We start from the raw sequence: 57,168 nt of genomic DNA, 5'->3' as shown, positions 1-57,168 counted from the left end.
CGACGTAGAATTTCCTGCCGGTTTAGATGACATACCTGGGTGGCTTGAAGATAAAAAAGTATTACCTCCTACAGCAATCAGCGCCAGTGGAGATAAATTCTGGTTTGTGATAAAAATTTATAACCAGTCTGAATACAGTGACTTTGTTTTGTACCCCTATAATACGTTAATTGAGGAAATGCGCTTCTCCATTTATTCTCAAAACGGAGTACAGCAGGTATTCTCAGGAGAAAACTATCCAACTGAATACGATTTTCATTACGGTAATAACATCACGCTAAATAGAGGTGAACCACACTATATTATTGGTTTTATTGAAAGTAGCTATTTTTACTTATCACTTAATATACGTGTCACACCGGTTGAAGCGTTTAAAGATCAAGTGACACTTGAAAATTTAATTGTTGTACTGTGTTTGGGGATCGGACTCTCGTTGTGCATCTATAATTTTTTGATATACATGGCTTTTAAAGATCTCAGTCATCTTTACTATTCATTATTTACAGGATCATGGGTTTTCTATTGGACTCATTTTCAATTGATTTTTCCTCGAATATCAGGCGACTCGTATCCACACCTACATTGGTTAGGTGTTGCTCTGATGATAGTTTTTGGTATTTATTTTTATTCACATTTTTTGAAGTTGAAAGAATTTCATCCAAAACTAAATAAACTTTCCATTTACTTTGCTCGCTTTGTTATTTGTTGCATACCTGTTGTTATGGCAGATCCCGGTACAGGCTTTTGGTTAATGACAATAGTAAGTAGTATTTATGTGTTTTTAGCTTTTTATGCGGGTATCTATTCTTGGCGACTTGGTTTTAGGCCGGCAAGATATTTTGTATTGGCATATATAACGCTATCCGTGCCGAATATGCTTAATAATTTGATTACGTTTGATCTATTACCTCCTATAAGTATTACGGGATATCTTTTGGGGCTAATTGGTTTTGCCTTGGAATCTATATTACTTGCTTTTGCGATGGCCAATAAATTTAGTTTGATTAATGAAGAAAATATAGAATTAAATAAAAGCTTAGAGGTTAAGGTTGATCGAAGAACTTCACAGCTTGCCGTCTCTAACTTAAAGTTAAAAGCAGCCAGTGAAGCTAAGTCTGACTTTTTAGCAAAAATGAGTCATGAAATACGTACACCTATGAATGCGGTGATTGGTTTAAGCCGCTTAACACTTAAAACAGAATTGGATAATGAACAAGAAGATAATATTAAAAGTATTTTGGAGTCAGGTGAAGATCTCTTAATATTAATTAATGAAATTCTCGATTTTTCGAAGATAGAAGCGGGTAAGCTAACCCTTGAAAAAAGTTCATTCTCATTAGAGAAGTTATTAAGTAAAGCAATCAATCTTAGTGCTTTAAAGGCCCATGATAAAGGCCTTGAGTTAATTCTGCATGTAGATAAAAACATACCTCCCAAGCTTGTAGGAGATTCTTATAGGCTCCAGCAAATCCTTGTTAATTTAATTAGTAATGCCGTTAAATTTACTGAAATAGGCACCATCTGTATCAAATTACAGATTAAAGAAGACAGGAAACAACAGTTACTGTTGCAATTTTCTGTTATTGATACCGGTATTGGCATGACTGAGCAGCAGCAATCTAGATTATTTCAGTCTTTTTCTCAAGCCGATGATTCTGTGACACGAAAATATGGGGGAACAGGTCTTGGCTTAGCGATATCAAAACAGCTGAGTGAATTAATGGATGGAGAAATCTGGTTGGAAAGTGAAGTGGGTAAAGGTACAGCGTTTCACTTTACAGTAATAGTAGAAAAAGTCGATTTCAATTGGAAAATATTGGTTGATAAAAATAAGTTATCAGGCCTGAAAGTACTTATAGTAGACGATACACCCCTGGCTAGAACTGTATTACAGTCTCTTCTAAATGACCTCGGTATTCATGCTGATGAAGCTGGATCAGGTAGAGAGGCACTTGAGTTTATTAAGCGCTCTGAAAACGATGATATTTACTATGATGTTATTTTTATGGACTGGCGAATGCCCAATATGGATGGTATTGAAACTGCGCGTCATATTAGTAAGTTGAGTATCAAAAAATCACCACATATTTTAATGGTTTCAGCTTATGACAAATACGTGGCTCAACCACTCATCTGTGACACACCTATTCAAGGATTCATTGAAAAACCGGTTAATCAATCAATATTAATAGATGCTATTATTAAAGTTCTCTCACCTCATATGGAAGTAAATCCGCGCGCGGTTAAAACCGAAGTTACTGCGCCGAATTTAGCTTCGTTTCATATTTTATTAGTGGAGGATAATCTTCTTAATCGTAAAGTAATGTTAGGGTTTTTGAAGGATACGAATGTTCAAGTGGATATTGCAGTAAACGGTTTGATTGCATTGGAAAAGTTACAACAATCGACTTACGACTTAGTTCTGATGGATGTTCAGATGCCGGAAATGGACGGTTTAACGGCCGCTAGAGAAATCCGCCAGACATTGAAATTGGTTAACTTACCTATAGTCGCGATGACAGCCCATGCGATGCAAAGTGATGTAGAAAAAAGCAGAGAGGTTGGCATGAATACACATCTAATTAAGCCGATTGATCTTGATATTTTGTATAAAACATTGGTCAGTTTTTTGAATGTGAAGATTGAAACACATGTAAGCACATCTGTAGAGGCAGAACTCAATATTGATAATACAGCTGTTTTACTCGCTGATATCCCTAAAAATATTCAAGATCAATTATCCTTAATTCAGCAGGTAAAAGGCATTAAATTTGATTTAGCCTTAGGTAATTTAAAAGGCAATGTTGAGCTTTACTTAGGTTTAGTAAATGATTTTGTGAATGTTCAAGAAGGAAAAGAAGTTCTTGAACATTTGTATCAAAAGGGATATTGGGAGACTCTCCATCGTATTATACACTCGCTAAAGTCGAATGCTGCCTACATAGGAGCTGTTGAATTATCGACATTATGTGATGAGCTGGAATACAACTTACTCGAAGGATCGCCAAACAGGGCTTTATTCGATATAACATTAAAGGAATTGGATACACTACTTACAGAACTTTCTTGTATAGTTAATGCTACTCAAACTGAGCTGACAGTTTCATTTTCAATTAAAAATCTCATCAACGATTTGGATAAAATAAGACCGTTGCTGAAAGCTTCTGATTTTTCAGTGGAAAAATATTTACCCGGAATACAAGCAATGTGTAAGGATAGTGAGTATTCATTTGTTATTAACAAAATAATTGAACTTGTGGATAGTATTGAATATGAAGAAGCATCGGAATATGCCGATAAACTGTATGCTCAAATTAGCCATTAGCCATTAGCCATGTAGAATTTATCTTTGTCTAATATCTGAGTATCGCTGGAGAAAATATTATGAAAAATTCAATTCCTGAGCGACAAACTATCGTAGTCATTGATGATGAAAAAGCTAATCTTAAAATCTTAAGTGAACTTTTTAAGTCAAAGGTTAATATTATTTTGGCAAAAAATGGTACGCAGGGCATTGAAAAAATAATAAAATTTAAGCCTGATCTTATTTTATTGGATATTATCATGCCGGGTATGAGTGGGTTTGAAGTTATCAAGCAACTGAAAAAGAATAAGGAAACTTCTGCTATCCCTGTCATTTTTATTACAGGTCTGACAGATGTAGTCGATGAAAGTCAAGGCTTGGCATTAGGTGCCTGCGATTATATTCAAAAACCTTTTCATATTGATATCGTACTTGCGCGTGTTAATTTACATTTGAAATTGGCAGCGCAGCGCATACAACTTGAGCAGTTAGCAAATGTAGATTCGTTAACCTGTGTCGCTAATCGTCGAAAGTTCTACGAAATATTTGCTCTTGAGTGGCGAATGTCCGTCAGAAAAAATACATCTTTATCTCTGATTATGATTGATATAGATTATTTCAAACAATATAACGACCAATACGGGCATTTGGCAGGAGATCAAGCTTTAAAAAAGGTGGCACAAGTCATTTTTAAGCAATTAAAAAGACCTTTTGATTTTGTTGCTCGCTATGGAGGCGAGGAATTTGTGGTATTGCTGCCAAACACGCCAGCTCAAGATGCCTTTAGTATAATGGAATCTTGTTGCCAAGCTGTGGAAAACCTGAAAATAGAGCACAAAAAAAATACCAGTAATAAATACCTGACAATCAGTATTGGTGGGGTCAATTGCTTTCCAACGCAGCAAATGTGTTCTGAAGCGACGTTTAAGTTGGCTGACGATATGCTGTATCAAGCAAAAGAAGAGGGACGCAATTGTGTTATATGGCGCAATTAGCCTTCAGGAAAAAATCGTTGGTTTCTGCTTTTTTGTCACTATTTTTTTCAAAATTTTGTATTCATTAACTGGACGCTATATGTAAAAGGAATTACCTAATAGATGGGTCGATGAACTATCTGTTTTTGATAGGGTGTTATAGAGAAAAGTACTTTTGCTATCTGGTGAAGCTAACCTATAACAGAGCCGAACACTTAGTTTGTGACCAAGCTAGAAATGAAATGATTGTTAACAGCATCAAAAAATCCGTAAACCATGGCAGCTTAATCATTGTGATTACCGAAAGAAATGAGCATATTGAATTACTTGCTAAATTGATCGCTGATAGGGGGTTAACGATGCAAGCATTAATGATGGCCTACGAAAGTTGAGGGCAATGCAAAGGTGGGGTATTTCATTTAGAGAGTAATAATGTAAATACCATATTTTATATATTAACTTGGCTTTTGGAGGGATTGAGTCATGCTAAATATCTGGAATAGCTTTATTTCCTAGTGCATACTTTATGTCTACCCACATTTATTTCCGACGAGAAACATCATGACGCAAAACAGCAAAAATACCAGCGACCAAATCAATCGTCGTAGTAAAAATATTACAGAAGGGCCTTCACGCGCACCGAACCGATCGATGTATTATGCTATGGGTTATAAGGCAGAAGACTTCATTAAACCTATGGTCGGTGTCGCCAATGGGCACAGCACTATTACTCCATGTAACAGTGGCCTGCAAAAGTTGGCTGATGCCGCAATAGCGGGGATCAAAGAAGCGGGGGGGAATGCTCAAGTTTTTGGTACCCCGACTATTTCTGATGGTATGGCCATGGGTACCGAGGGCATGAAGTATTCATTAATCAGCCGCGAAGTGATCTCTGACTGTATTGAAACCTGCGTACAGGGTCAGTGGATGGATGGCGTATTAGTCATTGGAGGTTGTGATAAGAATATGCCTGGCGGCCTAATGGGTATGCTGCGTGCCAACGTGCCTTCTATTTATGTTTATGGCGGTACCGTACTGCCCGGAAAGTATCAGGGGAAAGCACTTAATATTGTCAGTGTTTTCGAAGCCGTGGGCGAACATGCTGCTGGACAAATGAGCGATGAAGACTTGTTGCAAATCGAACGCCGAGCTGTTCCAAGCACCGGTAGTTGCGGTGGTATGTACACAGCGAATACTATGTCGAGCTCATTTGAAGCACTGGGTATTTCTCTGCCCTACTCATCAACCATGGCTAACCCGCATGATGAGAAAGTAGATTCCGCGACAGAGTCTGCCAAGGTACTGATTGAAGCGATCCGCCAGAATATCAAACCGCGTGATATTGTGACCCGTAAATCAATTGAAAACGCTGTGGCGGTCATCATGGCCACTGGTGGCTCGACTAATGCCGTGCTTCACTTCTTAGCCATCGCCCATGCGGCTGAAGTGGAATGGACTATTGACGATTTTGAACGAGTCCGCCAAAAGACCCCCGTACTGTGCAACCTCAAACCGAGCGGAGAATACTTGGCTGTCGATTTGCATCAAGCTGGTGGCATCCCACAAGTCATGAAAATATTATTGACGGCCGGTCTACTGCATGGCGACTGTTTGACTATAACAGGACAGACCATTGCAGAAGTACTGACATACGTGCCTGAGGTGCCACGAGCAGATCAGGATGTGATTCGTCCTATCAGCAACCCTATGTATCAGCAGGGTCACTTGGCCATTCTTAAGGGTAATTTGTCACCGGAAGGTTGTGTGGCTAAGATCACCGGTTTAAAAAACCCCGTAATGACCGGCCCAGCTCGTGTCTTTAACGACGAACAAACTGCTCTCGCGGCCATATTGGCGGGTAAAATTAAAGCGGGTGATGTCATGGTACTGCGCTATTTAGGTCCTAAAGGTGGCCCAGGTATGCCAGAAATGCTAGCACCGACAGGCGCTCTTGTTGGCGCAGGTTTGGGAGAAAGCGTTGGCTTAATTACTGATGGCCGTTTTTCTGGTGGTACTTGGGGGATGGTCGTCGGACATGTCGCGCCTGAAGCCGCTGCAGGTGGTAACATCGCCTTCATTGAAGAAGACGACTCCATCACCATTGATGCTAAACAGTTACTACTGCAACTGAATATCAGCGATGATGAGCTTGCTGAGCGTAAAAAAGGCTGGCAAGCGCCAACGCCACGTTATAACCGTGGAGTGCAAGCCAAGTTTGCTTTTAACGCCTCCAGTGCCAGTAAAGGTGCAGTACTCGACGACTTCTAAGCATAATCTTTGTTAGTGCATAAAAAGCTCAGCACAGTATTTTCTGTTTGGGTTTTTTATATTACTTTTAAAAAATTTACATGGTTTTAAAGTGTCGTTATGGCTGAAAATATCAGCCACCGATATACGACATCTCCACTTTTTTTCTGCCTGTCGTTTCTTCTGTTCGAAGTTGTGAATAGCGATCCTCACGCTGATTCCAAATTAACCCTATGGCACGGGTAATTTGCATATCGCTTTTACCTGAACGCATAAGTGCTCGTAGATCATGACCAGACTGCGCGAATAGGCAAGTGTACAATTTGCCATCAGTTGAAAGTCGGGTGCGTGTGCAGGTAGAACAGAAGGCTTGCGTTACACTGGATATAACCCCAATTTCGCCGCTACCATCGGCATAATTCCAACGTTTGGCAACTTCACCGCTGTAGTTGGACTGTGCTTGGACAAGCGGCATATCAGCATTGACCATGCGTACAATCTCAGCCGAAGAAATAACATCCTTCATGCGCCAACCATTAGAAGAACCCACATCCATGAATTCGATAAAGCGGACAATATGTCCGCTGCCTTTGAAATGCCGCGCCATAGCAACGACATCTTGATCATTAACACCCTTCTTAACCACCATGTTAATTTTAATGGCGCTAAAACCAGCGCCATGTGCCGCATCGATCCCCTTTAATACATCGGCTACAGGGAAGTTAACGTCGTTCATAGCCCGGAATGTCACCTCATCAAGAGAGTCGAGCGAAACGGTAATCCGATTAAGGCCTGCGGCTTTAAGCGCTTTTACTTTCTTGGGTAATAACGTGGCATTGGTAGTAAGCGCGATATCAAGTGGCTTGTCGTCTGGTGTTTTTAAGGCGGCCAGCATTTTAACCAACACCTCGAGGTTTTTACGTAGTAGGGGTTCGCCACCTGTAAGACGAATTTTTGTAACACCGTGTGCAACAAACAGTCGCGCCATGCGCGTGATCTCATCGAAACTCAATAGTTCGGATTGTGGCAGGTATTGGTAGCCTTTTCCAAAGACTTCCTTGGGCATACAATAAGTGCAGCGGAAGTTACATCGGTCGGTTACTGAAATGCGTAGATCGCCCAAGAGCCTTCCGCGTGTATCTGACATCTGACCATTGGGGGCAGGCGCGTACGCGGGAATTAGCGGTACTTGGCCAGCGTAAAGCAGGTCAATAGTAGGGATTATGTTTATGCTCATGGGGCACTCGATATAGATAAATTGATCATTAAGCGATAAGTCATGACGAGCAGCTATAATGGGATAACCCACCGGTTTCGAAGAATTCAAGTGGCTTAAGCCGATAGTATTTTTCTTCCATATCAATTGATTGCTCGGCATATGGCTGCGTCATGACTTCCTGCAATTCTCGCACTAGAGAGTAATTCCCTATGCTCGCTTGCTGATACGCAGGCACAACGAACCACTCTCTCAAATTATATTTTGGATTCACGAGTTTCATCTGCCTAGAGAGCTCAACTGGAGAACGGGCACTATTTACTTCGGTAGTGCTAGGGTCGGTCGAATTGGCGTTAAGAGATTTCCATGTTGTGAGCCACGCTGACCAACGATTGTCCATCCCTTCGGGATCTGCATTATACGTCGCGTTTTTGTAGAAGCTTTTTTTGAGTGGGCCAATATCGCTAGGCACCGTTGATAGTTCTCGGAAGAAAATGGTGTAATCAACTGCAGTTTGCGCCATCAGTGTTTCGAGTTCGCGCAATAATTCCGCATTAAATGTATGCAGCCCAAGTTTTTCAGCCCACATTTTTTCCATTTTTTCTTGCATTACGGTTGTAAAACCCGTTCGAATCTCGTCGAGATTTTTTATAGCATCCTGATGTGATGCCACTAGTGGCTGCAACGCTTTACAAAACATGTTGAAATTTCGTTCTGCTGCCACAGGCTGATTCATAAACGAAAAGTGATGACCGCCTCCTGTCCATGGTTGATATTGCGGGTTGAATACATCGCAAAACCCGAAGGGGCCATAATCGAGTGTAAAGCCTCCAGCCGCGCAGTTGTCACTGTTGAAGTTGCCTTGACAATAACCGACACGGATCCAGTTGGCTACCAGTGAAGTCAAACGGTTGCGGAACGCGCGCGCGAGCAGCACCACTTTTTCAGCCATGGAAAGTATATTGTCAATGATGTCGCTGTACTCACGATCGATCAAGTGCAGTACAATCACCTCAAGCTCTGCCATTGCTTGAGGGTGTTCCTGCTTGTGAACACGGCGACTGAACAGTTCTAGCTGACCCACCCGAATAAATGATGGTGCGACGCGCGTAGAAATGGCGACCGCCTCAGATATAAGCCTATCGGGATCCTGTGAACGTGAGCCTTCAGCGTACCACGGTCGATTAACCTGCTCTGTTTTCGACACGTATAAGCTAAGCGACCGCGACGAGGCTACTCCAAGCGCGTGCATGTGCTCTTGTGCTAAAAACTCGCGCACACTTGAGCGCAGCACGGCGCGACCATCAGCGCCACGGCAGTAAGGTGTACGTCCTCCGCCTTTTAGTTGCATTTCCCAGCGTTGACCGTTAATGACAGCCTCAAGCACAGACATTGCGCGACCGTCTCCGTAGCCGTTACCCGTTTGGAAAGGGCACTGTTGATAGTATTCGCTACCGTAAATAGACAATGCATAGCCTGTAGCCCAACCAACCTTGCGCAGCGGCGCTGGAACCTCTGTTAGGTCGCCAGAGAACAGTCGAACGAAGTCAGCCGACTGCGCCATGCTGTCGGAAAAACCCAGTTCACGGAAAAAGGTTTTACTATGAGTAACGTACTCAGGGTCTTGGATAGGTGTGGGCTTGACGGGAACATAGTGCCCGGTAAATACTTGTCGTGGACTATGGTCTACGCCATTTTCTCTCGCATCAGGATCACAGTTGAGCGTATCCATGAGCGAGTAGTCTGCCAGCTTGGCGAGATCGCCTAGCGTAACTATGGTCGGAGTAGTTTGCAGGGGCAGTTGATTGGTCATAGGGCCTCCTCATGACATGGGTATAATGGCTGTTTTCCCGCTGAGGGGTTGGTCGTATCGACAACCTCCTCGATTTCCGGAGCGATCTTTTTAAGCATGACTTCGAATTCCTGCCTTAGTCTTACTTGAGAAGATGCACATCCCTGGTAACCATCGCTCATACTGATGTAAAGTGTTCCTTGACAGATTTTTCCTATCAATATCTTGCTGGCGTGATTAGCAATGGAACGGTTTATTTCCTTGTCCAGTAGTACCTGAATAACGGTCATCAGCTCTGTATCTGATCTTCTTTGTGTGCCGTTTAGTATACTAGCTTGTGTGCGAGTATGAATATACATCCCCAAGATAGCTGGCACGCCAGTCAACAACTGAGTGCAGATGGTTGTGCCGATGGAAGCTTTTAGTTCTGACCAATAGGCGTTTGGGTTCTTGCAGATCGTCACCACGCTTTGTGCAATAAGCACGTTGTTCACACCGGGCAGTGTAAACAATCGCTTGGCTAGCGGTAATTTAGCTGCTCGCTCTGCGCTACTAAAAAAGAAAACGCCACCGGTATGTACTGAGTGGTTAACAAAAAATTTACACATATCTGGATCGGTGAGTGATTTCTCCGCGCGAATAATGATTGGCTGCTCCGCAATTATCACATTAGACATTTTCAATATTCTCTTTTGTAGTGTACGCACCTAATGTACGTAAATTTTTAAACGTATATATCCCACTGTTATGGTCATCGCTCCAATCGAACTGGATCGCATAGTTGCCTACGCTCGTTATTTTTCGTGGGCTCACATCAAATTGAATATTTTTTGGATTAAGCAGTTTACGTCCACTTATCTCCTCGACACAGAGGGCACACTCACAGGCTAAACGCAGATCTCGCACGTCAAAATTATCACGATGACCGTCCTCCCATAGAATTGATAAAGTACGCAGATCGTGACGGAGAAAACCAATGGGATTCGTTTGCGATCCTACCGGTTTTGCTGCATTTTCAATCCAACCAGGCGTCCCCTCGTTACTGTCCCAATGCCATACAAAGGGATTCGGTATTGTGATCTCCGTTTCAACCTGATCAACAAGCGTAGTGGCGATAGCAGAATACATCTTGCCGCTAACAGACATTGGCTGGTCAGCCACGATTGGGCGACCTTCATTAGCGCAGGTGATAACATCAATAGGTAAGGCACCCAGAAATGGCACGCCAAGCTCTTGGCTCATTTGCTCACCACCACCGTAACGGAAGATACCCGTATTTTCGACGCAGTGAGGAGAGGTGAAGGTGTGCATGTTCTCTACAATACCAAGGATATTGACCTTAACCTTCTCGAACATCTGCAAGCCTAAGCGTGCGATCTTGAGGCTCAACGCCTGTGGTGTTGTCACTATAACCACCCCGGACAACGGAATACTCTGTGCTAGCGTCAATTGAGTGTCGCCTGTGCCCGGTGGGAGGTCAAGGATCAAATAATCCAGTTGTCCCCATTGCACACCACTGATGAACATCTTTAGATATTTTCCTACCATCGGCCCGCGTAAAACGGTCGGGTTGTCATCTCCAGTAAACATGGCCATTGGCAGCACTTTCAGACCGTACGCTTGTGCAGGGATCATTTTACCGTCCGGTGTCATCAGCTGCTGTTTATTCGTTTTTATACCCAGCATATCTGGAATAGTGGGTCCAAGGATATGTGCATCTACGAGTCCTACACGCGCCCCTAGTTGTTTTAGCGCGAGCGCCAGATTAACGCTTACTGTAGATTTTCCAACGCCACCCTTACCGCTACCGACAGCAATGATGTGACGTATCCCAGGCAGTTTTTTGGAAGTCAGGGATGACCCACTCGATATTTGGTGTTGATTATGGTCAGGAGTGTCCATGACTGAATTCCTGCTATTTTCAACTAATGGTGGGGTATATAATGGGGAGCTCTTCCGCCAGAAAAATAACCAATTCCAATTTCTGTACCTATTAGGTATTGTCAAAATCTCTCCCATCATGCGTATGTTCAGCCGTATAAAAATTAATTTTGGTTGTCATAACGATTCCTCTTAGTAATGATTTACCTGAGTAGCTTCTTCAGTGTTCCAAATTCTGTGGTTTGTCTAAAATATCCCCTTTCCTACCGATAATGGTGTGCAAATCATGTGTGAGTTACATTTGATTATCTGCAGTGGTCAATGGGCAGGTCATCTATTGCGAAAATTAAGTTAATCGAGCACACTGGTTAGTAATCGATATAAAACACATTGGTGACATACTCGATATCAAGCCGCGCGGCTATGAGCGGATTATCCTTTGCCTGTGCGGCTTCCTTTAGCGTCATAGGAATAATATTAAGTGCATACACGTGATCTGACTTCCAGTTAGATACTGTGTTATAAATAAGCCAATGCCGAGCGATACGATGTAATCCATTAAATTTGGCGTCGTGCACTCTTACTCGATAATGATCAGAATCTAGATGATAAGTATGCCACTCACTCTCGTCCTCAATCTCGATAATAGCTTCGGGAAAGGCCTGAGTTAAACATTCTAACAAGCTATCGCGCGTAGGTTTCATTGTATTTTTTCCTGCATGTTTTCCTGATTTTTTATGCCCTATGTAATAGATAGTGGTGGTCTGCGAATTAGGTTTAGTACATCACTCAAATAATATTTTCGATCGTTTTATCGGTTAGTTCGATGTTCAACTTCAACTTCCATTGTGACGCATGAGAATATGCAATGGACCACTACTCTTTTTACAGACATAAAAAACATCTGTTACTGGTTGATTTTTATTCATTTTTATATGACCAAATTTAGATGATTTGATAAATACAACCTATAATATTTAGACCCTTGCTACTTATTTTTTAATGGAATAAAGCTGTTATTTTTCAACAAAAGCTCTTTCAACAACGTAGTCGCCTTGTATTCCTTTTTTAGGACTTTCTTTGAAGCCTCTTTCATCTAGAATGGCACAGGTATCTTTTAACATTGAAGGACTACCGCACAACATCACACGATCAAACTCTGGGTCAAGTTTAGCTATACCAAGGTCAAGAGATAACTTTCCTGTTCGCAACAAATCCGTTATTCGTCCTTGATTTTTATAAGGCTCTCGTGTGACACATGGATAATAAATGAGCTGCTCAGTAATCATTTCACCCAGATATTCGTGATTAGGCAGATCTTCAGTGAGTATGTTTTTATATGCCAATTCATTGGCATATCTTACGCCATGGAACAATATAACCTTTTCAAAACGTTCATAAGTTTCGGGATCTTTGATAATACTTAAAAAGGGAGCTAGCCCTGTGCCAGTGCCGATTAACAATAAATTTCGACCATCGCGTAAATCATCAATAACCACAGTTCCGGTTGGTTTACTGCCGATAATAACTTCATCACCAATCGTTAAATGTTGTAATTTAGAGGTGAAAGCACCGCCTTCAACTTTAATGCTGAAAAATTCCAAATAATCTTCATGGTTTGCACTAGCGATGCTATAAGCACGTAAGATCGGCCTAGCATCATCTTGCGCTAAGCCAATAATGATATATTCCCCATTCCTAAAGCGGAGTCCTTGGCTGCGTGTGGTCTTAAAAGAAAACAGGCTATCATTCCAGTGAACAACATCGATGACTTTTTCGGGATTAAATTTCTTATTCATGTTTTATCCTAGACAGTTTTATTATTTTATTTCTTTACCCGAGGCTTGAAGATCTGCATGGTAACTTGAACGTACCAAAGGACCACAGGCAGCATGAGTAAAACCAAGCCTTTTAGCGATAATACCCAGCTCATCAAACTCTTCTGGAGGTACATAGCGTTTAACCGCAAGATGATGCTTACTCGGTTGCATGTATTGCCCTAACGTTAGCATCTCTACATTATGTTTACGCAAGTCGTTTAATACGGCGGAAATTTCATCATTTGTCTCGCCAAGCCCCATCATCAATCCTGATTTTGTCGCGACCTGTGGATGCATGGCTTTAAAACGACTTAACAATTCCAATGAATTTTTATAACTTGCCCCCGGACGAACTTCACGATACATATGTGGTGCAGTCTCTAAGTTATGGTTAAACACATCGGGCGGTGCCTGACTTAAAATGTTGAGTGCTCGTTCTACTCGACCTTTAAAGTCAGGCACCAAAATTTCAATTTTTATATGAGGTACTTCTTTACGTATGGCTTTAATACAGTCAACAAAATGCTGAGCACCGCCATCGCGAAGATCATCCCTGTCGACCGAAGTGATTACCACATACTTTAATTTCATGTCACGTATTGTTGCGGCTAACTTTTCTGGCTCTTCTGCACTCACTGGTAAGGGTCTACCATGCGCGACATCGCAAAATGGACAGCGGCGAGTACAAATAGCACCCAAGATCATAAAAGTTGCTGTGCCGTGGTTAAAACATTCATGTAAATTAGGACATGACGCTTCTTCACACACTGAGTTTAAATTATGCTTACGCATCGCTTGTTTAATTTCTGTTACCTTAGCGGTGTTACTCGGTATCTTTATTTTTAACCAACTAGGTTTTTTTAAGGTAGTTGCTTTTTTACTCGCAATAATTTTTACTGGAATAAAAGCCAACTTATCCGCATCACGAAGTTTTTCGCCAGCGACCAATAGTGATTGTTTAATGTTACTCATGATAGTGATTGACCTTGAGGCCAAAAAGTGACCTCCTACGTTTATAATATACGCTATTGATTATGTTGTTGGCAGCTGTGTTTCTAAGTTATCAATTGCGTGGAAAGGCGTATTATTCTCAGACATTAAAGGTGCAATGGCTGAGAGTACCAACTTATGTTTAGCTAACATGCTTTTTCCCTCAAATTCTGCTGTGACGACACAAAGGCTGAAACTGCATCTTCAAGTGGAACGGGTATAGTGCTCGCTTTAGTCTGCTTTGTAGCAGCACTTTTCACGGCTGCTGAAATAATGACTTTTAACTCGCCATTCTGATTGAGTTTGCTGATAATATCGCCGTCGCCAATCAACTGACCATTAGCCCAAACTTGAGGGAAAATAGGCCAATCTCCGTAGACGGGTAATGCCGCTCGAATTTCTTGATTAGCTAATATATCCACAGAAACAAAATTTTTATTGCAAGCAATTAAGGCTTTTACAGCGATAGCAGAAAACCCGCATAGGGGTTGTTCTGACGTACCCTTCATAAAAATGACAACGGCATGATTATCGATATGTTCTTCAATTTCTTTCATGATATCGATGTCTCACTCCTCGTAACCTTTATTATTAACTTATTGATATATTTGTTAATTGAGTTTTAATTGAAATGTGCTTCAACTATATTGCTTGGCGATGTGTAATATTTTTTTTACCATTGCACGTAAACCATTACCACGCATCGAACTTAAATGACTGAATAAATCAATGTCAGTAAAGAAGGCGTCGATATTAAAATCGGTTACTGCTTGAGGGGTGCTTTTATTAAAGGCACTGAGGACAATTGCCGCTAATCCTTTAACAATTTGAGCTTCGCTATCGACAGCCATCAACAACATATTATTTATTTCATCATATTCGCATATTAGCCATACCTGACTTTGACAACCAACGATAAGATTTTCGTCTGTTCGATAGGATACGGGTACGGTAGGAAGCTCTTTGCCAAGGTCGATGATATAACGGTAACGATCTTCCCAATCATCAAAGAAACTTAGCGTGTCTTTGATATCTCCCGACTTGATTTTACTACCAAAAGGACTTTCTGATAAGCGAGCAATAGATAATTTAGTCATCAGAATAACCCTAGCTCTAATTGAGCCTCTTCCGTCATCATTTCACGACTCCATGGTGGGTCAAGCACTAGAATCACGTTTACTGTATCGACATTAGGCACTAGCCCAACTTTGTATTTTACATCCTCGACCAATACGGGTCCCATACCACAAGCTGGCGCGGTTAATGTCATGGTAATGACGACGGTATGACCATCTATTTTACAGTCATAGATCAAACCTAAATCAACAATATTGACTGGCATTTCTGGATCGTAAACAGCAGATATTGCCTTCCAGACATTGCTTTCCAGCACGGTGTTATTATCAGAGTTATTCCCTGATTGATCATCCGAGTCATCGCCTGATTTCTCTTCTGACAACTCAAAGACCAAGACAATAGGTTCAAAGCCGAGCGCATCACCATCAGTACCGTCAACGCGTGCCATATTACCGTTAATCAGCACGGTATATGCTCCACCTAATGATTGAGTTAGGGTGACAAAGGTATCTTTTTTAATGGTGATAGGCGTTCCGTCGGGCACTAATCGTGCGGGACATTCTCTGTTCACTAAAATTATTTTTCTTTCCATAATATGCTTCTGTATGCCCCATTATTTATTAACGACTTATCAGTATTCTTCAATTTTTTTGAGTGAATAATTAGACTGAAAAGCTTTCACCACAACCACATTCTGCTGAGCTGTTCGGATTAATAAACTTAATCACTTTGTTCAATCCCTCAGTAACACAATCAATTTCAGTACCATTAACAAAGGGTAAGGCTTCTTGAGTGATGTAGAGTTTTAGTTCATCGTCATTAATGGTGACTAAATGTTCTTCCGTGCTGGGTTTGTCAATAAAATCCAACACATATTTAAAACCATTGCAGCCACTTTTCGTTACTGAAAAACACAATCCAACTGCCTGCTTTTTTTTTATTTTTTGAGACAAAAAAACACGAGCACTATCACTTAAAGACACACGTGGCTTATTTGGTTCAAACGTCATTACAGTCATAATATTACCCTTGTTAATGTCAATCTTTCGTTAAAGGAATGTTCTCAATTTAGTCAATGCAGCAAATAACTTTGCCACTTCTTCTTCGGTGTTATACATAGAAAATGATGCGCGTACCGTACCCGAAATGCCCAGTTCATTCATTAACGGCATCGTACAGTGATGACCTGTTCGAACAGCAATACCTTGTTGATTGAGTAAAGTACCTACATCACTTGGATGCGTATCTCCTATGAGAAAAGAAAAAATAGCCGTTTTATTTTCTGCCGTGCCATAAATACGAATATCATCCATACTATTGGCTAACGCTGAGCAATAATTAGTCAACCGCTGTTCGTGTGCTATAGCGCCAACTCGGTCAATGCTGTTTACGTAATCGATAGCTGCTGCGAGTCCTATTGCACCCGCAATATTCGGTGTGCCAGCTTCAAATTTATAGGGTAATTCATTCCAAGTTGACTGTTGAAATGTGACCGTTTTTATCATCTCTCCGCCGGTTTGAAACGGGGGTAATTGCTCTAAATGAGCTTCTTTACCATACAAAACACCAATACCCGTAGGGCCAAATAACTTATGCCCTGAGAAGACGTAAAAATCACAATTCAGGTCCTGGACATCAACAAAACCATGACCAATGGCTTGAGCGCCATCTATCACTGTTATGGCATTAACTTGCTGTGCAGATTGCACGATTTCTTTAACCTGATTTATCGTACCAAGCGTGTTGGAGACATGTGTCATCGCAACAACCGCAGTATTTTTATTGAGTAACGTCTTATAAATTGAAAAATTCAGCTCGCCTTTCTCATTTATCGGCGCCACCACAAGTTTGGCACCGCTTTGCTGTGCTGCCACTTGCCAAGGCACAATGTTGGCATGGTGCTCCATTGCTGAAATAATAATTTCATCACCCGGCTTTAAAAAGCTTTGCGCTAATCCACTGGCAATTGTATTGATCGCTTCAGTTGTACCCCTTGTCCACACTATTTCATGAGCATGCTTTGCATGAATAAAGCCTTGCACGCTACTGCGTGCATTTTCAAACAGCTCAGTGGCATTATCACTTAGCGTGTGGGCACCTCGATGCACATTGGCGTTATTCGTATTATAAAATTGATTAATAGCATCGATGACAATCTGTGGCTTTTGAGTGGTTGCCGCGTTATCCAAATAGATTAAAGGTTTACCTTTAACTTTTTGATCTAATATGGGGAAATCTTGCCGAACTTTTGCAATATTAAACGTATTGTCTTGCTCAACGGCATCTATAGAAGACATCGTTATCTTTCTCCTTCGTGGTGTAATGAGGAAAGTAAGCTAGATGAACGCTGTGTAACAAACTCTCGCACACTATTGTGTGGTAGTTGTTCGACTATTTCGGCAATAAAAGCCAGGCTCAATAGACGTTTAGCTTCGACCCTTGGAATACCCCTAGATTGTAAATAAAATAATGCTTCACTATTGATTTGACCCACTGTGGCACCGTGTGAACATCTCACATCATCAGCATAAATCTCTAGTTCAGGTTTAGTATTGATGGTGGCAGTGCTTGAAAGTAATAAGTTTTTGTTACTGAGCTCGGCCAATGTTTTTTGAGCGTTTGGATGAATATGAATGCGGCCATTGAAGACAGCATTAGCTTGGTCATCCACTAAACCTCGAAATACTTCATTGCTGCTACAATTTGGCGCGATATGTTGCATACAAATATGGTTATCAATGGTTTGTTGATGGCGACCGTAAAAACTGCCTCGAATATCATTACTCGCATACTCTCCCTGCAAGGACACCGTAAGATCATTACGTTTCAATTTAGAGGCAAGGCTAATTTGATGTTGTTGATAAGTGCTATGATGCCCTTGTTTTACACGATGATTGCATATGCTCGTGACACTCTCATCAAGTTGCAGTCGGCTATGGGTGATATGCGCCTTGTCATTTACAAAACATTCAATCACAGTATTAACCATTGACGTGTGTTTGAGTGGTGCGTCTTCATGCTCGATTATTGTCGCTTTACTGCCGGTTTCAGCAATAATTAATAATCGCATCATGTTTGTTTTTGGCTGATCACCTTGTGTCAGATTTACGATGTAAAAGGGCTTGTCGACCTCACAATGCTCTGGGATATGGATAAGTAAACCATCTTCAAGTTGCGCACTGTTCAGGCTAGAAAAATAGTCGTGGTAGTAGTTATGACTGGTATCTAAATGATCAACAATGAGTTGCTGCTGAGCAGTATTAGCCTCAGAGAATAAAGTGCTGTAAGGGTTACTATCAAGGTGTGATAATCCATTCACAAACACACCGTTGACAAAAACTAAACGATACGCATTAAGGTCCTTTATTAAAGACTGCGAAAGTAATTCATCAATGTCGTCGTCACTTTTTGAATTGCGTACTTGCATACTTTGTACGTCAAGTTGCTCATCAGCTAACAATTCTTCAAGTTTAAGATATTTCCAATCTTCGGTTTTTTGGGTTGGTAATTGCAGCGCTTTTAAGCGTTCACTTGCCGCATCACGAATACCTTGTAACCACAGATTTTTTTGAGAGGTATGCTCGTTGCTAAAGTCAGTCGTTATTTGCTGTAGATTATTCATGGTTAAACCTTAAGTGGATTTGCTGATTGCTCAGTTCCACTTTCTAACCAACTGTAGCCTTTTTCTTCTAACTCTAACGCCAGCTCACTTCCACCAGATTTAATGATTTTTCCGTCGGCCAATACATGTACAAAATCAGGTTGCACGTAATCTAATAATCGTTGGTAATGAGTGATCAAGATAAAGGAACGATCGGGACTGCGTAACTGATTGATCCCATCAGCCACTACTTTAAGTGCATCGATATCTAAACCTGAATCGGTTTCATCAAGTAGGCATAACTTTGGCTCTAACATCAGCATCTGCATAATTTCATTGCGTTTTTTCTCACCACCTGAAAAACCTTCATTCACACCACGCTTTAAAAAGCCAGTATCTAAATCAACCAGTCGACATTTCTCACGCGCCAGCTTCATAAACTCTACCGCACTCAAAAGAGGCTTTTTTTGATATGTATGGAGACACTCAAGGGATGTTTTTAAAAACTCAAGGTTACTGACTCCCGGGATTTCAACCGGGTACTGAAAGGCAAGGAAAATACCTTCCCGTGCACGGTCTTCAGGCAAAAGTGTTAATAAGTCTTTGCCTTCAAACATGACGGTGCCATCGGTCGCATCATAGTTATCACGACCTGCTAGTACATTGGATAGCGTGCTTTTTCCGCTCCCATTAGGTCCCATAATGGCGTGAACTTCACCAGGTTTAACCTCAATATTTAACCCTTTGAGGATCTCTTTTCCATCAATCTTGGCTTTTAAATTTTTAACGTTTAGCATCTATTGACCTTATTATCTTTTAATCAAGTTTTATCAGTGTGGTAATACGACTGATGTCTGTTTCATGAATTTTTTGATCCTTCGACGCGCATTATCCAACGGCACCTTCTAAGCTGATCTCTAATAGTTTCCCCGCTTCAACAGCAAACTCCATTGGCAACTCTTTGAAAACTGATTTACAAAAACCATTAACAATCATGGATACCGCTTTTTCAGGATCGATACCGCGTTGTTGGCATAGGAATAACTGATCCTCACTGACTTTTGATGTTGTCGCTTCATGTTCGACAATCGCACTTGGATTTTTGCTAACAATATAGGGGAAGGTATGTGCAGCACATTTATCACCGATTAAGAGTGAATCACATTGGGTGAAATTACGTGCACCTTCTGCTTTTGGTGATATATTGACTAATCCTCGATAGGTATTAGATCCTTTGCCCGCTGAAATGCCTTTTGAAATAATAGTACTGCGAGTATTACGACCTAGATGGATCATCTTGGTCCCAGTATCCGCTTGTTGTGCGTTTCGGGTTAAGGCCACAGAATAAAACTCACCCACACTGTTATCGCCCATTAATATTACGCTCGGGTACTTCCATGTGATGGCGGAGCCTGTTTCTACTTGAGTCCATGATATTTTTGCGTTGGTATGGCAGATACCGCGTTTGGTGACAAAATTATAGATACCTCCTTTACCGTTTTCATCCCCGGGATACCAGTTTTGAACAGTAGAATATTTAATTTGCGCGCCTTCTAGTGCGACTAACTCAACCACTGCTCCGTGCAGCTGATTTTCGTCTCGTGATGGGGCTGTACAACCTTCAAGATAGCTCACATAGCTACCTTCATCAGCAATAATCAAGGTACGTTCAAACTGACCCGTGTTCATCTCATTAATCCGGAAGTAGGTCGACAACTCCATCGGACACCTAACCCCCTTAGGTATATAAACAAACGAACCGTCACTAAATACCGAACAGTTTAAAGCGGCATAATAATTATCTTTAACGGGCACCACAGAGCCCAGGTATTTTTTAATTAATTCAGGATGTTCGATGATTGCTTCTGACAGTGAACAGAAAATCACGCCAGACTCAGCAAGCTTTTCTTTAAAGGTGGTAATAATAGAAACACTATCAAATACTATATCAACGGCGACACCAGCCAGCATTTCTTGTTCATGCAATGGAATGCCTAATTTTTCGTAGGTGCGAAGCAGTTCAGGGTCAACTTCTGCCAAACTTTTAGGTGCATCATCCTGACTTTTGGGACTGGAATAGTAGGCAATAGCTTCAAAGTCAATTTCAGGGTAATTGACTTGCGCCCATTCTGGACGTTCCATCTCTAGCCACTGTTTGTAGGCCTTTAAACGCCATTCCAACATGTATTCTGGTTCATTTTTTTTGGCTGATATTTTTCGTATGACATTTTCATTTAACCCAGGATCAAATGTTTGCATTTCAACATCGGTGATAAAACCCGCGTCATAGCTGGAATTAATACGCTCATCAATAACATTGCTTTCGCTCATAATGATTAACTCTCTTTCTATAGGTTTGCAAAGTACGGTGTTACAGACCAAATCCTAAAAAACACTAATTTGGCATGGATCTATCTTTAACGGTTATTTAGACGCGTAGATGATCTCGATTGTATTTTGTGAAACGCTAACACCATAAAGAATACTGATTTAGTAATGTATGTCAGTTTATATTACACGTAAATTTAATACAATACTAAATTAGTATTTATTGTTGTTTGGGAGAGTGGGATGTTTACTTGGTGAGATAACGCTTAACCTTTGTTTTATATATTATAGAAAATGTTGCAACGTCCATTTTTTAGTTTTATTTCAGAAGTATCTTAGCGTTTATCTAATTTACTGAGTGGTTTAAGGAATAAAAAGGAATACTATTGAGGTATACTAGTAAATATAATTACTGACCAGATGAGGTGAGTAAATTTTCAAGAGAATACTTATGATAAGAATTAGCCGCATGGCCGATTATGCGCTGTTGGTGGTATTAAAAATGTGTGGTCGCGATGAGCTAATTACACTAGACAGATTGTGTCAGTTAACGACATTATCTCTACCTACCGTGCGTAAATTGATGCGGTCACTCATCCATAACAATTTAGTGGAATCAGTTAGGGGATCTCATGGGGGTTATAAACTCAGTAGTCAATCTGATCAAATATCGATTGCAGAAGTGATTGAAGCCATCGATGGGCCTATTGCATTAACAGAGTGTGTTAAGTCGGATGGCGGTGATTGTGAATTGGCAGATACGTGTGGATTACAAGGAAATTGGAATATCGTTAATCGTTTGATTTCCAATGCGTTGCACAACGTAACACTGGATGCAATGGGGCAAGAGCCTATGGATGTTAAACGCCTGAAGTCAACATTCATAGAGGTCTGTGACCAAAACGAATAAGTGCTCAGTAATAGACAAGCAATAATATATTTTTTAAACCAGCTCGCCAAATTGATAAGTGTTATTAGCTGCCTCGCCTGCTCTTTAGATAAAGACATTAATTCAGTTGTGTTAAGGTTAAAAGAATATTTACACATTTTAACTATAGAGCGTTCCAACCTCATCAATCAATAGTTTTATCTATCATTATCAGCAATTTTATTGATTATTGTTCTTATATTAATTTTCTAAGTACTTAATATAATGAAAAATAAAATGACGATATCTATTTTCCATATTGATATATCTTTTATATCCTTGGGGGAGTGTAAATTGGCGATTTATCGCTTATTAAACTGTTTTTACATTATTTAGAATTTAAAACAAGCGCCTCCTACTATGTGTAACATAGTTTTGAATATTGCTTTTGCTTATGATGGTTTATTATTTTTATTCAAACAGACTTATCTGAGGCGTTGTTCTACTTTGTGTGGGCAATAATTTGGGTAATTCATTATGTTTTGTATTTAGGTAACAGAGGATCTTTTTGATTGCCAAAGAATCCTCGCTACTCGCTATAACTTTAACCGCCATACAGATTGCTGAAAGGTTTCAATATTGATGTTAAAAGCTCATTTGAATTTTTGCGCCCAAGTTATTGACGGGTATTTTTTGGTAGCGTCATCCTATTTTCGTGCACCTTCTGCTTTTCTTGTTTAGCTTCATTGGGCGATAGCTCTGCTCTATATTTACTCTTTGGAAAAATATACTTCTGAACTAGGATTGCTTTGAAAACTGATAAAGCGTTATGAATACTAAATAAGCCAGTAAATTATTTAATATTCAGTTGGTTAACTTTAGTCGTGAGTTGGCAGGGGTATAAAGTGGGTATCACTCATGTAGTTAACGGTAATATCCTTCGAGAAAAAAGTAAGTAGAAATTAAATGAATTCTATTCTCAAGTGCCACGGGAAATCATATAGGACTCTCCCTTCGTGTCAGTTTAAAATAGTGGTTATAAAAACACTAACTTATTTCACAGGGGGGAGATCAAAATGGAACAATATAATGGTTTAGTTCACACCAAACCATGAGATCTTTAGGTGCATAAATAAGTAATAAATAGGCAATGAAAAAGATTAAAAGAAACTGCATTGCTCACTTAATAGGGAATCCCTAATGATAAATCTTCTTTATTATCAGCAATGGCCAATGATATGGTGATGGTCACAAGAATAGAATCCATATTTTCCTATTACAAGCTGATAAACCCCCTAAAACTTATAAAAATTCCTCATGAACATTTAATGAAAACCAACTAAATATTAAGCATATTGCAGTCCAGTAAAAGTAAATCACTCGCCCAAAGTTATATAGGCCTTTAATATCGGTGAACGTATCAATAAATTTTACTGAAAATAAAAAATTATCCTATTAAGTTTGTTTGCTATAGTTAAAAGGAGTCATATGAAATAATATCAGTTTATACAAATGATTAGGCGCAACATCTAACGCGTCAGTATGAAACATTTTATCGGTGTTTGTAGTACTGTGATATCACCCGTTTTTATAGTTAATTAGTAGGCGTAGCATGAAGTTTCATCAAAACACTTATCTTTCAGGCAGATGGGAAAGTCCCATCGAGAGTATTGAAAAAGCGAATCTTGTTTTACTTTTTGGGAACCGAGACCTTGTTAAAAATGAAGCGATAATGGCAGATATACGCTGCCACTACCCCAAAGCAGATATTATCGGTTGTACAACAGCAGGTGAAATTCAAGGAATAAAAATCTATGACGACAGCTTATGTTTAACAGCTATCGAATTTGACCATTCTTTTATCTCCGTTCAAAGCGCATCAATTACTAATAGCTCTGTACTTGAAGTGGTAAAAAATCTTGCTGATGGTCTTGATAAAGAAGGGCTTCGCTATGTAATGGTATTGTCAGATGGGCATCAAATAAATGGTACTGAACTGGTCAATGCTTTACAGGCTTCTTTACCTGAAGATATATTGATTACAGGAGGCTTAGCAGGTGATGGCACCAACTTTAATGAAACACTTGTCTGGCATAATAGTGCGACTGAATTAGGCCAAATTGTTTTAGTGGGTTTTTATGGTGAGAGGTTGTCGTTGGGCTATGGTTGCATAGGTGGATGGGATGCGTTTGGCCCTGACAGAACTATCACTAAATCAAAAAGTAATGTGCTTTATGAATTAGATAACCTTCCTGCTCTAGCTTTATATAAAAGATATTTGGGTCCACACGCAGATGATTTACCCGCCTCAGCTTTATTATTCCCTCTAGTCTTGAAAATTGATAATAAAAGAATGACAAGAACCATTTTGAGTATTAATGAAGAAGATGGTTCGATGACGTTTGCAGGTGATGTGCCTGAAGGCGCAACAGTACAATTAATGCGTGCTAATACTAGTAGCTTAATTGATGGTGCTGAAATCGCTGCAGAGCATGCGTTAAGTAGAATACCCGCTAATTACAGTAATGGCTTAGCCATACTGATCAGTTGCGTAGGTAGAAGAATAGTCTTGGGTAATTACTGTGAAGAAGAAGTTGAGGTTGTTAAAGATATTCTGGGTGAAAAATGGGCATATACAGGCTTCTACTCTTATGGAGAGCTTTCTCCAATGTTAAACAGTGAGGCTTGTGCATTACACAATCAAACGATGACCATTACTACTCTATGCGAAACAGATGAATAGGTTACTAAAGCGTCTGATAAAAAGACATTTACATGAATATGATGATCATAAAAGTATTAAAGACTTTATTAGTGGTATTGACGATATTTTTGCCCAACAGCAAGACGAACGTGAATTTATGGAGCGAACACTAACGCTGTCTTCTATTGAACTCAATGAAATTAATGTCAGTTTAAAAGAAAATCTCGCAAAAAATGAAAACATTCAGCGCCATTCAGAAAAGCTTATTGCTAAGCAAGATGCTTTATTTAATGCAAGTACAGAAGCTATTTTTAGCTTTAGTCCTGATAATATCATCGAAAAACTTAACCAAGCAGCCATTGATTTTTTGGATTTAGATGTTGATCGCTTAAATAACGGCGAAGTACTTACCTGTGATTTATTTCTGGCAAGATTAGTAAATCATGATAGTTTTTCTAATGATATTCAGCCAATAAGAGACAATGAATTAGCGGTAGTGCATGGCTTCTTTGAGACCATAGATCACCGTTCTTACGAGTTTTACTCTGTTCCCGAAGTTGTAGATGGTGATTTTTTTGGTCGAGTTTGGTGTTGTCGTGACATCACTGATGTTAGAAAAAATGAAGCACTGTTAAAGTATCGAGCTAACCATGACGCATTAACTGACTTACCCAATCGTTCATTAATTTTAGATGTGTTAAACCATGCCATCGCCATGGGGCAACGACATAACCTAAAGGTAGGTTTATTATTTATTGATTTAGATGACTTTAAAAAAATTAATGATACTGCAGGGCATCAAGAAGGCGATCGGTACCTTATAGAATTTGCAAATCGTATAAAATCAGCATTAAAGACGGGTGATATTTTAGGTCGTTTAGGAGGGGATGAATTTGTCGTGATCCTAGAAGACATAAATAATATTTCACATGTCGTTCAAATTAATGAACGCATTTTAGCGTTATGTAAAGTTCCTTTTTATATTAAAGATAAAAAATACTATATGTCGTGCAGTATCGGGGTGAGTTTATCGCCTGATGATTCAGTTAGCTCGGAAGAACTTATTCGTAAGGCTGATATGGCAATGTACCAAGCCAAAGAATCAGGGAAGAATACGTACCACTTTTTTGATAAAAAATTAGAGAAAATTGCCCTTAATAGCGTAATGATTGACGGCCAATTACGTGAAGCGATCAAAGAAGAAAATTTTGTACTGCATTATCAACCCAAAATGTGTTTAAAAGATAATTCTTTGTGTGGTGTCGAAGCGCTTATTCGTTGGCAAAAAACACCTAATGAACTTGTTTATCCTGACTGTTTTATACATATAGCAGAGAAAAACGGTTTAATACGAGACATTACCCATTGGCTACTAAACCAAGCTTGCCAAACATTAAAAAGTTGGGAAAACACTGCGTTAGCTAACATTCCAATGTCATTAAATATTTCAGCAATAGATTTTGCTGATCCGCTTTTCGTTGAACAAGTGTTTCAATTTATTGATCAGTATAAAATCAACCCAGCATTGATAGAGCTTGAGTTAACAGAATCAACTTTTTTTAATGATATAAAGTCAGTGCAGGAAAAAATTGATAAATTAAAGTCAAAAAAGATTAAGTTAGCCATTGACGACTTTGGTACGGGATTCTCTTCATTTGCTTATTTACGTGATATGGAGTTAGATTTTTTAAAAATAGATAAGAGCTTTGTACTTGGTATGCATAAGGATGAAAAATCTAAAGCGATTGTTAAAAGTATTATCGATGTAGGTATTAACCTTGGCTTTAAGGTTGTTGCTGAAGGCATTGAATCTGAGAGTATAATGGCGTTACTTACTAAGCAAGGTTGCCATATTGGCCAAGGTTATCATATGAGCAAACCGGTTACTGAAGAAATGCTTTTTCAGTTTTCTGTTAAAATGTTGCCATAGTCCTGATAAGTTGTGCATAAAAATCGATCATGTAGTTAAGGATAACGCAGAGTTTTTCGTTACACGACGTTATTTGGGAAGTCCGATCAATTAAATTAATTTTCCTAAAATGCTGCAAAGACTAAACAAGAAAGGGGGGTATAAACATACTCCCCCTTTTAAATAACGTAGATAAAATGACTCAGCCTTATTTAATCATCTTTTCTTTAACAGTCAAATAGCTGATATTTGTCATTTAAAGTTTTCCGCAGTAAAAATACGTAATAAAAAGGTAATAGCGTTTTATAACAGATATTAAAAGCGTAAAGTGAACAACGTTTATTGAACTATAATTAAGATAATTCTAAGGTTGATTTTTATTTATGGTAAATATACATAAACTTATCGGCATTAAAAACTTTATGGTTAAGGATAAATGATGATTAAACAACTACTTACTTTATTGACTATTTTAGTACTGGGCAGCATGTTTATAGCGCTACCTTCAGCGCACGCTGCTAAGGTAAATGTAATTTGGAGCGATCCTAGTAAATACCGAGATATTGATGCGGGAACGGAGGGTCGAAAGCGCTTTCAAGAAAATCTGTTTAGCGAATTTGAAAAACACTTTTCAAAACTTGCTAAAGCATTACCTGAAGATGAGACACTTGACATAGAAGTGACCGATGTTGATTTAGCGGGGGATGTCCATGCGAGTGGTATGAATCAAATAAGAATTATTAAAGATCTTTATTTTCCAAGAATAAAATTTTCATTTAAATTAATCAATGCCAATAAAGCCATAATTCATAGCGATATTGTTAATTTAAAAGATATGAATTTTATGGCGGGGGGTAGCTTAAGGTATAGGAATCAAGCGTTAGGTTATGAAAAGCAATTGCTTGATGAGTGGTTTAAAGACACGTTCAAAAATAATGTGGAAAAGTAAGACTCAACTTTTAAAAGTAACCCAAAAAAAGCCACCTTTATCATCTACTAAAGGTGGCTTTTTTAGAGGTGCTTTAAATAAATGGCTTAATGAGTAACGGTTGCACTTTCTTCAAAATTAGCGAGTACCGTAAAGAGTTTCTCTATTTTTTTTACCGTATCTATTAATGTTTGTTGATCTGAGGTTTTTTGCCAAAAGATCAAATCGTTCGCGACTTCTTCAACATAAGGCTGAAAAGTATTTGCCGAACACTTGAAGCCGGCGTCCTTTTTAAATATAGCTTCAAAGCTTGCTTGCTTGTTTTTTCTTAAATCAGCTAAAGTCGCATCAGCGGTTAACGATTTTTTTAAAATAATTGAAATATTATCAACGAGTTGCTTACTGACAGTTGCGCTCATGGTGTCTCTATATAAAATATTGTTTTGATATTACACTATTATGCCAAATTGATTGGGGTTTTGTTAGCCTCTCCAGCAATTTCTCTCACTAATTTTGGCATGAGAAAACCGGGTAGGGTTGCCATCATTTCTTGTACAATTATTTTCGCCTGGTTTTCAGAAACATCAAAGTGCGCGACGCCTTGCACGGGGTCAAACATATGCAAGTAATACGGCTGAATACCACTATCAAATAATGTTTCACTGAGTTGGCATAATAGCTTGGCATCATCATTTACACCTTTTAGTAAGACACTTTGATTGAATAAAGGAATTCTCGCAACACGTAATTTTTCAAGTGCCTGTTTGACATTAGCATCTATTTCATTGGGATGATTGACATGCAAAACCATCGTTGCTTTTAAGCGAGTTCGAGACAACATGTCTACTAACGATGTTGTTATACGCTGTGGAATAACAACAGGTAAGCGTGTATGTATTCGTAGGCGTGTAACATGCTTAATAGGCTCTAGTTGTTCGATAAGCCATTCTAAGTGTTCATCATTGGCCATTAAAGGGTCACCGCCACTAAAAATAACTTCATTAACTTCAGGGTTGTCTGCAATATATTTTAGTGCGGGTTGCCAACGAACTTTATTGGGACTATTTTCACTATAAGGAAAGTGGCGGCGAAAACAATAACGACAATTAACCGCACAACCTGACTTTATAATCATTAATACTCTATGCTTATATTTATGTAATAAGCCTTCAGCAACGGTATCGTGCTCTTCAAGGGGGTCGGTCGAGTAGCCTTCTGTGTTAATAAACTCATCAGACAGTGGCATCACTTGTTTAAGTAACGGATCGTTAAAGTCACCTTTTTTCATTCTAGAGATGAAAGGCTGTGGGACGCGCACAGGAAATAATTTTCGTGCTGAAAAGTGTTGTAAGTAATCTTGGCTGTTAATTTCTAGCATTTGTAAAAGTTTTTTTGGATCAGTCACTACATTACTTAACTCTTTTTGCCAAGAAGTGTGCAATTGTTCGCTTATTTGGGTTATTATCTGCGGCATTTGTAATTTCAATTTAAATCTCTGCGTTATCTGTCTGAGTATAAGAGAACATTAATATGGCTAATTTTAGTACAAACCAATTTAAGGCTGGCCTTAAATTAATGATTGACGGCGAACCTTGTAACATTTTAGAAAACGAATTAGTAAAACCGGGTAAAGGTCAAGCCTTTAGTCGTGTAAAAATTCGTAAACTTATTTCTAATAAAGTCTTAGAAAAAACCTTTAAATCAGGCGAGTCTTGTGAAGGCGCTGATGTAATGGAAACCGAACTAGCTTATTTATATGCTGATGGTGAATTCTGGCATTTTATGAATAATGAGACCTTTGAGCAAATTGCAGCTGATGAAAAAGCAGTTACAGATTGTATTAAGTGGTTAAAAGAAGGCGATATCTGCACCATTACTTTATGGAATGGTTCACCGATCACTGTAACAACACCTAACTTTGTTGATCTAGATGTTACAGAAACAGATCCAGGATTAAAAGGTGATACTGCCGGTACAGGGGGGAAACCAGCCACATTAAACACTGGTGCTGTTATTCGCGTACCTTTATTTATTCAAATTGGTGAAACAGTAAAAGTAGATACTCGTACCGGTGAATATGTATCACGCGCAAGCAAATAAACGTTTTTAACTATTTTACTGATTTAAATAAGTGTTTTCATGAGTAGCTAGCGTTATTTAGTGACTCATATTTATCATTATTTGATAACACCCAAAAATTTATATTAAAAAACCTGCTTTTGCAGGTTTTTTTATAGATAAACGACTAGTTTATTTGTCTAGTATGCAGTTTTAAATAATCAAATAACTCTTTATGATACTTACCCAACTTTTCTGCTTTTTTCTCTTTTGCGGCTTGGCGCACTAATTGACGGAGTTTTTGTCTTTCCATTGACTCATGCTCGCTTAGTAAACCTTCTACAAAATCACTTCCTTGATCAATAACGTCATCACGCATTTTTTCAAGTTTAATAAATTTGGCTGTCTCTTGTTGATGTTTATTAGCCATAACATCAAGCGCATGCTTAATGGGTTCTAAATCAGCTTCAGATAACATTCTAGCTAAGTGTCTAACATGACGACGTAAAGCTTCATGTTTATTTTTAATTTTATCCGCCAAAATTAAGGCGTCTTTAATATCTTCAGTAAAAGGAATTTTACTGCGCTGATGTTTAGATAAATCAATGAGCGACTGTCCAAAGATTTGTAACTGGATCATTTCACGCTTTACTTCTGATTTACTTTTTAATTCTTCATCTAATTCATCGATATCGTTAGCAGAGTCGGGCATAATATTCGTTATTAAAGTGATAATTATCGCTATTATACTCGTAAGTGCTTATGGTATACAGCGCATATTTTCTAATTTCCTGCATTTATAGAAGAAAACAATAAATTATGACTCAAACGATGAACGCTAAAGAATCGATGAAAGAACAATTAAGAGAAGTTGAGCAACGTGTAGCACAAGTGCTCGACTTAGCAAAATCGCTAGGAGCAGACGCGGCAGAAGCTTCTATAAGCCGTCAACAGGGGTTAAGTGTTGGCACACGTTTTGGTGAAGTAGAAACCGTTGAGTTTACGAATGACGGTGCGTTGGGTATTACGGTTTATCAGCAAGGTCGAAAAGGGAGTGCTTCAACCGCTGATTTATCTGAAGCTGCATTAAAACAAACGGTACAAGCGGCCGTTAATATCGCTAAATATACTTCTGTTGACGACTGTTCAGGTTTAGCCGATAAGAATATGCTCGAAATGTCGCCTGCAGATTTAGACTTATATCATCCAAAAGTATTATCAACAGACCAAGCGATTCAATTAGCCAAAGAATGTGAAGACAGTGCGTTAGCATTTGATCCTCGTATTACTAATTCAGATGGGGCATCTCTCGATAGTTTTGAGGGTTATAAAGTCTATGGTAATAGTAATGGACAAATTGTTGGTTATCCAAGCTCTCGACATAGTTTGAGTTGTGTAATGATCGCCTCTGAGGGAGATGATATGCAACGCGATTACGCTTATACTGTAAATCGTGATTTTAATTTAATGGACAACGGCATTGATATTGGTGTGCAAGCATCAAAAGAAGCGCTATCGAGATTAAATGCGCAGAAACTACCCACAGGAAAAGTGCCAGTGATGTTTCGTGCTGATATTGCCAATTCAATTTTTGGACATTTTATTGCGGCGATCAGCGGTGGTAATTTATACCGTAAGTCATCATTTCTCATGGACTCAATCGGTAAACAAGTTTTTCCTGACTTTTTAAATATCAGCGAACGTCCTCATATTTTAAAGGGGTTAGCGAGTAGTGCTTTCGACAGTGAAGGAATTAAAACTGTTGACCGTGAAATTATTGTTGATGGTTGTTTAGAAACCTATCTACTAACCAGTTATTCAGCACGTAAATTAGGACTTAAATCTACTGGCCATGCCGGCGGTATTCATAATTGGCAAATTAATGCCAAAGGCTCTGCCAATGGTGGTGACTTTGATGCTATGTTGAAAAAGCTCGGTACCGGATTTTTGGTCACTGAATTAATGGGACAAGGCGTTAATGTGGTTAATGGCGACTACTCACGAGGCGCTGCCGGTTTCTGGGTTGAGAACGGCGAAATTGCTTACCCGGTATCAGAAGTTACCATTGCGGGTAATTTATCTGATATTTTTAAAGGCTTAGTCGCTGTTGGTAGTGATGTCGATTTACGAGGCAGTATTTTAACGGGTTCATTGCTCATTGAAGAGATGCAGGTTGCAGGAAACTAATTAGCAATTTTCATCTTAAAGATAAGATAAAAACTAAGCATTGATGAGATCTTGAGGAAGTGCAAGATCTCAATACATCAATATTTAGGTAAGTGTTAAGTCAGTAATAACGTTGCTGTTCCTAAGAAAGCAAATATCCCCACGACATCAGTAATTGTTGTTAATATCACACTGCCAGCTAATGCTGGGTCAATGTTCATTCGTTTTAAAAACAGAGGAATGGCAACTCCCGCAACTCCCGCAGCGGTTAAATTCATCAACATCGCAAAAGCGATGACACCACCAAGCATTAAATTTTGTTGCCAAATAGCCACGACACCCGCAATTAATACTGCCCAAATAATGCCATTAAGAAAACCAACAGCCAGTTCTTTTTGCAGTAATATTCTGGCATTCGAGTCTCCAACATGACCTAAGGCAATGGCGCGAATAACCAGTGTTAATGTTTGGTTACCAGCAACACCGCCCATGCTGGGTACTAAAGAATTTAAAATGGCTAAAATCGCCAGTTGGCTTAAAACACCTTCGAACATACTCGATACAGCAACCGCTAATAACGCGGTGATAAGGTTAACTCCCAGCCAAATAGAGCGTTGCTGGGTACTTTTTAATACTGGAGCAAAGGTATCAGCTTCATCATCTAAACCGGCCATACTCATCATAGAGTGCTCAGCATCTTCACGAATAATATCGATAACATCATCAATAGTGATACGTCCAAGTAATCGGCCTTTATCATCAATGACAGGGGCAGAAAACCAATCAAATTTTTCAAAAATCTGTGCAACGTCACTATCAGATAAATGGGCTTGAATGGCTTCAATATCTTTATCAATTAACGTTGAAATTATAATTTCAGGTTTAGCGGTAATTATCGCGGCTAAAGAAACGGCGCCAATAAAATGATTGTTATCATCAACCACATAAAACGAATCGGTAGCTTCTGGTAAGTCACCGCGTAATCGCAGATAACGTAATACCACGTCAACCGTCACATCAGGGCGGATTGTTATGGTATCGGTATTCATGATACCACCTGCGGTATCTTCCTCGAATGATAAAGCCGCTTCTACACGACCTCGGTCTTGCGAGTCCATAGCACTTAATACTTCTTGATAAACACTATCAGGTAAAGTACGTAAAACTTCAGCTAAATCATCGACATCCATCCCTTCAGCAACTTCTGCTAATTTTTCAGGGCGAATGGTTTTTAAAATACCTTTACGAACTTCTTCGTTGAGTTCTTCAAGGACTTCACCGTGGTTGTCTACGTCAATGAGTTGCCATAAAACGGCACGACTTTTAGGGTGAGATGACTCTAATATTAAAGCAATATCATAAGCTGGCATGTTCTGTAGTAATTTTCGAACATGCACAAACATGCCGCTACCAAGTGCTTTATTGACTTGTTGCAGGCGTTGGTGGTTTTGTTGTTGCTCTGAAATTTCCGGCATAAAATTTTCCTGTGCCGCAGTAATACGAAAATTATATTTTTCATCTTAGTTAGGATGTGTTGGCTAAGATGTTGTAATGAATGATAACTTAACTTTATTTTTTATTCAGTATTTTTATTATTCATCTTCATCAAACTTATCAGAAAATAACTGACAAACATCAAAGAGGGCTTGCTGGGCATCTTCTCCTTGGGTGATTATTTCAACAGTTTTTCCATACCCCCCCGCCAGTAACATTAAGCCCATAATACTATTGGCATCAGCTTCTTTACCGTCTAAGCAAACCGTTACATTAGCATTAAGCTTTTGACTTAACTGGGCGAGTTTAGTGGCAGCACGCGCATGTAAACCCAACTTATTGCTAATGATTAATAATTTATTAAATTTTGGCATGCGATAACTATTCTTAGGTACTTTGTATTTTAATATCGCGATGATGAGATTGAACATCTTCACGCTCTTTACGTAGATTGTTCGCTAATATTTCTGCAATATAAACCGAACGGTGTTTTCCGCCAGTACAACCAATAGCGATAGTAATATAGCTACGGTTATTCCTTTCTAAGTGGGGCAACCACGTCATCATAAAACTGTTAATTTGCCAGATAAATTTAGTGACTATCGGCTGGCTCGCAAGGAAGTCTTGAACAGGTTGGTCTAAGCCAGTAAAACCTTTTAAGTCTTTTTCCCAAAAAGGGTTAGGAAGAAAGCGGGCATCAAATACATAGTCTGCATCTTGAGGTACACCATGCTTAAAGCCAAAAGATTCAAATACCACAACCATTGAGGCAGACGTTTTACCCAAAATTCGCTCGCGCACTAAGTCAGATAATTGATGAGGTGATAACTGGCTGGTATTTATATACAATCCCGCACGTGTAGAAATAGGTTCAAGCAGTTTTTTCTCTAAAGAAATCGCTTGGTCGAGTGGAATATTTTGTTTTATTAACGGATGTAAACGACGCGTTTCACTAAAACGGCGAATAAGATCAGAATCATCGGCGTCTAAATAAAGTATATCGAGCTTTACTGTTTTAGGTAGATAATCTAATATTTCTGAGACATCATTAGGGTCATTGGGCAAATTACGGACATCTAAACTAACGGCTACTTTATCATAGTCATTGATGACGGTATGGGCTAACGCAGGCAACAAGTTAACAGGAATATTATCTACGCAGTAGTAGCCTAAATCTTCGAGCACACGCAATGCAACACTTTTACCTGACCCTGAACGACCACTGACTATCATGAGTTTCATTTGAATTTTCCTGACTTTTTATTGTATTTATTAACGTGCAGCTTGCTTTATTAAATTAAAAAGCTCTTGCGAATTTTGACACTTTCTTACTTGTTTTGCGATTTGTTTGGTACTAAATACTTGTGCAATACTTTGTAGCGTTTCTAAATGTTGTTGGCAGTTCTCTTCGGGCACAAACAGCGCAATAATAATATCTACCCCGCGATTATCTATAGAGTCAAATTCCACCGCTTGTTCACTGGTCAGTAAAACGGCAATGACTTGTGAGGTATTTGACAAACGCCCATGAGGGATAGCTATACCGTTACCGATGCCGGTAGAACCCACTTTTTCACGCGCCATTAAACTTTCAAATAGCTGATGTGTATCAAGGTTCTCAATTTTTTTTGCCGCAGTGGCGCTAATTATTTCAAGGAGTTTTTTTTTGCTAGTCCCCTTAACGGCACAGAGTGTGCAGTCAAGGGTTAGGATATCTTGCAACTTCATTACACTACTTACATTCTTTGATTAGAGAAAAGATAAAAAACAGCATTAATGCTGATTCGTTTTGCCTTTGTACTTTAATATTTGCCGATCAAGTTTATCAACAAGACTGTCAATAGAGGCGTACATATCTGGATTTTCAGCTTTAGCATGTAAATCAGTGCCACTAAGATGAATCGTCGCTTCTGCAATTTGGTTTGATTTCTCAACGGTGAGAACAACATGAACATTATTGATATGGTCAAAATGTCGGGTCAACTTTGCCATTTTTATATTGACATTTTCTCGTAAAGCTTCGGTAATTTCAACATGGTGACCAGAAAGATTAATTTGCATAAGCTTAATTCCTCATCTTTTCGTTATAGTAAACTTTTTCGTTGGTTAGAAGGGGGAATAGAAAGTGACTCGCGATATTTTGCAATAGTACGCCGAGCAACATTTATTCCTTGAGTGGCTAATAAGTCAGCCATTTTACTATCACTTAATGGCTTTGCGGGTATTTCAGCCGCGACAAATTTTTTGATTAATGCACGAATAGCGGTTGATGAACATTCGCCACCACTTTCTGTCCCTACATGACTTGAAAAGAAAAATTTCAGTTCAAAAATTCCTCGTGGCGTATGCATATACTTTTGTGTTGTTACCCGAGAAATGGTTGATTCATGCATATCGACAGCTTCGGCAATATCATTTAGAACCATAGGACGCATGGCTTCATTACCATGTTCGAAAAAACCAATTTGTCGTTGAACAATACAGTTTGACACTTTCAATAAGGTATCGTTACGACTTTCTAAACTTTTAATAAACCATTTAGCTTCTTGTAAATTTGAGCGAATAAACTGTGTGTCTGCCGTTGACTTCATCGAACGAGACATCGAAGCATATTGCTGATTGACAGACAGCTTTGGTGCTGTATCAGGATTTAGTTCAACAACCCAACGCCCATTTTTCTTTTCAACAGAAACATCAGGAATAACGTATTGATCATCACTTTTGATAACACTGTCGCCAGGTCTAGGATCAAGTGATTGAATCAGGCGGACGACTTCGCGAAGTTGCTCTTCTTTTAGTCGAGTTTTACGCATTAACGTACGATAATCTCGGCTACCCAGCAGATTAATATGGTCACGTAACACCAACTTACTTTCTGCTAACCACGGCGTTGCGGGGTCAAATTGGTTAAGTTGAATAATTAAACATTCTGAAATAGAACGTGCAGCAACGCCAACAGGGTCAAAGAGGTTAATACGTTTTAGTACCACCTCTATTTCATCAAGTTCAACACCTTCAATGGCAACACTGTCTAGAATGTCTTCACTGGAAACGGTCAAATAGCCAGCATCGTCAACGGCATCTATGATTGCGGTAGCTATAGCACGGTCGGTTTCGGTGAAAGGGCTTAATTCCATTTGCCAGCGTAAGTGGTCTTGAATAGAATCTTGAGTTTCGCCTTGGTAAGTATAATCTTCTGAAGCGGGTCCCGAATTAGAACTCGCTGCACCTGCGGTGTAGTTGTCATCCCAGGTCGTATCCATGTTTAATTCTTCAGGGATATCATTTTTATCCATTGCTTCAGTGGTGGTGATCTCATCGATGGTGGGTGTAGAGTCTTCGCTGCCATCAGAAACGGCTTTCTCTTTAATATCACCTGCACCAGCTGTGTGAGCTTCTTCAAGATTGTCAGTACTTTTATCTTCAGCATTGTTTGACGATTCATCCATTTCTAGTAATGGATTATTTTCTAAGGCCTCTTGAATTTCTTGCTGAAGCTCTAACGTTGACAATTGCAGCAATTTGATTGCTTGCTGCAATTGAGGCGTCATGGTTAATTGTTGTCCTATGCGGAGTTGTAGAGTAGGGCGCATTTAGGTCATTAACTTCCTATTATTTTTAATTGAATATTGTCGATATACGAAAATATTATTAACTTATTAGCTACTATAGCGTGAATTGTTCACCAAGGTATACATCTCTTACATGTTGATTTGCAAGAATTTGATCTGCATTACCTTCTGCAATAAGTTCACCATGACTAACAATATAAGCATGTTCACACACATCAAGGGTTTCTCTTACATTATGGTCGGTGATCAAAACACCAATACCACGTTCTTTTAAGTGTAGAATAATTTTTTTGATATCACCTACTGAAATTGGGTCAACACCCGCAAAAGGTTCATCTAATAAAATAAATTTGGGCTCTGCGGCTAAAGCTCGAGCAATCTCTACTCGGCGACGTTCACCACCTGATAAGCTCATGCCTAAATTATCTTTAATATGACCTATGTTAAATTCTTCAACTAAATGTTCTAGCTTTTCTTCACGTTCTGCATTAGATAATTCTTTTCGTGTTTGCAAAATGGCCATAATATTATCGTAAACACTCAGTTTTCGAAAGATAGAGGCTTCTTGTGGCAAGTACCCTATCCCTTTTCTTGCGCGTTCATGCATAGGTGCTAACGTGAGGTTTTCATCATTGAGAATAATATCGCCACTATCACTTTCAACCAAACCAACAATCATATAGAAAGAGGTGGTTTTTCCTGCGCCATTAGGGCCGAGTAAACCCACTATTTGTCCTGCTGAGACTTGCATACTGACATTCTTAACAACTTTTCTGCCTTTATAAGCCTTAGCAAGACCTTTCGCCATTAGCGTGCTCGTACTCATAAGTTACCTTTTTCCAGAGTATTAGTGTCATTTTTTTTCGCTTGTACTTTTTCTTTAGGCTGAAAAATTGTCTTCGTTCGTTCATTAGTTTTACTCTCAGCATTTACATACTGAGTATCAATATTGTAAGTGATTTTACTACCACTGACTTCACTGTCTTCTTGTTGTAATAATGCATTTCCTGAAATGATCACTAAATTGTTTCCAGGCTCGTATCGTATTTCATCTGCTTGCAAATTAAGCAGAGTACCATCGGTTAACGTTTGTTCAAATGTTGCTGGTTTCCCTTTCGCAATATAGGTTTTTTCTTCGCTACCTGATTGCGTTAGCACTTGAACCAAGTCGGCACGAATAATTAATGAACCTTGGGTGATAACTACGTTGTCGATATAGCTGAAAATTTTATTTTTAAGATCTGCTGCTTGTCTTGATGCATCAATTTCAATTTTTTGTGATATATCAAATTTTTCAGCGAAAGCTGATGAAAGCAAGGCGCCTGATAATATTAAGCACAGTAGGCTATTTTTTAACAATTTCATAAATGGATTTCACATGTTTAGTTAGTGTCATTTGGTTGGTGTTTAAGTCGACAATTAAACCCTTACCATCGATGGTAAATCCTTTACCAATAATTTTAATTTCTTGTTCTGAACTTATGATGTTAGTTTTTAAATCAAGTTCAAAGTATTTTCCTTGAACTTCTTGTAATAAGCTATTTTGATCGGTTGCTACCAAGCGCACATGCTTTTCTAACTTCACTCGGTTGTTGTTATATAATATGCCTTCATTGGCAGATACCTTCCATGTGGGCGCATTATTTTTTGGATGAAGGGTGTATTGAGGAAACTCAAAATTGGTAATGTTTAACTCAGGATAATGTTCCATACGCTGTGCATCAACAACATAAGCTAAACTTCCTTCATTCTTGTAGACATTACTGTGTAAATTTTCAGCAATAAAGTCAGGCGTGAGTGTTTTGTCAATCGCTTGTAACTGTGGTATTGAGGCATTTCTCCATTCAATAATCCCATAAATAGCGCCCGCCAAAATAAAAAATACTAACGTTAAACTATACAGTCGATTCATATCATATACTCGCGCCACTAGCATTTTCTAAAGTATTTTGGCTAAGCATGATTAAGTCGCAAATTTCTCTAACAGCGCCAAAACCGCCACGATTAAAGGTTGTGTAATTCGCTATTGATAAAATGCTTGGATGAGCATCTTGTACGGAAATACCAAAGCCGACATAGTCGATACACTCATAATCAGGCATATCATCACCAATATAGGCAATTTCATCGAGCGCTAAATTTAATTGCTGGACCATCTTTTTCAAAGCGGGTAATTTGTTTTCCTCACCTTGTACTATGTATTTAACATTCAAGGCGGACATACGTGTCGCAACAATATTTGACGTTCGACCCGTGATCACAGCAACATCGACACCGCTAGCGCCTAATGCTTTTACGCCATAACCATCTTTAGTATGAAAAGCTTTTAATTCTTCACCATGGTTACCTAAATAAATACGACCATCAGAAAAAACACCATCGATATCACAAATCAGCAGCTTGATTTTTTTCATCGCATTAAATGCAGGGTCAGTAATTTCGCCATAGTATGTGTGCATATTAGATAAGACCTGATTTAAGTAAGTCGTGCATATTCATTGCGCCAATTGGCATGTTATTGCTATCAACAATGATTAAGCCATTAATTTTTTTGTCTTCCATAATCTTCAAACCTTCAGCAGCAAGCATGTCTTGATGAGCAACCGTCGGATTTTTTGTCATCACAGACTCAATCGTGTCTTGATGAATATCAAGACGTTCATCAAGGATGCGGCGTAAATCGCCATCGGTGAATAACCCTTGTAAGCAACCTGTTTTGTCAATAACTGCAGTCATCCCTAAACCTTTTAATGACATTTCCACTAAGGCGTCTTTAATTTTGGCTTGAGCATTTACTGTAGGTAAACGTTCACCACTGTGCATAATGTCACCTAATCGCAGTAATAGGCGTTTTCCTAGGCTACCACCAGGGTGAGAAAGTGCAAAGTCATCGGCGGTAAAGCCACGAGCATTTAACAGGGCGACAGCGAGAGCATCACCCATCACTAAGGTTGCTGTAGTGCTTGATGTCGGCGCTAAGCCAAGTGGACAGGCTTCTTGTGAAACGGCGACACATAAATGAATATCGCCAAGTTTTGCTAGAGTTGATGCAGGGTTGCCCGTCATCGAAATAAGTTTAGCGCCAATGCGTTTTATCACCGGCACTATGGCTAAAACTTCACCAGTTTCACCAGAGTAAGAAATAGTCAGTACGACATCATCGCCAGTGATCATGCCTAAGTCACCGTGACTTGCTTCGCCAGGGTGTACAAAAAATGAAGGCGTGCCGGTGCTAGCTAAGGTCGCAGCAATCTTTCCACCGATATGGCCTGACTTCCCCATACCAACAATGATCACTCTACCTTTACAGTTGAACATTAACTGACAAGCTTCTTCAAACTTTTGATCAACGTACTGGGTTAACTCTGCAATAGCCTGTTGTTCTATATGAATAACGTCTAACGCCAGTTGTTTAAAATTGTTCATTATTAGCCCATTTCTATTTTATATTAATCATTATTTATAGCGCGTTTTTTGTTATATTTGGCTAAAAAGTAAGATTTGATAAGCAACAAAAGCGCCAATCAATAATAAGCCTTTCATGCGGGTTATACGAAAACTGCCAGCTCGGCGAGTGAAACACAAAATAAATAGTAAGACGGTAACACCTAACATATACGGCGCATCGCGTGTTGCAGCATCTGAGTCTACTTCGCCTGGTGCAATAAGACCAGCAAGGGAGAGTACCGCTAAAATATTAAAAATATTAGAGCCAATAATACTCCCTAACGCTAAATCATCTTCTTTTTTAATGATACTCATAATGCTTGCAGCAAGTTCTGGTAAGCTCGTACCAATGGCAACAACGGTTAAGCCTATGACAAGATCACTAATACCAAAAGCTTGTGCTATAAAAACAGAAGACTCTACTAAATAAATTGCACTCATTGGTAAGAGAATCATACCAACTGCTAACCAAAGTATTGATTCGGGCTTACTTACCGCATCGGCTACTTCTTTCTCTGCTTCAATGATAAGAGGATCATCAACAGGTCTACTTTTAGATGCTCTTAGTGTAATTAATAGTAAAGCAATGATATAAACAAAAAAGCCAATAAAGAGAGATAAACCTTCGTTAAAACCAAAGTAACTGTCAGACAACATCCAATAAGCGAGCGCTGTAATGATTAAAATTAACGGGATTTCTCGTCTTACTGTTGAAGAAGAAACGCTTAATGGTTGAAATAGCGCCGTGATACCTAAAACTAAAGCAATGTTGGTAATGTTTGAGCCTATTGCATTACCTATAGCGAAATTCGGTTTTCCATCTAAAGATGAGGTTGCAGCAACCATCATTTCTGGGGCTGAAGAACCCATAGCGACAATAGTCAAACCGATAATCATAGGAGAAATACCAAAATTTCTCGCGAGTGATGAGGCTCCAAAAACGAACTTATCTGCACTCCATACTAAGGTAACAAGGGAAATAAGCAAAATTAGAATCTGTATTAACATTAAGGGCTCCTATATTGAGAGGGTAAATTGTCGCTGGTTGTGAAAGAAAAACAAAGAGAAATAATCGGATCTAAGGAAAAATAAGTAAAAAAGTGCATAAAAGGCTGTTTTTTTGTATTGGGTTGTTAAAAAAGCAGCGAAAGTTAATATTTCATTAAAGCAAAAAATATCAGCTGGGATGAGGATTTTACACTTTATTACATTTTTACACGCTTTATTACGATTTTTATTTACATTTCTAACGCAATTTTAATGACGTTTTTTGATTGCTCAGGTAAAATTCATCTGACTTTAATAATAACAAACAGTGATGTTATAAGAATCTTATGCTTGAAAACTTGGTCGATATCCAGAACCTTACGTTTAAACGTGATGAACGAGTGATCTATGATGATATTAGTTTGTCGATCCCGAAAGGAAAAGTGACCGCGATAATGGGCCCTAGTGGTATTGGTAAAACTACCTTACTACGTTTAATTGGTGGGCAACTCAGACCTAACGCTGGAAAAATACTTTTCGACGGACAAAATATTCCGACATTATCTCGTAGCGCACTTTATGAAGCACGCAAACGAATGAGCATGCTGTTTCAAAGTGGTGCATTATTTACCGATATGAGTGTTTATGACAATATCGCTTTTCCGATGCGCGAACATAGCACGTTGTCAGAGTCGTTAATTGAAAAAATGGTATTGATGAAACTTGAAGTGGTGGGGTTGCGTGGCGCTCGCAATTTAGCGCCGGGGGAGCTTTCTGGCGGCATGGCGCGCAGAGTTGCTCTTGCCCGTGCAATCGCTTTAGACCCAGAACTGATTTTATACGACGAGCCTTTTGCGGGACAAGACCCTATTTCAATGGGCGTTATTGTTCGCTTAATAAAAGATTTAAATGAAGCGTTAGGTTTAACATCAGTTGTTGTTTCACATGATGTTACCGAAGTAATGAGTATCGCTGATTACATTTATATCATCGCTGAAAAGAAAATTATCGGCCATGGCACACCATCACAAATCAGCAAACAAACATCACCGTTGGTTCAGCAATTTATCCAAGGTGAAGCGGATGGTCCCGTCCCCTTTCATTTCCCTGCGGCATCTTATCAAGATGAGTTACTGGGTAAGGAACCGATATAATGAATAGTTTACAAAGTTTAGGGCATAATATTATTGCTACTATTGCAGGCCTAGGGCGAGCGATAATCTTGTTACTTTCTGCACTGTTACATGTCCCCAATATTCGTAAAGGCTTCCCACTACTGGTACAGCAGTTATATTCTGTTGGTGTACTTTCACTCTTAATAGTCGTCGTGTCAGGCTTATTTATTGGCATGGTTATTTCGTTACAAGGTTATACTATTTTAGTGGGTTATGGCGCTGAGGGTAGTCTAGGACCCATGGTCGCGTTATCGTTACTCCGTGAATTAGGCCCCGTTGTTGCTGCATTACTGTTTGCGGGTCGTGCAGGCTCTGCATTAACGGCTGAAATTGGTTTAATGAAAGCGACCGAGCAATTGTCGAGTTTAGAAATGATGGCGATTGATCCATTACGTCGCGTAATTGCACCACGATTTTGGGCCGGATTTATTAGTTTGCCTTTGCTTGCTGCCATTTTCTCTGCGGTAGGCATATTTGGGGGGCATCTCGTCGGTGTCGAATGGTTAGGTGTTGATAGTGGAACATTCTGGTCAGTCATGCAGTCCCAAGTAGATTTTCAAAAAGATATTCTTAATGGGGTGATAAAGTCTGTTGTTTTCGCTTTTGTTGTAACTTGGATAGCGGTTTATAAAGGCTATGATTGTATTCCAACGTCAGAAGGCATCAGTCGTGCGACAACGTCAACAGTTGTTCAATCATCGTTATTAGTTTTAGGTTTAGATTTTGTATTAACAGCATTAATGTTTACAAATTAATTTTTGTTGTTGGTTAATTTTATAATAATTTTTATTTTTAGGTTTGGTGAAAGACATGGTGTCGAAGAAAATTGAATTAATGGTTGGTTTATTTGCTGCTATAGGTATCGCAGCTTTACTGGTACTAGCGCTAAAGGTTGCGGATAGTGGTATTTCTGGAAACAGTGAAACATATCAACTTTATGCTAAGTTTGATAATATCGGTGGCTTAAAAGTACGTTCAGCGATAAAAGTGGGTGGTGTTGTTATTGGTCGTGTTAGTCACATTACCATTGACGCAAAAGATTATACGCCGGTAGTCACTTTAGATATTTATACACAGTATATTAATTTTTCAGAAGCAACGTCAGTATCTATTTTAACGGCGGGTTTGTTGGGTGAGCAATATGTTGGATTACGCCCTGGTTTCGTTGATGAATCGGTAGGTACCCTAGTGGCAGGTGACTTTATTGAAGATACTAAACCGGCACTCGTGCTAGAAGAGTTAATTGGACAATTTTTATTTAGTCAGGGAAGTGACTAATAAGTTTACATATGGAGAGTATTAATATCATGAAAAAATTATTGACAGCAATAATAGCGGTCGCTTTATTTAGTAGTTTTAGCGTGACAGCAAATAACGTTGACAAGAAAAACCCATACGCCATGATCGAAACTGTGGCAAAAGTAACTTTTAAACGTTTTTCTGATGAACAAACTGAGATTCGCAAGAACCCAGAAATACTAAAGGTTATTGTTCGTGAAGAACTGATGCCTTATATAAATTACCGGTATGCTGCATTGAAAGTTATTGGTTATAAAAACTTTAAACAAACTACTACACAAAGTCGAGCTGATTTTGTTGATGTATTTAGAGAGTATTTGGTTACCTCATACGCACAAGTTTTTACCTTGTATAAGCAACAAGCAGTTGAATTTGAGCCTGAAAGAGATTTTGATGAAGCAAAAGTAGTTGCTGTTAGAACATCAGTCTTAGACCCAGGTAGACCTCCTATTGATATCTCGTTTCGAGTGAGAAGAAATACCACAACGAACGAATGGAAAGCTTACGATATGGTTGCAGAAGGCGTTAGCTTACTTGACAGTAAAGAAGTAGAACTGAGTGGCTTGATCCGTCAAAAAGGTTTGCCGTACGTTACTGAAATGTTAAAAACAAAAAGTGATCAAAAAATCGTTTTTAAGTAGCGTTATTATGCTATTTCTGTGAAAATTAGGAATTGAAGTGAAGCAAATTAGTTTTATTGAAAAAGATTCACGGGTTATTTTTAGTGGTGAATTAACCTTATTAACTATTGATAATTCATTTGAAAAAAAATCGAAGCAGTTGATTAAATCAGGGAACTTGATCTTTGATTTATCAAATGTTTCAAAAGTTGACACGGCTTGTTTGGCCTGGCTACTGGCCATGCTAGAATTAAGTAATAAGACTAACTGCCAATTAACTTTTGATAACTTACCAAAAGATTTAATAAAATTAGCCCAGTTAAGTTGTGTTGATATGTTTTTACCAAAAACTGATCGTTAGTCTAGTCAGTAACCGGAGATAAATGTGGAAGTTTCAGATATAGAAAGATTACTTAATGATGCCCTTGAACTTGATGAGTTACATGTTGCATTTGATGGATCACAATGTAGAGTGATCGCAGTTGCCGACTTTCTTGGCGAATTAAGCCGAGTAAAGAAACAACAAGCAATATATGCGCCTTTAGCCGAAACAATTAAAGCGGGTGCAATTCATGCGGTATCGATTAAAACGTTCACAACGTCAGTTTGGCAACGTGAAAAAATGTTTAATCTCCCGCTTTAAATTTTCATAACTAGATAAGAATATTCTATTGGACGCATTCAAAATAACAGGTGGTACGGCTCTTAACGGTGAAGTGACCATTTCAGGCGCTAAAAACGCTGCTTTACCTATATTAATGTCAGCCATTCTCTCTAAAACACCTATTACTTTTAGTAACGTACCTAAGTTAAATGATATTGAAACCACCATTAAACTATTAAGCCAATTAGGCGCTAAAGTGCATTGGTCGGGTGATAATCAATTAGTGATTGATGGCAGTACTATTGATCAATGCCGTGCCTCGTACGAATTAGTTAAAACGATGCGTGCATCTATTTTGGTTCTAGGGCCACTACTAGCGCGTTTTGGCCATGCGGAAGTTTCATTACCCGGCGGTTGTGCTATTGGTGCAAGACCGGTGAATTTACATATTCACGGTTTGAAACTAATGGGTGCAGATATCGACGTTGAAAATGGTTATATCATCGCTCGTAATAAAGGGCGATTGCAAGGTGCCACTATCTTTATGGATACGGTCAGCGTTACGGGTACTGAGAACTTAATGATGGCGGCAGCGTTAGCAGAAGGTATTACCACGATTGAAAATGCTGCACGTGAACCTGAAATTGTTGATTTAGCTAATTGCTTAAACGCGATGGGCGCAAAAGTTTCAGGTGCAGGTTCAGATACACTAACGATTGATGGCGTTGCTGAGTTATCAGGTGTTGAGTATCGAGTTATGCCAGACCGTATCGAAACGGGCACTTTTTTAGTTGCTGCTGCGGTTACTCAAGGCAAGGTTAAATGTCTAAATACTGATCCTAAAGCATTGGAAGCAGTAATAAGTAAACTGCAAGAATCAGGTGCTGAAATTACCACAGGTGATGATTGGATAGAGTTAACGATGAATCAACGACCAAGGGCGGTCAATATTCGTACAGCTCCTCATCCTGCTTTTCCTACTGATATGCAAGCACAGTTTGTTACCTTGAATGTGATTGCTGAAGGCAAAGCAACCACAACAGAGACTATTTTTGAAAATCGTTTCATGCATGTTCCTGAATTACAACGCATGGGCGCTGATATCAGCCTTGAAGGTAATACGGCTACTTCTTGTGGTGTTGAATCGTTAAATGGCGCACAAGTGATGGCAACAGACTTACGTGCTTCAGCAAGTTTAGTTATTGCTGGGTTAGTGGCGACCTCAGAGACACAGGTTGATCGTATTTATCATATCGATCGCGGTTATCAAAATATTGAAGATAAACTGCAAGCACTTGGCGCTAATATTACGCGTATAAAAGCAAGTTAGTCTGTAGTTAAGATAAAATATACGTTTTATTAAAGCACCTTTTTAGGTGCTTTTTTTATCACTTCATAAAATGAACAGCTTGGCTGCTGATTATCAGTGTTATTCTTAGCTGAAATTATCAAACAAGCAAAGCTATTTAGCCCATTAATTAGTTATATCGTATTTTCTTAAACTGTTAGAATACGAGATATTGAGCATGTAGAAGTTTTTTATGTTTATTTTTGGGAAAGTTTGGTTAAAGCACAATATATTGTCAAATTATAAAGCGTTCAACACAAATAACACCGCAACATAATGAGAGTATTCAGATGAATAGCATTGATCTTTTTGTAAAAAATTGGGGCAGTAAAAACGCTATGGTACCAATAGCCATTGAAGATATTAACGAGCTTGAAGTCAAGTTGGCGGCTTATTTACCTGATTCATATAAGTACCTAATATCAAGTTACGGTTTGGTTCACACGCCTAATGTTCTCACTAAAATCTGCGATTTAGGTGTTGATATTTCTGAGGTACAAGATTTTTTAAGCTTAGAAGATGTCTTCTCACTTTCAAAGCTATATGAAATGGGTGGTATGCCGAAAGGTCATATATTATTCGCCTCTGATTGCAAGGGCAGCATGTTTTGCTTTAAGCTTAATGATTGTTTAGCTAGGCAAGTTGACAGCGCCGTTTGGTTCTATGACCATGGCGCTTCAACCGTTAAAAAAGTCGCTAATTCTTTTACCGAATGGCTAGAGGCGTTTAATGAACTTTGATATTACCGAACTTGGTGTTCAGGAAAAATACCGCCTGCTAAATGGTGGAGTTACCCCCAGACCAATTGCTTGGATCAGTACACGCTCAAAAGAGGGGGTTGATAACCTTGCTCCTTATTCATTTTTTACCGTGGCAAGTTGTAATCCTCCTGTGCTTCTCTATACACAGGTAAATCAAAGAACTGGCGTTGATAAAGATACCTTACAAAATTTAAGAGAAACGGGTGAATGTGTGATCAATATAGTGAATAGTCACTTACTGGAACAAATGAACCAAACCAGTGCGAGTATTAGCATTAATGAAAGTGAGTTTGATCTGGCCGATATTGAGCAAAGTACTAGTCGCACAGTCGCTCCACCTTCAGTTAAAGCGTCACCTATTCGTTACGAATGTACTTTGAGGGAAATTATCAGTTTAGGTGATTTACCCGCTGGAGGCACTCTTGTACTGTTAGATGTGAAGTCTGTTTTTGTGAGAGATGATATATACAGTGATGAAGGTATAAACCAAGAGCTTATCGACTCAGTAGGTAAAATGGGGGGGGATGGTTATTCCCTCACAACAAAATATTTAGCGCTTAATCGACCGTGAAATCATCACTAATAACTCGCTGAACTAGCGAGTTTTACTTAGCAATAATTTACCGTACCAAAAAATATAACTTTAATGGATTGATCAACGCGACTGCGTCAGTCTAGAGCATTTAATAAGAGCCATGTACATGCATTCAAAAATTCAGTTAAGTAAAGAAGACATCAGACAAGATAAACCGCCCCGCGATGAATACATAAAGCAGGCAAAAATTCCCTTAGTATTGGTTTTAGACAATGTCACCAATAGTTACAATATCGGTGCATTCATTCGTTTAGCCGATGCTTTTGCTATTGAAAAAATCATTATCTGTGGCGAGCTAACTATCTCAGATAAAAAATTGAAAAAAGCCTCTAGAAATGAAGCTAAATGGGTAGAAATTGAATACAGCAATAGCACAACGGAAAGCTTACAAATATTAATAGACGATGGTTATACTGTTTTTGGTGTTGAACTCTGCCAGCAGTCGGTTGACTATAAAGATATGACATATCCATCTTCTTGTGCATTAGTACTAGGTAATGAACGCAAGGGCGTTAGCGAAGCAGCATTAACGCTCAGTCATCATCAAATACACATTTCTATGTTTGGCATGGGTAACTCTTTGAATGTTTCAACTGCTGGCGCTATTGTCTTAGCTGAATGTACTGATCAAATTCGTAAGAAATTAGCGCTGTAAGATGATATTCAAAGTGCGGGGAAAGTAAAAAGAGTGATGATTTTTAGTCAGCTTGGCTGGGCTTTGACATATCACTCTTCCTAACATTGTTTTCTTTTGATCTATCTTTCGCCCATTCATGCTTGGACTTATTCGCTTTTATACCTGTTTGGTTATTACACTTTAACGCAGTAAATGATAATCGAGTGAGCAAAGGAAAATGATCTGAACCCATTGACGGTAAACGCTTACTTTTTTGTAGCGTAAAATTTTTGCTGTGAAATAAATGATCTAAAGGCCATCGAACTAGTGGGTAATCGACATGAAAAGTGTTGAACACTCATCGCCCAACGCGTGGGTCAAGTAAACCACTAACTTTACCAAACATTCAGTTGTGGCTGATCAAGCAACATGATTATGGTCGCCAGTCACGATAACGGGTTGATTACTGTCAGCGATGCTCATCGCTCATCGCGACAACAAGCAACTTAGCATCTCGCTGTGCCGATTTAGTGTTATCGGTTGGGCTTGGTGGAGCAGGGTGTAGAAAATATACACGAACTTTGTCTCCTATGGGTAACTATACTGTTGTATGTATCGATGGCACCTCTTTTTCAATTAAATAGCAAATCTCTTGCTCCACTAAAGGCAATCGCGAAAAAATATGCATACCATAGAGGTAACAGTGGGCATTTTACGCTGTTTAATCAACGGTATTAATTTATTTGCATTGCGATTTGGTGTCAGTAAATTCGAGGTAATAATACTGAGTTGTTTGTTTTCATCATATTGTAAGGTGTTAACATGACTATAAACGATGCATTGCGACTGAACACAGGAACGCTGACTAGCGGTTTCATTATCAATTAATTGGTTATGGTTTACCGCTTTTATTGGCGGTAACTTAATACGATCGGCATTCACCAAATGGTGTCCTATTATTTTTTTGCTAAAAAGAATGGGTTTGAAAGATGAATAAAAAAAGATTACAAAGAGAGTGATTGGTTATTGGCCATTTTTAAAAAGTGCAGGTACTAATGATACCTGTAAAGGTTTACTCCTCTTTTACTTAACCGCAGATATGTAAGTTCAACCTGTAAATAAAGTTTGGCTGATTTTTAAAGTTAAATAGGGTCAGCATAGAGCTTAACTGACCCCTTTTAAGTTGTTTATACCAGGCTAACCAAGTGTGCAGTTTTCATTGATAGGTATTAACGATAAAATGCTTCAACAGTTCCTTTTATCTTTACCAAAAGTGGTTGGCCACGACGGTCTAACGCTTTGTTCATCGGAACTTTTACCCAACCTTCACTGATGCAATATTCTTCAACATCAAAACGCTCTTTACCGTTAAGACGAATACCAATATCGTGTTCAAAAATTTCTTCCACATGATGCGGGCTGCGGGGATTACCCGAAAGGTGATCTGGTAAATCAGGTAGCGATTTAGTGTCGTTCATGTTCATGACCTGTAGTAAATAGATAGGGCGCTATTGTAGGCAATATAGGCACACCCCTCAATAGCCGTAGTCATAAATGTTAGCACCAAGCGTTATAAAATTGATAAAATTAATGTTTGTAACGCCGATAAAAGTGTTAACGTGGGGTCGTTATAGATTTCATTCATTATAAAGTCGATAAAAAACAGTTTTTTTTGAAAAAGTCAAAATAGTATGGTGTTTACAACACCTGTTATTGCTCTTTTATTGAACATTGATAAACAATTAAACATATATACACCCGTTTAATTTTGGCTACATACGTTGTTGTTCTAAACAGTAGGACCTTCTCTTTTGAAAAACATTATATGAAAACTCTGGCGAGTACGCTCTTTGCGCTTTTGGCATTCGCAGCCAACTCAGTGCTATGTAGATTAGCATTGGGCGAGAATGCGATTGATGCAACGAGTTTTACCGTTATAAGATTGCTTTCTGGCATTGTTATTTTGATCCTCGTAATGCAACTAACAAGTAAATCAAATGAGAAAAAACCGACAACGAAGGGAAGTTGGTTAGCGGCAAGTATGCTCTTTATTTATGCTATTGCTTTTTCATTTGGCTATGTGTCATTAGATACAGGAACAGGAGCACTTATTCTCTTTGGCGCCGTTCAAATAACGATGATTATGGTGAATGTTATTTCAGGAAATAAACTTCACTTTACTGAATGGACAGGCCTAGTTATTGCCTTCACAGGCTTTGTTTATTTAATTATTCCAAGCTTAGTGACGCCATCATTTGTTGGGTTTATTCTCATGGCCATTTCAGGTATTGCCTGGGGGCTTTATACTCTGCTAGGCAGAACCTCGACAAACCCTCTGAGCGACACGGCCTATAATTTTTTGCGTACCTCTCCTTTTATTTTAATACTGGTGATTTTTGGCCTTGATAATGTTCATATAACTTCAATAGGGATTTTATTTGCCATTTTGTCTGGGGCTATAGCCTCTGGAATAGGTTATTTTGTCTGGTATATCGCACTTAGAGGACTCTCTGTCACGCAAGCGGCTGTTGTTCAGTTGTTCGTACCAGTGATTGCTGGCGTAGGAGGTGTTATTTTTACCAACGAACTTATTACACATCGGTTAATTGAGTCATCTGCGTTGGTTCTTGGTGGTATTTTGATGGTTATTCTGGGGAGATATTACTTTGTTCAATTGGCATTAAAAAAGAAAAAAATCGTTTAATGGGAAGTGATTGTCCAGTAAATTTATAGGTTCTCAATGAATTTACTTGAGGGACTTTATTTATTATTAGCCAGCACAAGATAGGGCTTAATGACTGAGCGCTCTGCATCGCTAAATATTATTTTCTTCGGTCCAATCTTTGAGTCTTTCTAGAATATCCAATGCTGTGCGGCCAAAATCAGTTATTTCATAAGCAACAGCAATAGGACGATCGCTAATGACTTCTCGCGTAACTAAGCCTTGGACTTCTAACTCTTTTAGACGTTGATCAACCATTTTCTTGCTTGCCCCACCTAACATCCGCGATAATTCGTTAAAACGTACCGGGCCATCTTTTAGATGCCAAAGAATAGACGCTTTCCATTTACCCCCTAGTACTCTCATACCCCGCTCAATAAGACAAGGTTGCTCACAGCTTTTAGGATTTATTTTATTTACGTTGTCCTTTGTTTTTATAGTATTTTTCATTATATTTCACTTATAATCTTAGTGGTTACTAAAAGTATACTAGTTGATTTTATTAACCACACTAGCATAATACTGCTCCATAGAGCTACTTATCAAGAGGCATTAATATTAATGCCATTTTAGGAAAAATTTTATGCCAACACTCACCTCTTATGATGCCATTAACAGATCGCCATTGGGTGATGTTCCTCTTACTGAACCTTTGCAGATGCAAGCGGTTGTTTTGCGCGCAAAAAAAGCGCAAAAATATTGGTCGGCACTTCCTCTTGAAGTACGTCAACAAAAAGTCGTTCAGGCTTATGAACGTCTTATTTCAGTTGAAGATCAGCTTGCATTATTGATCAGCAAAGAAATGGGTAAAGACCACCGCAGAGCAAAGTATGAAGTAGCGGGCACTATTCAGAATGTGAAATATTTTACACAAGAAATCGCTCAAGCGCTAACGAGTGAGTCAATCGGACACGAGACTAAAATGCAATACCGACCTTTAGGTGTTGTTGCTGTTATTTCACCTTGGAACTATCCATTGGCTATGGCAAACAACTTGTTGTTGCCCGCACTAATCGCGGGTAATAGTGTTGTGCTAAAACCGTCGGAAGAAACACCGTTAGTTGCTGAACTTTTTATTAAAACATTGAACCAGCTACTACCTGAAAACGTATTACAAGTGGTGCATGGCGATGCAGAAACGGGCAAAGCTTTAGTTAATGCCGATATCAATATGGTTGCTTTCACAGGTTCCCTTGGTGCAGGTAAGCATATTATGGCAAGCGCTGCTTCAGGGCTTAAACGTTTAGTGATGGAATTGGGTGGCAACGACCCACTCATTGTGATGGCAAGTGCTGATATTGACAAGGCAGTACAATTTGCCGTAGCGAGCTCTTTTGAAAATACTGGACAAATGTGTACTTCTACAGAGCGTATTTATGTTGACGAACGTATAGCTGATGAGTTTGAGCATAAAGTCGTTGCCTTTGCATCTCGCTATCAAGCCGGAGCTTGGGATGAAGAAAATGTCAATATTGGTCCAATTGTTAACCCTAAACAGCATGCGAAAGTGCTGTCTCAATTAAAAGATGCCCATGCCAAAGGCGCGGCGTTTTTGTTGGGAAGCCATCATTATGAACTGCCCTTTATACAGCCAACTGTCGTGACCGGTATAACGCCAGATATGCTTTTAGAGCAAGATGAAACCTTTGGTCCAATTGTAGCTATAAGTCGTTTTAACGTTTTATCTGAGGCGATTGATCGTGCCAATGCCAGCCCATATGGTTTAGGTGCGGTGGTCTTTGGTGGCTCAGACGCAAATAACGTTGCTGAGCAAATGGAAGCAGGCATGGTGGCAATTAATCAAGGTGCAGGTGGTCCAGGACCATGGGTTGGCGCCAAGCAAAGTGGCTTTGGCTTTCATGGCACAGCTGCTGGTCATCGACAATTTTCGCAATTGAGAATTATTAGCAAATAAGTGTTTTAACTCAATAAGTTTAATTGTCGATTGCTTAACAAAAGATATGCAGCAATACCTAACAACTGTTACTGATAGAGTAAAATATGAATGTAAAAATAGACACAGTCGCTGATTTTTTTGTCGCGGCTTTAGAGCCTGGCGCAGAACACCCTGCTTTACCTGCATGGGGTAACCGTCAATCAAACCCAGCGAAATTGAATGATAAATTTGATACCAGTCATATTAAACGACATGATTTGGCGCAGGTGCCTGGTGCATTTCAGTTATTGAATGTATTGAGCAAAGAGGAATGTGAAGCGCTGATCAGTATTAGTGAACAGTTAACGTTCTTGCCTGATGCGGCTGTTTCTTTGCCACGAAGTGTTCGCCACAATGACAGTTTAACTTGGATAGTTGATGAGCAAACAGATGGTATTATTTGGCAGCGTATGGCGCATTTTATGGATGACCGACAGGCTATTTTTGCTGGCAGTAAAGCGTTAGGTATTAATGCGCGTTTTCGCTTTTATCGATATAACCCTGATGATTATTTCAAGCCTCATTCTGATGGCTCTTGGCCAGGAAGCCGTGTTATTAACGACCAGTTGATTACTAATGCTTACCCTGAACTTTATAGTCAAATGACTTGTTTAATCTTCTTAAGTGAAAATTTTCAAGGGGGAGAAACACGTTTCTTAGTGAATGCTGATGATGCAACTAAACCAGCAATGAGGAACGACAAAGTTAAAAACGTTGATATTCGCACCCCCGCTGGTGGTATATTGTGCTTTCCTCATGGCATGCACCCGTTGCATTGTATACACAGTTCAGTGCCAATTACGGAAGGTATTAAATATATAATTCGCAGTGATGTTTTGTTTGAACTTTAAGCAGACTTAATTATACAACAGGGCTAAATACACCAATCATCTAAAATTTAAATAGATGATTTTTTTTAGTGATTTAGCCTTAGATAAACCGTTTGGTAATACTTGGTTTATCAGAGGTTCTTTAGCGGTAATGTTCACAAATTAAAACAGTGAACTGGGTTTATTTTGTACTACAATTGTTTTGTAGTCCATGCTAAAGAGCAATTAATGTAAATATACACAGTAGAAAGGTGTCAATGTATGGCTAGTCAGCTATTTCATTTGTTGGAAAAGTGGCAAGAAAATAAAGACAACTATGAATGGGTTCTGGGAGTTGTATACAAAACAGAAGGCTCTAGTTATAGAAAAACCGGTGCGATGATGTTGTTTAACAGCCTAGGTCAACAATTTGGTATGTTAAGTGGTGGCTGTATTGAAGGAGACATACTGATTCATGCTAAAGCTTGTATGAGTAGTAATAAGCCTAGTTTGTTAACTTATGACGGTAGCGATGAAGATGATTTATCATTTCAGTTAGGTATTGGTTGTGGTGGTAAAGTTCATATATTGCTACAAGCAATTAATCAACAAAACGATTACCTTTCATTATTAGTTGTTTATCAGGCATTAGCTAAACGTAAATCAGGTACTTATTTTCAAGAAATATCAGCAAGCAGTACACAAGCTTATTTCACCGAACAAACAGATGCAACACAAACGACACCATCAGTTAAGCCCGTACTTGTAGAAAAAAATAATCAGCAATGGTTATCTACTCCAATTAAACCTGTGCCACACTTATTGGTTATTGGCGGCGGTGTTGATGCTCGCCCAGTTGTTGATATAGCATCTACTTTAGGTTGGACAGTAAGTCTATGGGACCCTAGAGCGGCCAATGCAAGAAAAAATTACTTTACAGCCGCAGATACTATTCTTAAGGGGAGCGTTGAATCAGTTGGTGAGTATGCGCGTAACAAGCTTGTTGATGCGGTCATTTTAATGAGCCATAGTGTTTCTTTAGATGCCGCATGTCTATCGGTATTACAACAAGAAACAATCAGTTATATGGCGTTGTTGGGCCCCACCCATCGAAAAAATCAGGTATTGGACGTTGCAAAACTTAAAGAAGAGGCGTTAACGGTCACGTTGTCTGGTCCTGCGGGGCTTGACTTAGGTGATGAGTATCCTGAGAGCATCGCTTTATCGATTATTAGTGAGTGCCAAGCAAGCTTAAATAAAAAAACAGCCACTTCAATAAGTGGTGTACTTAATAAATTTATGAGTTGTTAATTTCAACTCACTTATTGGAGAGACAAATATGATTGCATTCAAGTTAAATGGGAAAGATGTTTCCTCTACTTCCGAGGGCGACACACCGCTGTTATGGGTTATTCGTGACGAACTTGGTTTTAAAGGAACAAAATTTGGTTGCGGTATTGGCATGTGTGGGGCCTGTACTGTACACATTGACGGCGCTGCAGTTAGAACATGTTCTTTTCCATTACAAGCGGCGATGAATAAGAATATAACCACAATAGAGGGGTTGAATAACAATCATCCATTACAAAAAACATGGATTGATGAACAGGTCCCCCAATGTGGTTACTGCCAATCGGGACAAATCATGCAAGCAGCAACATTGCTAGCAAAAAATCCATCGCCGAGTGAACAAGAAATAGTTGACCATATGAGCGGTAATTTGTGTCGCTGTATGGCATATGCTCGTATTAAAAGTGCGATTAGCAGTGCTGCAGATGTTATGTCAGCTGATGTGCAGTATTTTGATCCCACCTCTTCAACACAACAATCATAGGGCGTATGACAATGCAAAATATTAAAGATGCAAAAAATAATGTCAGCTTATCTCGCCGTCGTTTTTTAGTGGGTACCGTTAGCAGTTCACTTGTCATGGCTTTTGCGCCACTTGCTAGCGCAGCGAGTTTAACGTTAAGCCCACAAGAAACGCTACAAAGTAAATTGTTTTCACCCACCGTTTGGTTTGAAATTAATCCTATGGGTGAAATTAACATAAATATCGCTAAGGCTGAAATGGGACAACATATTGGTACTGCGCTTGCTCGCGTTGTTGCTGATGAATTAGGTGCTGATTGGTCGAAAGTATCGATAACTCATGTAGATACTGATCCTAAATGGGGATATATGGTTACAGGGGGGTCGTGGTCTGTATTTCAAACATTTAAACCTCTTTCTCAAGCCGGCGCCGCAGGTCGTATTGCATTAATAGAAGCCGCAGCCAAAATATTAAATTGCCCTGTTGACCAATGTCGTGCTGAGAATGGAGCAGTCGTTTACCAAGACCGTTCAATTAGTTTTGGTGATATCGTTGCCAAAGGTACGTTTAACCGTGCTTTTACTCCAGAAGAAATTGACGCATTACCACTTAAGCCAGCAAGTAAAAGAACGCTCGTTGGAAAACCTGGTTTAGCGCTTGATATCCCTGCTAAGACTAATGGCTCAGCCGTTTATGGTATTGATGTCGAATTGGCTGGTATGGTCTATGCTCGGCCTATTCTTCCGCCTACCCGATACGGTAGTAAAGTAACAAATGTTGATGATAGTGCTGCCAAAAAGGTAAAAGGTTATCTTGGTTATCATATTTTAAAAGACCCCAGTGACCTGATTCAAGGTTGGGTTAGTGTTCAAGCCGATACATATTATGGCGCGATAAAAGCCGGTGATGCTTTAAAGGTAAGTTATCAAGCAGGTAAAACAGCTAAAGTCAGTGAGCAAGATATTATAAAAGAAGGTGAGCGTTTAGTTGCTGATGAGAGTGAAGGTGGCTTGTTTGTTAACGAGGGCGATTTTTCAGCAGCGAGAGCGAAAGCCGCTAAAACTATCGAAGCGACTTATCGTACGCATACCGCGTTACACTTTGCTCTAGAGCCAGTTAATGCAACAGTGGAAGAGAAAGATGGTCTCTGGCACGTTTACACGGGTAATCAATGGCAATCGTTAACTTTGCCAGCGATCGCCAAAGCGCTACAAGTTGCTGACGATAAAATCGTTATGCACCAGCAATATTTAGGGGGTGGATTTGGTCGCCGTTTGTTTGGCGATTATGCCATTCCTGCTGTGCTGACCTCTAAAGCGGTTGGTAAACCAGTGAAAATGGTCTTTACTCGAGAAGATGATTCTAGATTTGATCAACCTAGATCACCCTCTGTTGCTTCATTTCGAGCTTCATTTGACCAAGAGAATCAACTGACCGGTATGGAGCATGTCTTTGCTGCTGGCTGGCCAACTTTAACAATGGCGCCAGGGTTTATGCCTGAAAGTCT

At 39.2% G+C, this 57,168-nt stretch carries 62 protein-coding genes (2 of these 62 running past the window's edge); 27 read left to right on the top strand and 35 right to left on the bottom strand.

Annotation, left to right across the window (positions count from 1 at the left end; genetic code table 11):
* The 4 genes from H4J73_RS15885 to ilvD form a co-directional block, all read left to right on the top strand.
* A protein-coding gene (locus H4J73_RS15885; RefSeq protein WP_182223572.1) for a response regulator crosses the window boundary here: on the top strand, positions 1-3,325 show its 3' portion. The gene continues 161 nt to the left of window position 1, outside the view; only the last 3,325 of its 3,486 coding nucleotides appear in the window; the start codon falls outside the window, past its left edge; the stop codon is at positions 3,323-3,325.
* 59 nt (positions 3,326-3,384) lie between these two features.
* A complete protein-coding gene (locus H4J73_RS15880; protein ID WP_182177309.1) occupies positions 3,385-4,299 on the top strand; it encodes a diguanylate cyclase in 915 nt (304 codons plus the stop codon).
* Positions 4,300-4,409: 110 nt separating this feature from the next.
* Entirely contained in the window at positions 4,410-4,670 is a 261-nt protein-coding gene (locus H4J73_RS15875) for a hypothetical protein (protein WP_182223571.1), read from the top strand.
* Positions 4,671-4,839: 169 nt separating this feature from the next.
* Complete coding sequence (gene ilvD / locus H4J73_RS15870) at positions 4,840-6,546, top strand: dihydroxy-acid dehydratase (protein WP_182223570.1); 1,707 nt, start codon at positions 4,840-4,842, stop codon at positions 6,544-6,546.
* 112 nt (positions 6,547-6,658) lie between these two features.
* On the opposite strand, the gene moaA is transcribed toward ilvD, so the two are convergent.
* The 16 genes from moaA to sufB all read right to left on the bottom strand — a co-directional run bounded on the left by moaA (position 6,659) and on the right by sufB (position 21,233).
* A complete protein-coding gene (gene moaA, locus H4J73_RS15865; protein ID WP_404851833.1) occupies positions 6,659-7,672 on the bottom strand; it encodes a GTP 3',8-cyclase MoaA in 1,014 nt (337 codons plus the stop codon).
* Between the two features lie 130 nt (positions 7,673-7,802).
* Positions 7,803-9,554 carry a YdiU family protein gene (locus tag H4J73_RS15860; RefSeq protein WP_182177295.1) on the bottom strand — a complete coding sequence of 584 codons (1,752 nt, stop codon included), beginning with the start codon at positions 9,552-9,554 and terminating at the stop codon, positions 7,803-7,805.
* Positions 9,551-10,210, bottom strand: coding sequence for a NifU family protein (locus H4J73_RS15855; RefSeq protein WP_182177293.1), 660 nt, complete (start codon positions 10,208-10,210; stop codon positions 9,551-9,553). Before H4J73_RS15855 ends, H4J73_RS15860 begins: the two co-directional genes overlap by 4 nt.
* Positions 10,203-11,435, bottom strand: a complete 1,233-nt coding sequence (locus H4J73_RS20840; RefSeq protein ID WP_182177291.1) for a P-loop NTPase — start codon at positions 11,433-11,435, stop codon at positions 10,203-10,205. The genes H4J73_RS15855 and H4J73_RS20840 overlap by 8 nt, the downstream gene beginning before the upstream one ends.
* Before the next feature lie 347 nt (positions 11,436-11,782).
* The gene (locus H4J73_RS15845) at positions 11,783-12,118 is read right to left on the bottom strand and encodes a BolA/IbaG family iron-sulfur metabolism protein (RefSeq protein ID WP_182177289.1); all 336 of its coding nucleotides are present in this window, start codon (positions 12,116-12,118) and stop codon (positions 11,783-11,785) included.
* Positions 12,119-12,430: 312 nt separating this feature from the next.
* On the bottom strand, positions 12,431-13,213 hold the full coding sequence (locus H4J73_RS15840) for a ferredoxin--NADP reductase (protein WP_182176399.1): 783 nt from the start codon (positions 13,211-13,213) through the stop codon (positions 12,431-12,433).
* A 21-nt stretch (positions 13,214-13,234) separates the two neighbouring features.
* A complete protein-coding gene (lipA, locus tag H4J73_RS15835; RefSeq protein ID WP_182177287.1) occupies positions 13,235-14,206 on the bottom strand; it encodes a lipoyl synthase in 972 nt (323 codons plus the stop codon).
* Between the two features lie 60 nt (positions 14,207-14,266).
* Positions 14,267-14,377 carry a hypothetical protein gene (locus H4J73_RS15830; RefSeq protein WP_182177285.1) on the bottom strand — a complete coding sequence of 37 codons (111 nt, stop codon included), beginning with the start codon at positions 14,375-14,377 and terminating at the stop codon, positions 14,267-14,269.
* Entirely contained in the window at positions 14,371-14,781 is a 411-nt protein-coding gene (locus H4J73_RS15825) for a glutaredoxin (protein ID WP_220460680.1), read from the bottom strand. Before H4J73_RS15825 ends, H4J73_RS15830 begins: the two co-directional genes overlap by 7 nt.
* Positions 14,782-14,862: 81 nt before the next feature.
* Positions 14,863-15,321: a SufE family protein gene (locus H4J73_RS15820; protein ID WP_182177283.1), complete on the bottom strand. Its 459-nt coding sequence runs from the start codon at positions 15,319-15,321 to the stop codon at positions 14,863-14,865.
* Entirely contained in the window at positions 15,321-15,893 is a 573-nt protein-coding gene (gene sufT / locus H4J73_RS15815) for a putative Fe-S cluster assembly protein SufT (RefSeq protein WP_182177281.1), read from the bottom strand. The genes H4J73_RS15820 and sufT overlap by 1 nt, the downstream gene beginning before the upstream one ends.
* Positions 15,894-15,963: 70 nt before the next feature.
* Positions 15,964-16,320, bottom strand: coding sequence for an iron-sulfur cluster assembly accessory protein (locus H4J73_RS15810; RefSeq protein WP_182177279.1), 357 nt, complete (start codon positions 16,318-16,320; stop codon positions 15,964-15,966).
* A gap of 30 nt (positions 16,321-16,350) precedes the next feature.
* Positions 16,351-17,598 (bottom strand): aminotransferase class V-fold PLP-dependent enzyme, encoded by a 1,248-nt coding sequence (locus H4J73_RS15805; RefSeq protein WP_182223569.1) that lies wholly within the window; start codon positions 17,596-17,598, stop codon positions 16,351-16,353.
* A gap of 2 nt (positions 17,599-17,600) precedes the next feature.
* Positions 17,601-18,923, bottom strand: a complete 1,323-nt coding sequence (sufD, locus tag H4J73_RS15800) for a Fe-S cluster assembly protein SufD (RefSeq protein WP_182223568.1) — start codon at positions 18,921-18,923, stop codon at positions 17,601-17,603.
* A gap of 2 nt (positions 18,924-18,925) precedes the next feature.
* Positions 18,926-19,699 (bottom strand): Fe-S cluster assembly ATPase SufC, encoded by a 774-nt coding sequence (gene sufC, locus H4J73_RS15795; protein ID WP_182177273.1) that lies wholly within the window; start codon positions 19,697-19,699, stop codon positions 18,926-18,928.
* Positions 19,700-19,790: 91 nt separating this feature from the next.
* Entirely contained in the window at positions 19,791-21,233 is a 1,443-nt protein-coding gene (sufB, locus tag H4J73_RS15790) for a Fe-S cluster assembly protein SufB (RefSeq protein ID WP_182177272.1), read from the bottom strand.
* A 448-nt stretch (positions 21,234-21,681) separates the two neighbouring features.
* On the opposite strand from sufB, the gene H4J73_RS15785 reads away from it, so the two are divergent.
* The 4 genes from H4J73_RS15785 to H4J73_RS15770 all read left to right on the top strand — a co-directional run bounded on the left by H4J73_RS15785 (position 21,682) and on the right by H4J73_RS15770 (position 27,660).
* A complete protein-coding gene (locus H4J73_RS15785) occupies positions 21,682-22,140 on the top strand; it encodes an SUF system Fe-S cluster assembly regulator (protein ID WP_182177271.1) in 459 nt (152 codons plus the stop codon).
* Between the two features lie 1,570 nt (positions 22,141-23,710).
* Positions 23,711-24,841, top strand: a complete 1,131-nt coding sequence (locus H4J73_RS15780; protein WP_182177270.1) for an FIST signal transduction protein — start codon at positions 23,711-23,713, stop codon at positions 24,839-24,841.
* Positions 24,834-26,732: a bifunctional diguanylate cyclase/phosphodiesterase gene (locus H4J73_RS15775; protein ID WP_182177269.1), complete on the top strand. Its 1,899-nt coding sequence runs from the start codon at positions 24,834-24,836 to the stop codon at positions 26,730-26,732. The genes H4J73_RS15780 and H4J73_RS15775 overlap by 8 nt, the downstream gene beginning before the upstream one ends.
* A 418-nt stretch (positions 26,733-27,150) precedes the next feature.
* Positions 27,151-27,660, top strand: a complete 510-nt coding sequence (locus H4J73_RS15770) for a DUF3016 domain-containing protein (RefSeq protein ID WP_220459990.1) — start codon at positions 27,151-27,153, stop codon at positions 27,658-27,660.
* Between the two features lie 86 nt (positions 27,661-27,746).
* Here H4J73_RS15770 and H4J73_RS15765 read toward each other — a convergent pair whose 3' ends face one another.
* Positions 27,747-28,058, bottom strand: a complete 312-nt coding sequence (locus tag H4J73_RS15765) for a hypothetical protein (protein WP_182177268.1) — start codon at positions 28,056-28,058, stop codon at positions 27,747-27,749.
* Between the two features lie 38 nt (positions 28,059-28,096).
* Entirely contained in the window at positions 28,097-29,113 is a 1,017-nt protein-coding gene (epmB, locus tag H4J73_RS15760; RefSeq protein ID WP_182177670.1) for an EF-P beta-lysylation protein EpmB, read from the bottom strand.
* A gap of 56 nt (positions 29,114-29,169) precedes the next feature.
* Here epmB and efp point away from each other — a divergent pair, with 56 nt between their 5' ends.
* On the top strand, positions 29,170-29,739 hold the full coding sequence (gene efp / locus H4J73_RS15755) for an elongation factor P (RefSeq protein ID WP_182177267.1): 570 nt from the start codon (positions 29,170-29,172) through the stop codon (positions 29,737-29,739).
* A gap of 145 nt (positions 29,740-29,884) precedes the next feature.
* Here the strand turns inward: efp and yjgA are convergent, their stop codons facing one another.
* Entirely contained in the window at positions 29,885-30,409 is a 525-nt protein-coding gene (gene yjgA / locus H4J73_RS15750; RefSeq protein WP_182177266.1) for a ribosome biogenesis factor YjgA, read from the bottom strand.
* A gap of 107 nt (positions 30,410-30,516) precedes the next feature.
* On the opposite strand from yjgA, the gene pmbA reads away from it, so the two are divergent.
* Positions 30,517-31,884 carry a metalloprotease PmbA gene (gene pmbA / locus H4J73_RS15745; protein WP_182223567.1) on the top strand — a complete coding sequence of 456 codons (1,368 nt, stop codon included), beginning with the start codon at positions 30,517-30,519 and terminating at the stop codon, positions 31,882-31,884.
* A gap of 95 nt (positions 31,885-31,979) precedes the next feature.
* Here the strand turns inward: pmbA and mgtE are convergent, their stop codons facing one another.
* The 12 genes from mgtE to H4J73_RS15685 all read right to left on the bottom strand — a co-directional run bounded on the left by mgtE (position 31,980) and on the right by H4J73_RS15685 (position 41,384).
* Positions 31,980-33,338, bottom strand: a complete 1,359-nt coding sequence (mgtE, locus tag H4J73_RS15740; protein WP_182177264.1) for a magnesium transporter — start codon at positions 33,336-33,338, stop codon at positions 31,980-31,982.
* A gap of 117 nt (positions 33,339-33,455) precedes the next feature.
* Positions 33,456-33,731: an HPr family phosphocarrier protein gene (locus H4J73_RS15735; RefSeq protein WP_182223566.1), complete on the bottom strand. Its 276-nt coding sequence runs from the start codon at positions 33,729-33,731 to the stop codon at positions 33,456-33,458.
* Between the two features lie 13 nt (positions 33,732-33,744).
* The gene (gene rapZ / locus H4J73_RS15730; protein ID WP_182177262.1) at positions 33,745-34,599 is read right to left on the bottom strand and encodes an RNase adapter RapZ; all 855 of its coding nucleotides are present in this window, start codon (positions 34,597-34,599) and stop codon (positions 33,745-33,747) included.
* A gap of 30 nt (positions 34,600-34,629) precedes the next feature.
* On the bottom strand, positions 34,630-35,085 hold the full coding sequence (gene ptsN, locus H4J73_RS15725) for a PTS IIA-like nitrogen regulatory protein PtsN (RefSeq protein WP_182177261.1): 456 nt from the start codon (positions 35,083-35,085) through the stop codon (positions 34,630-34,632).
* A 45-nt stretch (positions 35,086-35,130) separates the two neighbouring features.
* Complete coding sequence (hpf, locus tag H4J73_RS15720) at positions 35,131-35,418, bottom strand: ribosome hibernation promoting factor (protein ID WP_182177260.1); 288 nt, start codon at positions 35,416-35,418, stop codon at positions 35,131-35,133.
* A 23-nt stretch (positions 35,419-35,441) separates the two neighbouring features.
* Entirely contained in the window at positions 35,442-36,950 is a 1,509-nt protein-coding gene (locus tag H4J73_RS15715) for an RNA polymerase factor sigma-54 (RefSeq protein WP_182177259.1), read from the bottom strand.
* Positions 36,951-37,023: 73 nt separating this feature from the next.
* Complete coding sequence (lptB, locus tag H4J73_RS15710; protein ID WP_182177258.1) at positions 37,024-37,755, bottom strand: LPS export ABC transporter ATP-binding protein; 732 nt, start codon at positions 37,753-37,755, stop codon at positions 37,024-37,026.
* Positions 37,752-38,294, bottom strand: a complete 543-nt coding sequence (lptA, locus tag H4J73_RS15705) for a lipopolysaccharide transport periplasmic protein LptA (RefSeq protein WP_182177257.1) — start codon at positions 38,292-38,294, stop codon at positions 37,752-37,754. The genes lptB and lptA overlap by 4 nt, the downstream gene beginning before the upstream one ends.
* Positions 38,275-38,841, bottom strand: coding sequence for an LPS export ABC transporter periplasmic protein LptC (lptC, locus tag H4J73_RS15700; protein ID WP_182177256.1), 567 nt, complete (start codon positions 38,839-38,841; stop codon positions 38,275-38,277). The genes lptA and lptC overlap by 20 nt, the downstream gene beginning before the upstream one ends.
* Before the next feature lies 1 nt (position 38,842).
* Positions 38,843-39,388: a 3-deoxy-manno-octulosonate-8-phosphatase KdsC gene (gene kdsC / locus H4J73_RS15695; protein ID WP_182177255.1), complete on the bottom strand. Its 546-nt coding sequence runs from the start codon at positions 39,386-39,388 to the stop codon at positions 38,843-38,845.
* Position 39,389: 1 nt separating this feature from the next.
* Positions 39,390-40,355 (bottom strand): KpsF/GutQ family sugar-phosphate isomerase, encoded by a 966-nt coding sequence (locus H4J73_RS15690; protein WP_182177254.1) that lies wholly within the window; start codon positions 40,353-40,355, stop codon positions 39,390-39,392.
* A gap of 51 nt (positions 40,356-40,406) precedes the next feature.
* Positions 40,407-41,384: a calcium/sodium antiporter gene (locus H4J73_RS15685; RefSeq protein WP_182177253.1), complete on the bottom strand. Its 978-nt coding sequence runs from the start codon at positions 41,382-41,384 to the stop codon at positions 40,407-40,409.
* A 326-nt stretch (positions 41,385-41,710) separates the two neighbouring features.
* Between H4J73_RS15685 and mlaF the strand changes: the two genes are divergently transcribed.
* From mlaF to H4J73_RS15635, 10 genes are all read left to right on the top strand, one after another.
* On the top strand, positions 41,711-42,517 hold the full coding sequence (mlaF, locus tag H4J73_RS15680; protein ID WP_182223565.1) for a phospholipid ABC transporter ATP-binding protein MlaF: 807 nt from the start codon (positions 41,711-41,713) through the stop codon (positions 42,515-42,517).
* Positions 42,517-43,293, top strand: coding sequence for a lipid asymmetry maintenance ABC transporter permease subunit MlaE (mlaE, locus tag H4J73_RS15675; RefSeq protein WP_220459973.1), 777 nt, complete (start codon positions 42,517-42,519; stop codon positions 43,291-43,293). Before mlaF ends, mlaE begins: the two co-directional genes overlap by 1 nt.
* Before the next feature lie 55 nt (positions 43,294-43,348).
* Positions 43,349-43,816 (top strand): outer membrane lipid asymmetry maintenance protein MlaD, encoded by a 468-nt coding sequence (gene mlaD / locus H4J73_RS15670; protein WP_182177251.1) that lies wholly within the window; start codon positions 43,349-43,351, stop codon positions 43,814-43,816.
* 29 nt (positions 43,817-43,845) lie between these two features.
* Complete coding sequence (locus H4J73_RS15665; protein WP_259366600.1) at positions 43,846-44,478, top strand: ABC transporter substrate-binding protein; 633 nt, start codon at positions 43,846-43,848, stop codon at positions 44,476-44,478.
* Between the two features lie 37 nt (positions 44,479-44,515).
* Positions 44,516-44,818, top strand: coding sequence for a lipid asymmetry maintenance protein MlaB (locus tag H4J73_RS15660; RefSeq protein ID WP_182177249.1), 303 nt, complete (start codon positions 44,516-44,518; stop codon positions 44,816-44,818).
* Positions 44,819-44,842: 24 nt separating this feature from the next.
* Positions 44,843-45,100 (top strand): BolA family protein, encoded by a 258-nt coding sequence (locus H4J73_RS15655; RefSeq protein ID WP_182177248.1) that lies wholly within the window; start codon positions 44,843-44,845, stop codon positions 45,098-45,100.
* Positions 45,101-45,128: 28 nt separating this feature from the next.
* Positions 45,129-46,391 carry a UDP-N-acetylglucosamine 1-carboxyvinyltransferase gene (gene murA / locus H4J73_RS15650; RefSeq protein WP_182177247.1) on the top strand — a complete coding sequence of 421 codons (1,263 nt, stop codon included), beginning with the start codon at positions 45,129-45,131 and terminating at the stop codon, positions 46,389-46,391.
* 308 nt (positions 46,392-46,699) lie between these two features.
* Positions 46,700-47,149, top strand: coding sequence for an SMI1/KNR4 family protein (locus tag H4J73_RS15645; protein WP_182177246.1), 450 nt, complete (start codon positions 46,700-46,702; stop codon positions 47,147-47,149).
* Positions 47,139-47,741: a flavin reductase family protein gene (locus H4J73_RS15640; protein WP_182177245.1), complete on the top strand. Its 603-nt coding sequence runs from the start codon at positions 47,139-47,141 to the stop codon at positions 47,739-47,741. The genes H4J73_RS15645 and H4J73_RS15640 overlap by 11 nt, the downstream gene beginning before the upstream one ends.
* A gap of 130 nt (positions 47,742-47,871) precedes the next feature.
* A complete protein-coding gene (locus tag H4J73_RS15635) occupies positions 47,872-48,420 on the top strand; it encodes a TrmH family RNA methyltransferase (protein ID WP_182177244.1) in 549 nt (182 codons plus the stop codon).
* A 43-nt stretch (positions 48,421-48,463) separates the two neighbouring features.
* Here the strand turns inward: H4J73_RS15635 and H4J73_RS15630 are convergent, their stop codons facing one another.
* Positions 48,464-48,739, bottom strand: a complete 276-nt coding sequence (locus H4J73_RS15630) for a hypothetical protein (protein WP_182177243.1) — start codon at positions 48,737-48,739, stop codon at positions 48,464-48,466.
* A gap of 302 nt (positions 48,740-49,041) precedes the next feature.
* Entirely contained in the window at positions 49,042-49,326 is a 285-nt protein-coding gene (locus H4J73_RS20835) for a hypothetical protein (protein WP_310649639.1), read from the bottom strand.
* Between H4J73_RS20835 and H4J73_RS21045 the strand changes: the two genes are divergently transcribed.
* Positions 49,292-49,378, top strand: a complete 87-nt coding sequence (locus H4J73_RS21045; protein ID WP_310649957.1) for a hypothetical protein — start codon at positions 49,292-49,294, stop codon at positions 49,376-49,378. The two genes, H4J73_RS20835 and H4J73_RS21045, sit on opposite strands and share 35 nt — an antisense overlap.
* 232 nt (positions 49,379-49,610) lie before the next feature.
* Here the strand turns inward: H4J73_RS21045 and H4J73_RS15620 are convergent, their stop codons facing one another.
* Entirely contained in the window at positions 49,611-49,859 is a 249-nt protein-coding gene (locus tag H4J73_RS15620) for a DUF3297 family protein (protein WP_182177242.1), read from the bottom strand.
* A 347-nt stretch (positions 49,860-50,206) separates the two neighbouring features.
* Between H4J73_RS15620 and H4J73_RS15615 the strand changes: the two genes are divergently transcribed.
* Positions 50,207-51,085: a DMT family transporter gene (locus tag H4J73_RS15615; RefSeq protein ID WP_182177241.1), complete on the top strand. Its 879-nt coding sequence runs from the start codon at positions 50,207-50,209 to the stop codon at positions 51,083-51,085.
* A gap of 111 nt (positions 51,086-51,196) precedes the next feature.
* Here the strand turns inward: H4J73_RS15615 and H4J73_RS15610 are convergent, their stop codons facing one another.
* Positions 51,197-51,553 (bottom strand): helix-turn-helix domain-containing protein, encoded by a 357-nt coding sequence (locus H4J73_RS15610; protein ID WP_182177240.1) that lies wholly within the window; start codon positions 51,551-51,553, stop codon positions 51,197-51,199.
* A gap of 133 nt (positions 51,554-51,686) precedes the next feature.
* Here H4J73_RS15610 and H4J73_RS15605 point away from each other — a divergent pair, with 133 nt between their 5' ends.
* From H4J73_RS15605 to H4J73_RS15585, 5 genes are all read left to right on the top strand, one after another.
* Complete coding sequence (locus tag H4J73_RS15605) at positions 51,687-53,018, top strand: aldehyde dehydrogenase (protein WP_182223564.1); 1,332 nt, start codon at positions 51,687-51,689, stop codon at positions 53,016-53,018.
* 86 nt (positions 53,019-53,104) lie between these two features.
* The gene (locus H4J73_RS15600; protein ID WP_182177238.1) at positions 53,105-53,890 is read left to right on the top strand and encodes an oxidoreductase; all 786 of its coding nucleotides are present in this window, start codon (positions 53,105-53,107) and stop codon (positions 53,888-53,890) included.
* Positions 53,891-54,130: 240 nt separating this feature from the next.
* The gene (locus tag H4J73_RS15595) at positions 54,131-55,159 is read left to right on the top strand and encodes an XdhC family protein (protein WP_182177237.1); all 1,029 of its coding nucleotides are present in this window, start codon (positions 54,131-54,133) and stop codon (positions 55,157-55,159) included.
* 28 nt (positions 55,160-55,187) lie between these two features.
* Positions 55,188-55,682, top strand: coding sequence for a (2Fe-2S)-binding protein (locus H4J73_RS15590; RefSeq protein WP_182177236.1), 495 nt, complete (start codon positions 55,188-55,190; stop codon positions 55,680-55,682).
* A 5-nt stretch (positions 55,683-55,687) separates the two neighbouring features.
* Positions 55,688-57,168, top strand: partial view of a xanthine dehydrogenase family protein molybdopterin-binding subunit gene (locus H4J73_RS15585; protein WP_182177235.1) — the 5' portion only. 805 nt of this gene lie beyond the right edge of the window; the window shows 1,481 of its 2,286 coding nt (coding positions 1-1,481); the start codon lies at positions 55,688-55,690; its stop codon lies off the right edge, out of view.

The sequence above is a fragment of the Colwellia sp. MB3u-41 genome (assembly GCF_014076845.1).
In the GTDB taxonomy this organism is placed as follows: Bacteria; Pseudomonadota; Gammaproteobacteria; order Enterobacterales; family Alteromonadaceae; genus Colwellia_A.
The sequence above is the reverse complement of the archived record's forward strand: the minus strand, read 5'-3'. Positions and strand labels throughout refer to the sequence as shown.

What these genes read in the sequence shown, in the direction of transcription:
- H4J73_RS15880 (WP_182177309.1), top strand. Translation starts at nt 3,385, where the DNA reads ATGAAAAATTCAATTCCTGAGCGACAAACTATCGTAGTCATTGATGAT.
- H4J73_RS15875 (WP_182223571.1), top strand. Translation starts at nt 4,410, where the DNA reads ATGAACTATCTGTTTTTGATAGGGTGTTATAGAGAAAAGTACTTTTGC.
- ilvD (WP_182223570.1), top strand. Translation starts at nt 4,840, where the DNA reads ATGACGCAAAACAGCAAAAATACCAGCGACCAAATCAATCGTCGTAGT.
- moaA (WP_404851833.1), bottom strand. Translation starts at nt 7,672, where the DNA reads ATGTCAGATACACGCGGAAGGCTCTTGGGCGATCTACGCATTTCAGTA.
- H4J73_RS15860 (WP_182177295.1), bottom strand. Translation starts at nt 9,554, where the DNA reads ATGACCAATCAACTGCCCCTGCAAACTACTCCGACCATAGTTACGCTA.
- H4J73_RS15855 (WP_182177293.1), bottom strand. Translation starts at nt 10,210, where the DNA reads ATGTCTAATGTGATAATTGCGGAGCAGCCAATCATTATTCGCGCGGAG.
- H4J73_RS20840 (WP_182177291.1), bottom strand. Translation starts at nt 11,435, where the DNA reads ATGGACACTCCTGACCATAATCAACACCAAATATCGAGTGGGTCATCC.
- H4J73_RS15845 (WP_182177289.1), bottom strand. Translation starts at nt 12,118, where the DNA reads ATGAAACCTACGCGCGATAGCTTGTTAGAATGTTTAACTCAGGCCTTT.
- H4J73_RS15840 (WP_182176399.1), bottom strand. Translation starts at nt 13,213, where the DNA reads ATGAATAAGAAATTTAATCCCGAAAAAGTCATCGATGTTGTTCACTGG.
- lipA (WP_182177287.1), bottom strand. Translation starts at nt 14,206, where the DNA reads ATGAGTAACATTAAACAATCACTATTGGTCGCTGGCGAAAAACTTCGT.
- H4J73_RS15830 (WP_182177285.1), bottom strand. Translation starts at nt 14,377, where the DNA reads ATGTTAGCTAAACATAAGTTGGTACTCTCAGCCATTGCACCTTTAATG.
- H4J73_RS15825 (WP_220460680.1), bottom strand. Translation starts at nt 14,781, where the DNA reads ATGAAAGAAATTGAAGAACATATCGATAATCATGCCGTTGTCATTTTT.
- H4J73_RS15820 (WP_182177283.1), bottom strand. Translation starts at nt 15,321, where the DNA reads ATGACTAAATTATCTATTGCTCGCTTATCAGAAAGTCCTTTTGGTAGT.
- sufT (WP_182177281.1), bottom strand. Translation starts at nt 15,893, where the DNA reads ATGGAAAGAAAAATAATTTTAGTGAACAGAGAATGTCCCGCACGATTA.
- H4J73_RS15810 (WP_182177279.1), bottom strand. Translation starts at nt 16,320, where the DNA reads ATGACTGTAATGACGTTTGAACCAAATAAGCCACGTGTGTCTTTAAGT.
- H4J73_RS15805 (WP_182223569.1), bottom strand. Translation starts at nt 17,598, where the DNA reads ATGTCTTCTATAGATGCCGTTGAGCAAGACAATACGTTTAATATTGCA.
- sufD (WP_182223568.1), bottom strand. Translation starts at nt 18,923, where the DNA reads ATGAATAATCTACAGCAAATAACGACTGACTTTAGCAACGAGCATACC.
- sufC (WP_182177273.1), bottom strand. Translation starts at nt 19,699, where the DNA reads ATGCTAAACGTTAAAAATTTAAAAGCCAAGATTGATGGAAAAGAGATC.
- sufB (WP_182177272.1), bottom strand. Translation starts at nt 21,233, where the DNA reads ATGAGCGAAAGCAATGTTATTGATGAGCGTATTAATTCCAGCTATGAC.
- H4J73_RS15785 (WP_182177271.1), top strand. Translation starts at nt 21,682, where the DNA reads ATGATAAGAATTAGCCGCATGGCCGATTATGCGCTGTTGGTGGTATTA.
- H4J73_RS15780 (WP_182177270.1), top strand. Translation starts at nt 23,711, where the DNA reads ATGAAGTTTCATCAAAACACTTATCTTTCAGGCAGATGGGAAAGTCCC.
- H4J73_RS15775 (WP_182177269.1), top strand. Translation starts at nt 24,834, where the DNA reads ATGAATAGGTTACTAAAGCGTCTGATAAAAAGACATTTACATGAATAT.
- H4J73_RS15770 (WP_220459990.1), top strand. Translation starts at nt 27,151, where the DNA reads ATGATTAAACAACTACTTACTTTATTGACTATTTTAGTACTGGGCAGC.
- H4J73_RS15765 (WP_182177268.1), bottom strand. Translation starts at nt 28,058, where the DNA reads ATGAGCGCAACTGTCAGTAAGCAACTCGTTGATAATATTTCAATTATT.
- epmB (WP_182177670.1), bottom strand. Translation starts at nt 29,113, where the DNA reads ATGCCGCAGATAATAACCCAAATAAGCGAACAATTGCACACTTCTTGG.
- efp (WP_182177267.1), top strand. Translation starts at nt 29,170, where the DNA reads ATGGCTAATTTTAGTACAAACCAATTTAAGGCTGGCCTTAAATTAATG.
- yjgA (WP_182177266.1), bottom strand. Translation starts at nt 30,409, where the DNA reads ATGCCCGACTCTGCTAACGATATCGATGAATTAGATGAAGAATTAAAA.
- pmbA (WP_182223567.1), top strand. Translation starts at nt 30,517, where the DNA reads ATGACTCAAACGATGAACGCTAAAGAATCGATGAAAGAACAATTAAGA.
- mgtE (WP_182177264.1), bottom strand. Translation starts at nt 33,338, where the DNA reads ATGCCGGAAATTTCAGAGCAACAACAAAACCACCAACGCCTGCAACAA.
- H4J73_RS15735 (WP_182223566.1), bottom strand. Translation starts at nt 33,731, where the DNA reads ATGCCAAAATTTAATAAATTATTAATCATTAGCAATAAGTTGGGTTTA.
- rapZ (WP_182177262.1), bottom strand. Translation starts at nt 34,599, where the DNA reads ATGAAACTCATGATAGTCAGTGGTCGTTCAGGGTCAGGTAAAAGTGTT.
- ptsN (WP_182177261.1), bottom strand. Translation starts at nt 35,085, where the DNA reads ATGAAGTTGCAAGATATCCTAACCCTTGACTGCACACTCTGTGCCGTT.
- hpf (WP_182177260.1), bottom strand. Translation starts at nt 35,418, where the DNA reads ATGCAAATTAATCTTTCTGGTCACCATGTTGAAATTACCGAAGCTTTA.
- H4J73_RS15715 (WP_182177259.1), bottom strand. Translation starts at nt 36,950, where the DNA reads ATGCGCCCTACTCTACAACTCCGCATAGGACAACAATTAACCATGACG.
- lptB (WP_182177258.1), bottom strand. Translation starts at nt 37,755, where the DNA reads ATGAGTACGAGCACGCTAATGGCGAAAGGTCTTGCTAAGGCTTATAAA.
- lptA (WP_182177257.1), bottom strand. Translation starts at nt 38,294, where the DNA reads ATGAAATTGTTAAAAAATAGCCTACTGTGCTTAATATTATCAGGCGCC.
- lptC (WP_182177256.1), bottom strand. Translation starts at nt 38,841, where the DNA reads ATGAATCGACTGTATAGTTTAACGTTAGTATTTTTTATTTTGGCGGGC.
- kdsC (WP_182177255.1), bottom strand. Translation starts at nt 39,388, where the DNA reads ATGCACACATACTATGGCGAAATTACTGACCCTGCATTTAATGCGATG.
- H4J73_RS15690 (WP_182177254.1), bottom strand. Translation starts at nt 40,355, where the DNA reads ATGAACAATTTTAAACAACTGGCGTTAGACGTTATTCATATAGAACAA.
- H4J73_RS15685 (WP_182177253.1), bottom strand. Translation starts at nt 41,384, where the DNA reads ATGTTAATACAGATTCTAATTTTGCTTATTTCCCTTGTTACCTTAGTA.
- mlaF (WP_182223565.1), top strand. Translation starts at nt 41,711, where the DNA reads ATGCTTGAAAACTTGGTCGATATCCAGAACCTTACGTTTAAACGTGAT.
- mlaE (WP_220459973.1), top strand. Translation starts at nt 42,517, where the DNA reads ATGAATAGTTTACAAAGTTTAGGGCATAATATTATTGCTACTATTGCA.
- mlaD (WP_182177251.1), top strand. Translation starts at nt 43,349, where the DNA reads ATGGTGTCGAAGAAAATTGAATTAATGGTTGGTTTATTTGCTGCTATA.
- H4J73_RS15665 (WP_259366600.1), top strand. Translation starts at nt 43,846, where the DNA reads ATGAAAAAATTATTGACAGCAATAATAGCGGTCGCTTTATTTAGTAGT.
- H4J73_RS15645 (WP_182177246.1), top strand. Translation starts at nt 46,700, where the DNA reads ATGAATAGCATTGATCTTTTTGTAAAAAATTGGGGCAGTAAAAACGCT.
- H4J73_RS15640 (WP_182177245.1), top strand. Translation starts at nt 47,139, where the DNA reads ATGAACTTTGATATTACCGAACTTGGTGTTCAGGAAAAATACCGCCTG.
- H4J73_RS15635 (WP_182177244.1), top strand. Translation starts at nt 47,872, where the DNA reads ATGCATTCAAAAATTCAGTTAAGTAAAGAAGACATCAGACAAGATAAA.
- H4J73_RS15620 (WP_182177242.1), bottom strand. Translation starts at nt 49,859, where the DNA reads ATGAACGACACTAAATCGCTACCTGATTTACCAGATCACCTTTCGGGT.
- H4J73_RS15615 (WP_182177241.1), top strand. Translation starts at nt 50,207, where the DNA reads ATGAAAACTCTGGCGAGTACGCTCTTTGCGCTTTTGGCATTCGCAGCC.
- H4J73_RS15610 (WP_182177240.1), bottom strand. Translation starts at nt 51,553, where the DNA reads ATGAAAAATACTATAAAAACAAAGGACAACGTAAATAAAATAAATCCT.
- H4J73_RS15605 (WP_182223564.1), top strand. Translation starts at nt 51,687, where the DNA reads ATGCCAACACTCACCTCTTATGATGCCATTAACAGATCGCCATTGGGT.
- H4J73_RS15600 (WP_182177238.1), top strand. Translation starts at nt 53,105, where the DNA reads ATGAATGTAAAAATAGACACAGTCGCTGATTTTTTTGTCGCGGCTTTA.
- H4J73_RS15595 (WP_182177237.1), top strand. Translation starts at nt 54,131, where the DNA reads ATGGCTAGTCAGCTATTTCATTTGTTGGAAAAGTGGCAAGAAAATAAA.
- H4J73_RS15590 (WP_182177236.1), top strand. Translation starts at nt 55,188, where the DNA reads ATGATTGCATTCAAGTTAAATGGGAAAGATGTTTCCTCTACTTCCGAG.